Source organism: Methanoculleus chikugoensis (genome assembly GCF_900095385.1).
In the GTDB taxonomy this organism is placed as follows: domain Archaea; phylum Halobacteriota; class Methanomicrobia; order Methanomicrobiales; family Methanoculleaceae; genus Methanoculleus; species Methanoculleus chikugoensis_A.
Genome location: NZ_FMID01000003.1, coordinates 1 through 40,962 on the forward strand (window position 1 = coordinate 1; position 40,962 = coordinate 40,962).

A 40,962-nucleotide genomic window follows, 5' to 3' on the forward strand; every position below is an offset into this window, starting at 1 on the left:
CTTCCACCTGCTGGTAGCGCTCCGGGCATCCGGCACCGATGTCGGCGACGTGCTCGACGAACTTGCAGCGCGCCGGAAGTAATCAGAGATACTCTTTGAGGTCGACCATCCTCGGGAGATCGTCCTTCTTCACCGCCGCCGTCTCCACGACCGTATCCTCGATCATGATCGGTGCCCGGTAACGCAGAGCGATGGCTATCCCGTCGCTCGGCCGGCAGTCCATGATCTCGGTTCGCGATCCCTGCCGCAGATGGAGTTTGGCGTAGAAGACCCCCTCCTCCAGAGAATCGATGTGCAGAGAATCGAGCGCGATCTCAAAGCTCCGGAACATCTCAACGATGAGATCGTGGGTGATGGGGCGGGGGAGCATCTCGCTGTTGAGCGCGTTGCTGATCGAGATCGCTTCCCAGAGCCCGACGTAGATGGGTATCGTGCTGTCGCCCCCGGCGTCCAGGATAACGGTCGGTGCTGCTCCCATCTCGCTCACCGACATGAACACACCCTGCACCCTGCAGCTTTGAGTCGTCATGTGATCACCTGACATCAGCCTTCTGATGTTTAAACCTTGGGGTCAATCACCGCTGCTTTTTGGCGCGGGCAAGAAACTCGCGCCGGACAATGACGAGACTCGAAAGGAGACCGAGGAGGATGTTCAGGTAGTAGAAGATCAGCCGCCAGAGGAGGACGAAGACACCCACGATCGCCGACGGGACGAAGAGGCTGTAGAGCGACGTGGCGCCGATCTCCGCAACGCCCGAGCCTCCCGGGGTGAGCGGGATCATCATGATGATGGCGATGACGAGCTGGACGACGAACGACTCGATGAAATACGGGGGCTGCCCGAGGCCGATGAGCAGCAGCGATGCGACGGCGAACTCCGAAACCCAGAAGAGCAGGGTGAAGAACATCCCCCACACGAGGCCGCTTTTCCCGTGGTTCACGAACTTGACGAGCCCCCGGTTGAAGTTGTCCACCTCGCGATCGATCGTCTCCAGCAGGCTCTCGAACCTTTTCAGGTGCCAGCGGCGGTCGATCCACCGCGATATCCCTTTGAGCGCCCGCTTGAGATGGTCCGGGTTCTTGACGGAGTAGACGAAGATGAGCACGAAGAGGGTGACGAAGATCCAGGCGGCGTACATCATGGCGCTCATCCCGCTGAACCCCGAGGTGAGACTGCTCCAGTAGTTGCCGAGGAAGAGCATGGCGAAGGCCCCGAGCGCCCCGAGGATGATGCCGTCGAGGATCCGCTCCATGATGACGACGGCGGTGGCGTCTCCGACCGGAACGCCCGCCCGGTAGAGTTCGTGAACCCTGACCGGCTCCCCGCCCGCCTGGGAGGGAGTCACCGCCGCAACGAGCATGTTCGCGAGCACCAGGTTCAGGCAGTGCGTGAGGCGTACCCGGTACCCGAGCGACGCCGACATCTTCTGGATGCGGAGTGCCCAGAACCCGACCGAGAGGAGGTGGAGGAGGACGGCAAGAACCAGGTAATACGGGTTTATCCGGCTGAGGTACCCGATCGTCGACTCGTCGACGGTGAAGTACAGAACGCCCGCCATGACAAGAGCGCTGAAACTGAGCGAGACGAGCAGCCACTTCCACTGAGACCTCTTCATCCACGACGCTCCCGGGCACGGGGACAGCCCCCGGAAAGACCGACCCTCACCCCCGGGTGCTGCAGCCGTCCGCAAACGGCCGGGCAGCACCGGAGGAAAACACCCGAATTTTTAGTAATAAATTATCGTGCGGCTACTATTTAACGATGGTTTTATCGAAAAATCGATAGAACCGGGGATCCGCACGATACCGGGCAAATGAACGGGATAACCGATCCTAAACGGTGAAGAGGCCGCGCTCCCCGGTTATCCGAAACAGCCCCGCGCGGATACCGACATCGAGCCAGGCATAGCCGTAGCTGAACCGGGCAAGGGCAGCGGCGCGGTCGCCTGCATCGAGGTATGCCGCACCCTGCGCATACCAGCCGCGTGCCGCCGAATAAAACTCCCAGGCCGCTGCATGAAGCGGGCTCGCCTCGTCCGCCGCCGCCTCGACCGCTCCGAGGGCCGCATCGAGCATCCGCCGGTAGCGGTGCGTCTTCTCGTCGAGGTGGGCAGCCTGCGATGCCGGGATGCCCGCGTCCACCGTCTCCGGGGGGTGGGCGAGAGAAGGCATGAGCAGCCCGAGGCGCGAGCCGGCGTCCAGCCACCCGAGCCCGTAGGCAAACGCGGCGAGGGCGTTCACCCGGTCGCCGGCCCGGAGAAACGCAAACCCGTCGCTGTGGTAGGCGATAGCCATCTCGAGCACCTCCCCGGCCGCCCGGCAGAGGAGGGTGCCCTCCGGGACGGCGATTTCGGCCGGGGAAAGGGCCGCTCCATAGAGAGCGCCGTAGTCGTCGAGGTTCATAGGCCGGCGAAGGTCTCCAGGTACTCCCGCTCCATCGGGTGGAGCTCCGCCGGCACGGCGAGGATATGGAGCGGGGGGCCGAAATCCGTCTCTTTGAGCTTCGCGCCGGTTCCGGCGGCAACCACGGGCTGCTCCGACCCCGCCCGGGCGATCCCCACGTAGAGCGCGGGCGGTTCGATACCGCGCTTCTCCGCCATCTCCTCAAGAACGGCGATCGCCTCCGGGACGCGCATGTAGCGATCCTTCTGGATATCCAGGTAGACGAGCGTATGGAGGTTCTGCGCAAGATTCGCCGCAATCGCCTCCATGGGAGCCGTCGGGAACCAGCCCTTCGCGGGGAACGGCACCGAGCAGGACTTCCCGAACCGGTAGTTCTGCAGGCCCGAGAGGCCCGAGACCGCGCTCGATATCGACGACGCGTGGATGATGGAGGTCTCGATCCCGGCGGCGGCCGCCCGCAGCCGGAGATCGGCGTGCGTCGTCGAGACCATGGGGTCTCCCCCCGTCAGGAACGCCACCCGGCCGGCAGCGGCACGATCGAGGATTTCGCGGGGATTCTGCTCGACGTCCTCCCGGCCGAGCACCCGGATCTCTTTTCTAAAGAACGCTTCCATCGCACCGACGTCCGTCCCCATCAGTCGCGACGTATACGCCTCTAAAAAGACGGCATCGGCGCTCCTGACGTATTCGAGGCCTTTGACCGATATGTCCCCGAGGTCGAAGAGCCCGAGACCCACGAACGTCAGCATCGATGCCTCACTCCCGGAACGGAGGGCGCAACACAACCGGGATGCGGCTGCACGGGTTCCATCATCATTCCTCAAAGGTCAGCGTTCCATCGTCGTAGAAGTAACGGATCCAGGGGGTCGTCCTCCCGCGGATGCCGATGATGCGGAACTCCCGCGCCACCGCCCCTCCCCCGTCTTCAACCCGCACCTCGATGACCGTGTTCATCAACTGCTTGATCGTGGAGACGGTTCGCTCGTCGAACGACTCGCTGTTGAGGGTGTAGATCCCGATCCCCTCCAGTTTCTTCACCCTGTTGGTGATCACGTGGAGGAACCTGTAGGTCACATCCAGCTGCGCATACATCAGAAGCGTCGAGACCGAGTGGACGCAGAGCCGGATCGGCGGAGGCATCGGGCCCGGAGGATCGGCCATCACCCCTTCCTTCCACATATCCTCCACCATCCGGGAGAACTTGATCCCCATGCTGGTCAGGTCGAGAGGGCTCGTGACGAACTTTGCCCTTGTCGTGTCCCGCAGGGTGGGCACCGAACTCTTCGTGACCGCGTCGATGATCCCGATTCGGCCCCTGTCCGCCCCATACCTGCGGAACGCACCGACGACATCGGAGGCACGCTCATCGGTCGATATGGCAGCAGCCCATTCCCCGGGCCGGGGAGAGGCTATCCGGTATGCCAGGAGCTCAGCGTAGGAGAGAGGGGGCGCCAGAAGGAGAATATTTGTGGCGGCCCGCAGGCCCCCATACTCCCTGTCGATAGCCGGAATGCCGGTTTCGTAGGTGTACATCGTGTAATACCAGTTATGACAGGATATAGTGGATAAGGCCTCCTATCAGGAGCCCGAGGGCGACCGTGTAGGCCGTGATCGCAAGCGTGATCCGTGACCCGACTTCGCGCAGCAGCACCGTGATCGTCGCGAGGCAGGGGACGAAGAGGACGGTCACGATCGCGAATATGTAGAGCTGCAGCGACGAGAGCACCGCCCCGAGGTCGGCGGTGCCCGCGAGGATGGCAAGGGTCTCGAACGCCATCTCTTTTCGGAGGATCCCGAAGATGAGCGCCGTCGCCGAGTAGCCGGGAAGGCCGAGGAGGGCCATGGTGTACGGTTCCACAAGCCCCTCGAAGAACGTCATGACGCCGAAGAACTCCAAGAGCCCGAGAACGACGCTTCCCGCGAGGAGGAGCGGCATCGCGATGAAGAGGAACTCCGAGAGACGCGTCCAGGACTTCTTCATCACCAGTTTCGGGTTGGGCCAGCGGAGCGGGACCATCTCCATGATCATCCCGAACCGCTCGCCGGGCGTCACCCGGGAGAGGACGAGCCCAGTTATGAGGATCAGGACGAAGACGATGGCGTATACGCTGAACGCCGCCGCGATGCCGACGAAACTCGCCACGATCCCGGCGATGATGACCGTCCGGGCCGAGCAGGGAACCATCGTGACCAGGAACGAGGCGATGATCCGCTCGCGCCGGGAGCGCAGGAGCCGGATGCTCATGATGGCCGGCACGTTGCACCCGAACGCCAGGGTGAGGGGGATGACCGCCCCGCCGTGCATCCCGACCCGGTGCATCGCGTTGTCGGCGAGGAATGCCGCCCGGGTCATGTACCCGGAGTCCTCGAGGATGGAGATGATGATGTAGAAGAGGAAGACGTACGGGAACGCTATCCCGAGACCCGCCTGGAGCGCGAGCAGGATAGATACCCCCAGTTCTTCGGCGAGCGGAGGCAGGCCGAGCGCGACGAACGGCTGCATCGCGTAGACCTCGAAGAACTCCACGATCATCTTCTCAAGGAACGATCCCGTGACGAAGACGAAGAGGAGCATTCCGATCAGGATACCGATGAGGATCGGCATCCCGGGGATGATCCGCGTCAGGATGCTGTCCGGATCGGTCTGGGGGAGCTGTGCCTCCTCCTTCACGGTGAGGTCGGCAATCTTGTGAGCGAAGTTGTGCCGGTTGGCCGCGATGATCTGGGCGACCGTCATCCGGTGCCGGGACTCGATCTCGTCGGAGATCGTCCGCGCCGCCTCGAGCAGTTCCGGGTTGTCGCCGAACCCGAGGAGCGCACGGACGCTCTCTTTCCGGTCGGCTCCGAACATCTTCCCGAGGCTCCGGACGGCCGCCTCGATGTGGTGGTCGTAGGGGATCTCGATCATCGACGGGCTCGAGGCGGCGAGGGCTGCCGGGATGATCCGGTCGATGTTCTTCCCCTGCGACGCCGCCGTCTGGATCACCTCGACGCCGAGAAGGTCGTGAATCGGCCCGGGATCGATCTCAAGCCCCCGTTTTGCGGCCTCGTCGACCATGTTCAGCACGACGACCATCGGGAGGCCGTACTCCGCCACCTGGAGGAGGAGGTAGAGGTTGCGCTCCAGGCGAGTGGCGTTCGCCACCACGATGACCGCATCGACGTCCTGCTGCTCCAGGAACCGACGAACCAGGCCTTCCTCTTCCGAGTTCCCTTCGAGCGAATAGACCCCGGGCAGGTCAACGAGTTCGACGATCTCGCGCTGGAAACAGGTGTTGCCCCGCTGCAGCTCGACGGTGGTTCCGGGGTAGTTGCTCACCTCCACCCCGAGGCCGGTGAGCTGGTTGAAGATGAGGGATTTGCCGACGCTGGGGTTGCCGATCAGCGCGAACTTCATGGACACGACTCCACGACGATCGATCGCGCGATCTCGGGGCTGATGGCGATGTCGCAGCCTTTCACCCTGACGACGACGGAATCATTCGGGAGTTTACGCCGGATCTGTACGATCTCGCCGGGGAATATGCCGAGATCAAGCAGCCGCCGGTGCCGCCGGGGGCCGCGCATCATCGCCACCCGGACGGTATCGCCTTCCTTGCAGTCGAGCAGCGTGCAGTCCCGCCCCCGGCAGCGCCCCATGCGTCCCGGCGGAGACTGGGCGCCGTCCATGTAGGAGGAGAGCCGGTCGATCGTCTCGTCGGATATCCCGTGCTCGAGGGTGCAGGCTTCCCTGCTCGCGGCATCCTCATCGACGCCGAGCATCTCCGTCAGGAAACACTGGAGAACGCGGTGTTTCCGCGCCACCTGTGACGCCACCGACGAACCCTTCCCGGTAAGCCTGACGGCGTCGCCGTCCGCCCGCTCCAGGTATCCTTCCTCGACCAGAGAGGCGACGGTCGTCCCGGCGGTCTCCTTCCCGGTATCGAGAGCCGCCGCTATCTCGTCCAGCGTCGCCGCCCGGCCGCCGCTCTCCGTGATCGCGAGGATTGCCTCGAGATAATCCTCAAACGTGGAAGGAAGCATGTTACAATTTCTTTGACTCCTATAAGTTTATATTTGGGGGTGTAGGCAGCATACGCGGGAAGACCCCTTGCGCAGGCTGAGGGATGAGAGCATAGCCTCCCTCCTCCAGAATCACTTTCACCGTGCACGGCTCTTCTTTATGTCGAAAAACTGCAGATCACTCATGCGATAGCCAGCAGGAGAGTTTCCGGTGCACATCACCGCAAAGATCAGGATTCAGGTCATACCTGAGCAGGAGGACGTGCTCTGGCATCTCTCCGAGAAGTGCCGATTAGTCTACAATTTTGCGCTTGCCGAGCGGAACCGAAATTACCAGGAAAACAAAGACAGACCCGGCAAACAGTACATCGGATATGTGCAGCAGGCGAACGCCCTCCCCAAGTTAAAGGAAAAGTATCCCGAGTACAAGTGGGTCTACTCAAAAGTGCTTCAAACGACGTTGAAGTCCCTGGACGACGACTTTCGCTCATTCTTCGCCCTGCGACAGAATGGGGATAAGGGGGCAAATCCCCCAGGGTTCAAGGGAAAAGACCACTTCTGCACGCTACGCTACAACCAGAGCGGATTCAAGATCGAGAGGGACCAGATCTGGTTCTCCCACTTCTACAACACGGTGCCACTGATCTTCGCCCTACCCGCTGGTTCTCAGTTCATCAACGTCAAACAGGTTGATCTCTTCTACGACGACATCAAGAGCGCGTACTATGTATCGATCGTTCATGAGGTCCAGCCGGCGCAGGAGTACCGTGACAACGGGCTCTACCAGGCGTTTGACCTCGGGGTGACCCGGCACGTCGGGGTGAACAGTCACGGGAAGTTCATTGGGTTTTCTGTGGCTCGCCCGGACAAGTACTGGAAAACCCCGATCGCTGAGTTGCAGGCCCGGCGAGACCACTGTAAGAAGAAGAGTCGAAAGTGGCAGAAGCTGAACCGGCTCAAGCGGAAGTGTGAACGAAAACAGGGCAACCAGATCAAAGATTTCCAGCACAAATTGAGCAAGAAAATCGTTGAGAACACTCGCGCTAACACGATCCTCGTTGGGGATCTGAGCGTGAAGCAGATGCCCCGGTCCCGGCAGGCGACCCCGGGGCTCAACCGCGCCACCCAGAACACGGGACACCTGTCGCGGTTCATCAGATTTTTGACCTACAAGGCAACCCTTGCAGGTAAGAGAGTAATAAAAATCGATGAACAGAACACGACAAAAGCCTGTTGTGTCTGCGGGGCGCTTCACGACATGCCGCTCTGGAAGCGAGTTATAGAATGTGAGTGCGGGAACACCATGGATCGAGACCGGAACAGTGCGGTCAATATCATGGTACGGTTCCTATCACAGAATGCCCTGCGAACGGGCTACCGGCAGTTCGCCGATAATCTGCGACAAACAGGTCTGGAAATTCCAGTACACTCGCAGGAAGCCCCCTGCGTAGGCGGGGGTAGTCCGCGGATTTGGGTAGTACCATAGGAATTGTCAACGATCTACGGCCTGAGGAGGATGGGTGGGCCGGGTCGGCAGCGGGAGCGTGAAGCGATCTATGACCCCAGACGTTTTTTTGGGATCCGAACTATTCGATCTACACGCATCTTTCGGGCATGACCGTTACCTCCTACCGGCAGGAAGGTGACAATGACGATGGTCTTCATCTGGCGCATAGATAACGGCAAACTTGCAGAGGGATGGGAAGTCGATGAGGACCGGGATTTCCTCAAACAACCGGGCGTCATCGAATACACGGAAAAAGGAAAGAAACTCTTTCCGGGAGATGCCAGGTAGTGAATGTATCGGCCAGGCAGGTTTCCTGCCCGAGCCTGCACCCGGCAAGCATCAAGGCCTATATGGTTTTGGGGAGGAAGAGTGATCATGGGAACCCCGGAGGGGCAGGTCACGAACAGGGATGTCGCCGAACGGCTCGCGTTGATGGCCCGCCTCCTCGGGATCGCGGGGGAGGACCGGTACCGGATCGCTGCCTACGAACGGGCGGCGCGGCAGATCGACCGCCTCTCCCTCCCGGTCGCCGGGCTCGACGAGGAGGAACTCACCCGTATCCCGGGGATCGGAGAGAGGATTGCCGGACAGATCCGCGAGATCGCCGCCACCGGAACGTTCGGGGAACTGAAAGATCTCCAGGCAGCCATACCCGGATCGGTCGTCGAACTGCTCGCCGTTGCCGGGGTGGGGCCGAGGACGCTCCACATCCTCTACACGAAGCTCGGCATCCGGAACCTGGACGACCTTGAGCAGGCGGTGAAGGGGCACCGCCTCAGGGCGCTCTCCGGGTTCGGGGCAAAGAAGGAGGAGACGATCAGGCGAGGAATCGAGCAGTTCCGGCAGAGGTCGAACCGGATGACCCGCCCGCAGGCCGACGCGGTGCTCGCGGACGTGGCGGCGGCACTGCCGGACGGCCGGTACATGGTTGCGGGGAGTTACCGGCGGGGATCGAGCACCGTGGGCAGGCTTGCGATCGTCGTTGCCGGGAACGGAACCGCCGCTGGAGACCGCATATCCACCGACGCCGTGGTGGACGTCCGGTTCACCGAACCCGGCCGGTGCGGCACCGCGCTCCTCTGCGCCACCGGCTCGGCCGGGTTCCTGGAGAGGCTCGGGCAGGTGGCGGCGCGACAGGGCTACCGGCTCACGCCCGACGGTCTTGTGGAGACCGCAAACGGGCGGCTGCAGGAGTTCGCAAGCGAGGAGGAGGTCTTTTCGTTCCTCGGGATGGAGCCGGTTCCGCCGGAGCTGCGCGAGGACCGGGGCGAGATCAAACTCGCTCTCCGGCACGCCCTCCCCGATCTGGTCGATCTCTCAGACGTGCGGGGCGATCTTCACGCCCACACCACATGGAGCGACGGCCGCCAGTCGCTCGAAGACGTGGCTGAGGCGGGAGAGAGAAGGGGCTACGAGTACATCGCGATCACCGACCACTCTTCACGGGTGCGGGCTGAAGCCCTTCTAAAACAGCAGGCCGAGATCGAGCGCGTCAACCGGCGGCACGACTGCCGGCTCCTTGCCGGGAGCGAGGTGGACATCAAAAGCGACGGCACCCTCGGGTACGAGAACAGGGTTCTTGCCGACCTCGACCTGGTGATCGCCTCCGTCCACTCGGGGTTCTCCCAGGACCAGGACGTCCTGACCCGGCGCATCCTCACCGCGATGGAGAACGAGCACGTCGATATCATCGGTCACCCCACCGGCCGCCTGCTCGGCCGCAGACCGCCGTATGCCGTCGACCTCGAGCGCGTTATCGCACACGCGGCGGCGACGGGGACGGCTCTCGAGATCAATGCATCGCCCCACCGGCTCGACCTTGAGGATATTTATATCCTGCAGGCCAAGAAAGAAGGAGTGAAACTGGCTGCAGGAACGGATGCCCATAGGAACGGCGAATTTTCAAACATGCGTTACGGAATTCTCATGGCACGCCGGGGCTGGTGCACCCCGGACGACGTCCTGAACACCCTCCCTCTATCCGCGCTGCTGGAGTGGACGTCATGATCTACCGGTTCTACGAGAAGATCCTCCTCCGCGATCTCAGGACGCTCCCCGAGCACGTCTGCTTCATGATCACCGAGCAGGATATGCTCGATGCACCCGGCAACCTCGCTCTTGCCGCACAGTGGTGCCGCGACCTCGGGATCAAGAGCGCCACGTTCCACATCAGCACCGCCGACCCCGCCCGGCTGGAACGCTGCCTCCCACGGATTCGGGAGGTAGCCTCGATCGCGCGCCTGACCCTGCACTACCGCGACGAGAAGGAGGTCAGCGGCGAAGGCATGGACGTGACGGTGGCGATCGGCAAGAGCGGCCGGGAGGAGATCGCCGGGTGCGTGCGAAGGATGGCCGAGGACGGAGTAGATCCGGAATCGGTCGACGAAGACCTGCTGGAGTCGTACCTCACCTTCAAGTACGAGCCCGATCTCGTCATCAAGACCGGCGGCGACCACCTCACCGATTTTCTTATCTGGCAGTCGGTCTACTCCGAACTCTTCTTCCTCGACGTCAACTGGGCGCTGCTCAGAAAAGTGGATTTCCTCCGGGCGCTCCGAGACTTCCAGTCGAGAGCGCGGCGGTTCGGGAAGTAAGCCGGCGGTAGAGGCCCGTAACAAAATCTCACGCGAAGTGCGACGGGTGGATAATCCGGAGCATGAGCACCGCAGGTGCGAAGTGCGCGAAGCCGGGAAGGGGAGTAGCCCAATCTGTCAACCGATCTTCGCGTTCTTCGCGGCTCGCACCTACGGTGCTCAAGCTCGCTCGCACATCGCGTGAAGCCACGTCGGCGTGGAGGTAACCGTCAGCCCCGCCGGGCCACGCGCTCCTTGAGCCGCATGCGCTGGTCGTAGACCCGCATCGCCCGCAGAAGGTCGATCTTCCTGAACGCCGGCCAGTAGGGGGCGCAGAAGTAGACGGCCGACTCGTGGCCGTTTGCGAGCCAGGGGAGGAAGTTCGAGGTCCGGTAATCGTTGCCGGTACGGATGATCAGGTCGACGGGAGGTATGGGTGCTCCCCGGTTGAGGTGGGCCTCAACGGTCTCGGGATCGATGGCCGCCGGGTCGATGGCGCCCTCCCTGACCTCACCGAGGATCGACCGGGCGGCGTGCACGATCTCGTTCCGGCCGCCGTAGGCGAGCGCGATGTTGATGAAGTAATCGCTGTAGTGCCGGGTCGCCTCCTCCGCCGCATCGATGGTTGCAAGGAGTTCGCCGGGGAGGAGGGATCGATCGCCGATCATCTGGACACGGATACGGTTCCGGTGCACCCGCTCGTCCTTCATGACCGCGGTGAACTTCTCCCGGAAGAGACGAAAGAGCGATTCGAGCTCGCTGCTATCCCGCCGGAAGTTCTCCGTGGAGAAGGTGTAGAGCGTGATATGCTGCACGCCGAGTTCGCACGCCCAGTCGAGAACCTGCTCCGTCGCATCCGCTCCGAGCCGGTGGCCGACCGCCGTATCGAGCCCCTGTTCCCGGGCATACCGGCGGTTCCCGTCCTGGATCACCGCGACGTGCCGGGGGACATGCTTCACCTGCCACTTCAGGTATCGCTCGTAGAGAGGCTCAATCCCCGATCGCAACATCAGAGCGGCGTCACCTCGACCACCATACCGCCGTTCGGGTAGCGCTCGACGACGTACTTCCTGCCCGGCAGCCCGGCACCGTGCTCGGTGAGCACCCACCACGCCATCTCGATCCGCCCCTCAGAGACTGCATACTCATCGTCATCAAACTCCTCCAGGAACCCGTCGACGGCACCCTCCGGCTCGAGCACCCCGTATACGACGGTTCCGTCATCCGTCACCTCCTCGAACGGACGCGCAGTATTGGCAGCGATCCGCTTTAACCGTTCCCGTAACTGGACCGAGTCCTTGAAGACCGACGAGCAGAAGTGGACTTTCGGATCGCCGGCGAGCTTCTCCGCCCACCGGCGGGCACCCAACACGGCGTTGTGCACGCCGTCCTCGAGTTCGAGCCCGCGCTCGCGCATGGCGGCGGCGCAGGTCTCGCCCCACTCCAGCTCGTTGATGTTGAGGAAGTCGAGGAGCGGGAGGGCGGCGGCAAGGTCCTCGATCCCCGGGAGCGCCGGCACCTCGATACCGATGAGGAAGCCCATCTCCCGGGCGAGGACGGCGGATCGGGCAAAATCGGTCTCGATAATCTGCGGCCAGACCTCATGAGGCGGGTGCAACCGGATCTCGTCGACCAGCCCCTGCAGGCGCCGGAGCACGGCTTCGTCCGGCGCAAGGCCGGTGTAGAGGTGGATCTGGTGATCCGGGCCGAAGCGCTCCTTGAGAGCGCGGCAGTACTCCACCACCCGGTCGAGTTCAATCAGCGGTTCGCCGCCGGTGACGCCGGTCCCGAGAGCGCTCATGCTCTCCGCAACCTCGATGGCCTCAGACGGCGACGAGACCTGCCGTTCGTTTGCAAAGACCACGTCCCGGCCTTTTCGCTCGCGCGAGAGCGGGCAGTACCAGCAGGTGCGGCGACACCGGCCGGTCACGAAGAGGACCATCTTCGCTCCCTGGTGGCAGAGGACGCACCCCGGCGAGAGTGATACTCCATCCGGGGCTATTCCAGAGTCCTGTGGCATGTCGTAGTAATAATGGAGGGCGGAGATGAAAAGGTTTGATGGTGGGGGATAGGGGTAGCAAAACGGCGACCTTTCCGATTGTTGAGCGCCGTATTCCTGCGGTTTCTTGTTTCCGGATGAAGAAACGCAAGGGGGCGAACAATACATAAATATAGACTTCGCGCAGAGAATTACCCAGACTATGCCGCTGTGCGCACGTGATGACGGCCTCTCGGAGGTCGTCGGTTTCGTCCTGCTCCTCGCCCTGATCGTCGTGGCGCTCTCGCTCTACCAGGTCTACGGCGTCCCGGCAGCGGGAAGAGAGGCGGAGATCGCGCACATGAACCAGGTGAAGGACCGGTTCGTCGATTACAAGATTGCTCTCGACTCACTCTGGCTGAACAACAGGAACGGCGTCCTCCTCTCGACGGCCTTTGACCTCGGGACGGGGGCGGGAGCGACCGGGGGCAGCGCCTTCGCGCTCCCCATCCTCACCCCCGCGGGGTCGGGAGGGACGGTCTCGGCGAAGAGCGAGGGAGCGAACCTGACGATTGCGCCCGAGGGGAAGGACCCGGTGACCATCCCCCTCGGCAGCCTCTCCTACAGTTCCTCGAACAACTACTGGGTCGACCAGACCTGGACATACCAGGGGGGCGCGATCTTTCTTTCCCAGGAGGGGGGGACGACGGTGCGGGTCGGGCCGTCGATAGCGGCGGCGAAGACGGAGGACGGCAACATCACCCTCACCGTAGCCCCGATCAGCCTCGAGGGTTCGGCCGGGATTGCGGGGTCGGGGCCGGTGCGGGTCGAGACCAGGATGCGCTGGAGCGAACCCTCCTCCCTCAGCGGGACCTACGACCGGGTGAACCTGACCGTCGAGGCCGACGATCCGGCGACGGCCCGGGCCTGGAAGAGGGCGTTCGACGAGGTCCGGCAGAGGGCGATCGAGGAGAACGTCGAACCTTCACGGCTATCGACCGGACAGAGCGGGAATACGGCCACGCTCACCGTCCAGCCGGAGACGAAGGTGTTCCTCACCGTATACCCGGCGAACTACACGGTCTCGGTCTACAACGCGGCGTCCCTGATGGAGTGATGGGTGTGAGACGGCATCGTAGTGAAGAAGGAGTCTCCGAACTGGTCGGAGCCATGCTCCTGATCGGCCTGACCGTCATCGGCGTCGCGCTCGTGGGGATAGTCTTCCTCTCCAGCCCCCAGCCGGACGCGATCCCCCGGGCGGCCATCGCCGCGGGAGTTAACGAGACCGGTCGCCTCGTCCTCGTCCACGATGGGGGCGATCCCCTGAGAGCGGGCGACTACCGGATCTACGTCGATACCGGGAGCGGGCTTGTGGACAGGACCGATGCGTTCGCCGGACTCAAAGACGGCGCGTGGTCGGTTGGCGGGAGCCTCGTCTACAACGGCTCAACACCGGAACGGGTGATCGTGACCGCGGTCTCGGGGGGCACCGAGACGATCCTTGCAGAACCGGAGTTCCGGGGCGGGACCGGGAGGTTCTCCCCCGACCCGGTGGGGCCGGGGGTGACACCGGTGGTGACAGTGACTCCGACTCCAACGCCCGAAGATGTGATTATTAATCTTCCCAAAATAAATGAAAGTTTAATAGCCCTACCAAAAAAAGCGACGATAGATGCGACGATAACATTGGAACAGGCGAGCTATGCCCACATAACCCTCTACAACTATGACGCTGTGAAGCGTGGAGAGAATAATCCAAAAATAACAGTTGCAATGATGACTTCTGAAGCGCTCGGAGATCTCTATACCTCCGAAGAGATTAATCTCAACGGTTTCACAACCGGCGATCATCCCAATGATCGCATAGCAGTGGTGATCATCATCTATGACAGTAACGACGACCCCCTCATGTCCATAACAACGATGGGTGTTGTCCAGAGCGCGCATTGAAATGTCCAACGACACCGCCACCTCCGATCTCATCGCCACGATGGCACTCATCGCCGTCTTCGTGACAGCGGTGGCGATCCTCGGGGTGGCGCTCCTCTCCAGCCCCCCCGGCGACGCGGCACCCGCGATGCTCGCCCGCAGTGTTGTGGGAGAGGACGGCAAACTCTCCATCCACCACGACGGCGGCGACTCCCTCGAACGGGGGCGCTTCGCGATCCTGGTCGACGGCGTCAGGAGAGATGATCTCGATCTAATCGATGCCTCGGGAGTCGAACACGACACCTGGACGTCGTGGGAGACCGGAGAGGCCCTCGTCCTCGGTGGTGTGCCCGAGGGCGCCCACATCCAGATCGTCGCCGGCGGTGTGAGCCGCACCGGCAGCACCTGGCTCCTCCATGACTTCGGGAACGGTTCGGCAGCGGAGCAGGTGCCCCTTGTCGCCGGCTTCACCGCCGACCCCACATCCGGCCCCGCACCCCTCCCGGTGCAGTTCACCGACACCTCCGCGGGAGGGGCGACCTCGTGGTCCTGGAGCTTCGGCGACGGCGGCACGTCAACAGCGCAGAACCCGATCTACGTCTACGTCAACCCGGGGACATACACCGTGACGCTGACGGCCAACAACGCACGCGGGAACGACACCGAAACGAAGCCCGGATACATCACCGTTGCCACCCCCATCATCGCTGACTTCACGGCCGACGTCGCCACCGGTACGGCGCCCCTTACGGTACGGTTCACCGACCTCTCCAGCGGTGATGGGCTTACATCGTGGTTCTGGAACTTCGGCGACGGCGGTACGTCAACAGCGCAGAACCCGGTTCATACCTACAACAATATAGGGACGTATACCGTCTCTCTGACAGTTGAGAACGCCCTCAGCAATGAAACCGTGACGAAGTCGAATTACATCACGGTTGCAGAGGAGCACATCTCCCGGCTGGAGGTGAACTCGGTCAGACAACGGCTGATCCTGGGCGGGTACATCTCGGTCAACGACATCGGCATCGGTTATACCGGAGGCTCCGGAACGGGATCGGACATGACACCGTTCGCCCTCAGCAGGACTGCTTTGGGCGACTCCGGTTTCAGTGTCACGCTGACGGCGCCCGATAGCATAGGACTCTGGCCCCTGTTATGGGACTTCGAAAGGTGGGAGGTTGGCGATACATCGTACGGAAGCAGGATAATCAGTGTATCGGTTGCCGACGACGAAAGACGGACAGCCACGGCGTATTACGATTTCTGGCTCTAGGGAGAAGGACAGCGCCGGCCAGAGGGGAAGACAGAAAAGAGAGAGACCCGCAATCGGCCCCAGAAGCCCGGCCTTACAGAAAGTCTTGCGGCTCCCTCACCCTTCCTTCGTCCACCAGTTCCGTGTAATCGTCGAACCAGTAGGCCTTCGGGTTGCTCTTATAGACCATGAACCGTCCGAGATCCGCCGGGTCTGCCGCCTGGTTGTACTTGAAGTAGGTGTGCCTGTCCGTCTTCCCGAGCACCTCGATCTTCCCCGTCGCGTGAGAGATCACGAACCGGGCCCGTTTCGCAAGCCCCGAGCAGATCGTGCGGGCCTGCTCGAAGATCCGGTATGACTCCTCCACCGGCACCGCGAACGTCCTGTTGCCGACCGACGGACGACACTGGAAGACATAGTAAGGGTTCGCGCCGATGAACGAGAGTTTGTCGAAGAGCGCCGCAAGCACCTCCGGGTCGTCGTTGATGCCGCGGATGAGCGGCGTCTGGTTCATCACGACCGCTCCGGCATCCTGCAGGAGAGCGACCGCCCGGCACGCGGCATCGGTCAGTTCCCTCGGGTGATTGAACTGCGCCATGATGTAGATACGCTTCTCGTCCATGCTGTAGCCCCGGATCATGTCCAGCAGCGTCGGATCGTTGATGATCCGGAAGGGATTGTATGCCGGCATCTTCGTGCCGATCCGGATGATCCCGACATGATCGATCTCGCGGATCTGCCGGACGATATCGAGCAGCCGGCCGGTCTCGAGGAACAGGGGATCGCCCCCCGTAAGGAGGACGTTCGTGATCTCCGGATGGTCCCCGATGTAGGCAAGCCCCGCGGAGATCTCGTTATTCACCTCGTGCGCCTCCTCGATGAAGAGGCGCTTGCGGAAACAGTAGCGGCAGAGGCCGCCGCAGATGTCACTCACGAGCAGGAGAGCGGTCTCACGATATTTATGCTGCAGTCCCGGAGCCTGAGTATACCGGTGCTCCGACGACGGGTCGAGATGCCCCCAGGGCTCAAGCTCCTCGACGGTCGGCACGATCAGCCGACGGATAGGGTCGGCGGGGTCATCCCAGTCGATCAGCGAGAGATAATAGTCGTTCGCACGGAACGCGAAGTGGTCGGTCACCTCCGCAAGGCGGGCGCGCTCCTCCGGACCGATACCGGGAACCGAATCGAGCGATGTGACATAGATCGGGTCTCTGGTCTCCTCCCCGATCGTGTTTTGGATATCGTACGTCGTGTTCATGAAGTACCTCCCAGCCGACACTCTCCAGTGCAGATACAATCCGCTAACTGCCGGGGACAGGTGCACGAGAGCAGAGATCGTGAATGAAATCCGATCTACGCAAAGGTTCATGAGAGTTTCATGTTCTCATGCAGGAAACCGTCGCTCCGACATGCGTCATTGAGTGTCGGATTACGTGTTGCAACTCAAAAGGGTTCTGAGGATATTTATATTTTCGGTTGAGGGAAGAATGCTGCAGAAGCAGCACCCGCCCCCCATTTAAAGCCGGGGATACCGTATCACTTCTTTTTCCGGGCCATGGAGAGGATATCCACAACGTATTTTCCTTCCTTCTCCAGTCCGACGACAACCTCGTCCGACCTGGCCAGCTTATCGATGTTCAGTTCGTATGAACCCGGGCCGAGGATGCGGATGCTCTCGATACGCTCGAATACCTCGATCTCCTCTTTTTTCCGGAGGTCCGGCTTGACCTCGAGCACTTCCTCGCCCGTCTCCCGGGCGATCTCGTCGATGGTCTTCTCTTTCAGCACGTCGTCGTGCCGTTCGGCCTCACGGATGTAGAGAAACTTCTTCCCGCCGCAACTCGGGCATCCTTTCAGAATCTTCGTCGAACCGTCTTCGAACTCTCTCCCGCATTGTGTGCACTTGTGAGGCATCTCTTCACTCCCGGTATCCGTTCATCTCGACGAGGAGACCCATGCACTGATGAGATCCTTCTCCTTCTTGAGTGTCTTGAGCTGGTTCGCCGGCCCGATCACGGTCAGGCGAGTCTCGGAGCGTTTCCCACCGAGAAGTTTCGCCAGGAACCCGCCCTGGGCATCCCTGATGGGATAGGTCTCCATCTCGATCCCGGAGAACCCGTCAGGCGCGATCTCCCGCATCGTGATCTCGATAAGCTTGCTCTGCTCGTCCGGCGCGAGGCCCTTCTCCAGGATAACGATGTTTCCTTCCATCACGTCATCGAGGATCAGGCGGATCTTCTCCATCGCCGTAAGTCGCTCCAAGCGTTCCGCAGAAATCAGGTCGATTTGTACACCCTGTATCATCTCCATCACCCGAAATATGACGTCATCTGCTCGTATAACTCGTCCACGTTGTTCCCTTCAAGACCCGATATGGAGATCACGGGGTGCTGGGGGAACGCACTCTTGATCCGCGCGGCGGACGCATCGGGAAGATCGTTCTTATTTGCAACGATCAGGACGGGAAGCTTCCGGCTCTCGATGATCCCGATAAGCATGATGTTCACCTGCTGGAACGGGTCCTGCGTGGAGTCGAGCATGTAGATGACGCCGTCGATATCCTCGCGGAGCCAGTGCATCGCCTCGGCAACGCCCTCGGTCGCTTCCCGGGCCCGCTTGACCGCCTCCTCCTTCTCGATGCCGTACTCGACAAACTCGTTGTAGTCGATCTTGGTCGTCACGCCCGGGGTATCGACGATGTCGATGGTGACCGAACTGCCATTCTGTCCCGTGATGGTGATATCCTCTTTGCGCCGGACGCGCCGGGTTTCGTGAGGCACCTCACTGACCGGGCCGACCGCATCGCCGACCCAATCCCGCACAATCCGGTTCGCAAGCGTGGTCTTACCGGCATTGGGAGGACCGTAGATCCCGATGCGGCAGGTTCGCTTCTTAAAGAGCGCCTTCAACAGCCCCGAGATCCTTCTTTTCGTACGAACTAAGAACGTCATTAAGCTCCCTCAGGTAGGCAGAATTTGCCTATACTTAAGTGAGTTGTGGCACTCACAAATAAATATAATTATATGTTCCGTCCGGCATATTCTCGTCATTTTGCAGACAAACAGCTTTCCCGGTGCGAGAGAATTCTTTTATACTGTTGAAACCTAGATAGACTTGCACCTGGAAAAACGGCTCTAATTGCAGCCAGATTAGGAGAATCCCATGATGAATAATAGTGATACCATCCACTTCGAGACACGCATACCGGTCAGGGAGGTCATGCAGAGCCATCCGACGACCATCGATGTCGGGGAGACTGTCGCCCGGGCGGCGCAGATCATGTGCCGCGACGAGGTCGGGAGTTGTATTGTGCTGCAGAACAACCTGCCTACCGGGATCGTCACGGAGGAAGATATCAACTGCAAAGTCGTGGCTAAAGACTTAAAACCGGGTGAAATTCACGTCAGCGAGATCATGAGCACGCCCCTGATCACGATCGGCGCCGAGAAGCTGGTCGGGGACGCCGCGGCAATGATGGTGAAGCACCGTGTCCGCAGGCTCCCCGTCGTCGAAGACCAGATGGTCATCGGGATCGTGACAGTTCGGGACATCCTCACCGTCGCGGCCGAAGTGAACGAAATCCTCGCGGATCTCATCGAGATCAACCGCGAAGAGGTGTACGCCATGGGAGTATGCGACCGGTGCGGGAACATCTCCGACGATTTATCAAGGGTCGACAACCTTATGCTCTGCCCCGCCTGTCGGGAGGAGGAGCAGTTGCTATGAAGGTGGCCTCAGACCTGATGGTGGATATCCCCACCCTGCATTACGACGATTACGTCACAAAAGCACGGAGCATCCTCAGGGACGACGTCTTTCGTGAGGTCTACGTCGTGGACGAGAAGAACCGTCTGCGAGGTTATCTCGACATCTCCGACGTCCTGCGAGTCATGGACACCAAGTCGAACGTCACGATCAAAGGGTTCGTCCGGGAGGCCGCTCAGGCCGCACCGGATACCCCCCTTGCGGAGACAGGCATCGCTATCATGAACGCCCGCACAAACAGCGCTGCGGTAGTCAACGAAGACGGCGTATACCAGGGAGGGGTGCTCTTCTCCGAACTCTTCCCCGTCCTGATCTCGCGCCGCACCATCCCCGGCAGGGTCGAGGACGCCATGTCGCGAGATCCCGTCACCTGCACGCCGGACGAGCCCATACACCGCATCTACAGCCTGATCGTCACGAGCGGGTTTACCGCGTTTCCGGTGGTGCAGAAGAACGAGACTATCGGGGTAGTCTCCCGCCGGGATCTCCTGCGCGCCGGGAGTGTCCGCATATCGGTGAAGAACCAGGCGGACACCACCGTCGAGCGGGTGATGACGACACCCGTCATCTCGGTGACGCCGGACGACACGATAGCAACGGCAAGCCGGCTGATGGTCGAACACGACATCAGCATGCTCCCGGTCATCGACGAGAAGAAGCGGCTCGTCGGCGTTATCGACCGGCATGACGTCCTCAGTGGCCGTTTGCCCTGAGAGCAGTTCCAGACCCTATAATTTCAGAGGAGTGATACGATGCAACCCAACTCGAATAACTCGGATAAGAAACCGGCCGACAGACTCCTGAAGATGCCCGGCAAACGCGAACGCGGGCCGGTCGACTTCAAGACAAAGATCGCAGGGCATGAAGGCGAGATCATGGCGATCGCCACAAGGGACGTCGTCGTGGCGCAGCAGACGACCACGATCATCCAGGCGGTCGAGATCATGACCCGGGAAGGGTTCCGCAGGCTGCCGGTCGTCGACGCGGGGACGCGCCATCTCCGGGGGATTGTGACCGTCGGCGACATCATCAACTTCATGGGCGGCGGCGACAAGTTCAACCTCGTGCAGGTGAAGCACGCCGGGAACTTCCTCGCGGCCATCAACGAGGGGCTCCGCGAGATCATGACGCCGCACCTGGTCACGATGCCCGTGACCGGAGCCATCGCCGACGCGGTCGATATCATCGTCAACAAAAATATCGGCGGGATCCCCATCACCGACGCGGAAGGAGAACTGAAGGGCATCGTGACCGAGCGCGACGTGATGAAGGTACTCGCCATCGAGAACTCGGGCCGCAAGGCGGAGGATATCATGAACTCGTCGGTACGCGTCACCGGCCCCGACACACCGATCGGCAAGGTCTGCCGGGAGATGGTGAAATGCCGGTTCAGGCGCTTTCCGGTTGTTACCGACGACGTCCTCTGCGGGATCGTCACCGCCACCGATATCATGAGTTATCTCGGGAAGGGCAAGGCGTTCGAGCAGCTGACGACCGGGGACTCCATCGAGGTCATGGGAGCGCCGGTGCGCTCGCTCCTCTCCGGGGAACTGTACACCATCACGCCTGAGCGGAACATCCACGATATCGCCCTCGAGATGATCCGGCGGCGTGTCGGGGCGCTCCCGGTCATCGAGGACTCGCACCTTGTCGGTCTCGTTACGGAATACGACCTTGTGAAAGCGTTTTCTGAGGAGTGATGCGAAGATGCGTGCCATTGATGTGATGGCATCTCCGGTGTACGTCGTTGCGCCGGGAGATAATGTCGCCTATGCGCGAAACCTCATGCTCAAACACCGGGTGTCGCGGTTGCCCGTCATGGAAGGGGACGAACTCCGGGGTATCCTCACCAAGAAGGATATCGCATACCGGCTCAGGCAGACGGAACCGATGTGGCGGCGGCGCCCGATCGACCGGATTCCGGTCAGTATCCTGATGGCGCCCGAACCGATCACGATAGCGCCACAGACCGGCATCCGCGAGATCGCGGCCATCATGCTCGATAAGGACATCTCCGGAATTCCCGTCGTCGAAGAGGGCAGGGTGAGCGGCATCGTCACCAAACTGGATGTGATGCGGTCGGCCCATATCCGCGGGCTCACCGCAAAGGTCAGCGATATCATGGAGGATGCGATCACGGTGAACCGGTATCACTCGCTGGACCACGTCATCGACACGATAAAGGGAAAAAACGATAAACTTATTGTCGTCAACGACAATGGAAGCCTTGCCGGCATAATTACCGAGAGTAACCTCGCATTTTACGAGTATCTGGACGAACGGATGAACCTGCCCAGGAAGGATGTTACTCACCTCAGGAAGGAGGCGCCGGCGGGGCAGAAACGATTCAGATACGTCGTTGAGGTATCGGCAGTTGCGGAAGACATCATGAGCCGCCCGGTCATCACCGTATCCCCCGATGCATCCCTCCAGGATGCCGTCGGGCTGATGCTGGAGCACCAGATCAACAGCCTCGCGGTCGTTGAGGACGGCGATATCCGGGGTATGCTCAAGAGAGATGATATCGTCAAGGAAGTGGCAAAATGAGCGACAGATTTCAGGTACTTGTCAAAGACGTGATGGCAAAACCGATCACCATCGCGAAGTCCGCCTTTGTCAGCGAAGCGCTCGATAAGATGCTCGGTGAGGGCGTCGATCCGCTGATCGTGACCAACAACGGCACGGTCATCGGAACGACGTCCCGCGCGGCAATCGCCGAGACGCTCGGGAGCAGGAAGACCCAGGCGCTGAAGGCCACATCCATTCATGTCGCGAACACGGTCGAGGAGAACTTCACCTCCGCGTATCCGGACCAGAGCATCGACGTTCTGGTGCCGCTGCTCCAGCACTACAAGCTGGTGGTGGTCTTCGATGCCGAGCACCGCCTTATCGGGCAGGTGACGGCGGGCGATCTCCTGAAGGTGCTCCGCCCGGCGGGCGGCACCCTCGACGTCATGGAACCGGCGCACACCATCCAGAGCGAGGAACGCGCCGTCCACCTCCGCCGCAGGATGCTTGACGGCGAGATCGACCGCTTCATCGTCGAGGACGGAGACGCCGTCCTCGGCATCGTCACGGAGACCGATGTCGCAAAGGCGCTCCACGCGATCAAGGACCTCGTGGAGGGGACGCACCAGGACTACCGGATCCGGAACCTGCTCGTGCGGGACATCATGACCACGCCGCTCATCTCGATGGACGCGGATACGGACGTCTCCGACGTCATCGACCTGATGCTCAAGAAGAACATCAGTTCCGTCCCGATCAATCGGAACGGCAGGATCGCGGGCGTCGTGACCCGGAACTCGCTCGTGCAGGCCCTGTGAAGGGCCGGATACTACTACTACCTTTTTTGCGGGCGGCGGGACGGCCGCGGGGATTTTTGGGAACGAGAACGGCATATTCTGTAGTCGTAACCCTGCCCGGGGGGCGGGGCGATGGGACGACCGTCCCGGGGGGCAGGGGCAGTGCCCGGACGTTGCTGGTGGAATGCCGTGTCCCGGGAGCTAGCCGGAAACCCGTTCATTGTCGGGGTCTTCCCATGCAGTGGACCGTGGGGACATCGCCACAGGGGAGGGGCTGACGGGGAGGGGGTTCACCCCCTCCCCTGTCTCTACCCGTATGGCTCTCCCCGTAGTCTCCCACCAATTCAGTATGTCTGTCACCCCCACCCCGCCCGGCCTTCGGCCTCCTCACTCACACCTGACGGTGCTTAAACTCCTGCCGCTCCGGCAGTCGTTCCCCGTCCACGAGGGCGGGGGCAGTGCGTGGCGATAAGCGATGGTTCGGAGAACCGGAACTAGAGCACCGAAGGTGCGAAGCCGGTGGGAAACCGTGTCCTCCCGGGGGTTAGTCGAAACCTCGTTCTATCTCAGAGAGCCACCCGTGCAGTGGACCGTGGGGACATCGCCGCTGGGGGTGGGGCTGACGGGGAGGGGGTTCACCCCCTCCCCTGTCTCTACCCGTATGGCTCTCCCCGTAGTCTCCCACCAATTCAGTATGTCTGTCACCCCCACCCCGCCCGGCCTTCGGCCTCCTCCCCCGCCCCGAGGGGCGGGGGCAGTGCGTGGCGATAGCCGGTGGAAAGCCGTGCCCCGGGAGAGAGTTGGAATCCTATTATTTTCCGGGATCTTCCCATGCAGTGGACCGTGGGGATATCGCCGCTGGGGGTGGGGCCGACAGGGAGGGGGGTCTCCCCCTCCCCTGTCTCGATCATATAGGCTCCTAACTGTTGCCCCACTCCGCCACAATGACAGCCCCAAAACCTCCATCCGCCTCCTCCACCGGACCGGCGCCAACCATTAATACGCCACAATCCGAAACGGTATCACGATATCTCCATGAAACCAACGCAGCCAGTCAAACCAACCAGCAATATAACGGCCCTCCTCGAGTCCATGAGCCAGACCGGCTTTCAGGGGAGAAAACTCGGGGAGTCGCTCGGCATCTGGACCAGGATGGTCAAGGATCCGGACTGCACGATATTCATGGGACTCTCGGGCGCGATGATCCCGGCAGGCATGCAGAACGTGCTCATCGAACTCGTCAGGCACCGCTACGTCGACGTCATCGTCTCCACCGGGGCAAACATCTTCCACGACACCTGCGAGCACCTCGGCGTCCGGCACTACCTCGGCCACCACCACGCAGACGACGAAGCGCTCTTTGCGGAGGGGATCGACCGGATCTACGACGTCTTCGCCTACGAAGAGGAGTTCCGGAGCATCGACGCGGAGATCGCCCGGTTCGCCGACGAGATAGCGCCGTTCAGGGGCTCGTCGCGGGAGTTCATCCGCCGTCTCGGGGACTGGCTCCGCGAACGGCGGCCGGAAGGCCGGTCGCTCATCGCCACCTGTGCCGAATACGGCGTCCCGATCTTCATCCCCGCCCTCTGCGACTCGTCCATCGGGATCGGCCTCGTGATGGCACGCCGGCGCGGGGTCGACGTTGATATCGACCAGCTCGCCGACACCGACGAGATCACCCGTATGGTCGAGGAAGCGAAGAAGACCGGCGTCATCTACGTCGGCGGCGGCGTCCCGAAGAACTTCATCCAGCAGACCCAGGTCATCGCGTCGATCCACGACCAGAACCTCGGCGGGCACGCCTACGCCATCCAGTACACCACCGACGCCCCCCACTGGGGCGGCCTCTCCGGGTGTACGTTCGAGGAGGCGATCAGCTGGGGCAAAGAGGCGCCCGAGTCTCCTCGCGTCCAGTGCTTCTGCGACGCGACGATCGCGCTTCCCATCGTCGCATCGGGGCTGATCGGGAGCGGAGTCGAGCGCGCCCGCCGGTCTCCCTGACCACCACAATTATTATTAATCAATGGGGCCAAAATTAGTAGGCACAAGTCATAGAATGCTGTGTCTGGAGCAGCACATCGCGTGTTGCGAGTGTCGAAAGATGCGAAGTTCTATGTTGAGGTAGCCAAGCCTGGTATGGCGCAGGTTTGCTAAACCTGTGTCCCCCTGGGACTCGAGGGTTCAAATCCCTCCCTCAGCGCTTTCACCGACAACGTCGATGATGAGGCGATCACATGGATGAAGAAGAGATAAAGTACTTTGTTCGAGTCAGAAACACTGATCTCGACGGCACCAAGTCAGTGCAGATCGCACTGACCGGGATCAAGGGCATTGGTCCGCACACGTCGCGCACCATCACCGCCCTTGCCAACGTGGATCCCCGTGCCGTGCTCGGCAAACTCGACGACGAATCGGTCGAGCGGATCGCAAACGCCGTCGACACCTACACGGAACAGGTGCCCGACTGGATGGTCAACCGCCAGAAAGACGTCTACACCGGAGAGGTCCGCCACCTGCTCGGGACCGATCTCACCATGATGAACGACGACGACGTCAACCGCATGAGAAAGATGCGGAGTTACCGCGGCATCAGGCACGAGACCGGACAGAAGGTCCGCGGCCAGCGCACCAAGTCTACCGGAAGAACCGGCACGACCGTCGGCGTCAAGAGAAAGAAGGATTGAGTGGTGATTGAATGGGATATCCCGGAAAGAACTACAAAACGTATGCGACGCCCAAGCGGCGGTTTGAGAAGACCCGGCTTGAGGACGAAAAACGGCTCATCATCGATTACGGCCTGCGGAACAAGCGCGAACTCTGGAAGGCCCAGAGTGTGCTGCGGAAGTACCGCTCCGCCGCCCGTGAACTGGTGGCGCTCCGCTCGGGCGGACTCAGCACCGAGGACTACCAGAAGAAGAGAGACGAACTCGTCAACCACCTGTACCGCTACGGTATCGTCGGCGAGAACGCCGATGTCGGTGACGTTCTCGCGCTCAAAGTCGAGCAGCAGCTCGACCGCCGCCTCCAGACGCTGGTTCTCCGCAAAGGGTTCGCACGATCCCCCAAGCAGGCTCGCCAGTTCATCACCCACGGCCACATCGCAATCAAAGGCCGCCGCGTGACCGTCCCGAGTTACCGGGTCGAGAGAGCCGAAGAGGCCGAGATCAGTTACTACGGCCCCTCCCCGCTCATGAACGAGGTTCACCCCGAGAGAAGCCGCATCGCCCGCGCAGGAGTGAGATAACACCATGGCAGAAGAGAAATGGGGCATCGCGCACATCTTTGCCTCCTTTAACAACACCATCATCACCGTCACCGACCTCTCCGGAGCGGAGACGGTCACCAAGAGCAGCGGCGGCATGGTCGTGAAACAGGACAGGAACGAGAGCTCGCCGTATGCCGCCATGCAGATGGCGATCCAGGTCGCGCAGAACGCACGGGACAAGGGGATTACCGGCGTCCACGTGAAGGTCCGCGCACCCGGCCGGGGCAAACAGCGGAGCCCCGGGCCCGGCGCTCAGGCAGCGATCCGCGCTCTTGCCCGTGCAGGGATGAGGATCGGCCGCATCGAAGACGTCACCCCGGTGCCTCACGACAGCATCCGCGGCAAAGGCGGCCGGAGAGGAAGGAGAGTGTAATGGAGATAGCGTTTTCTCGACTGGATGAGAGAGTCGCCAAATTCACCCTGAGCGGCGTTTCGACGTCGTTCGCCAATATGCTTCGGCGGGCAATGATCAGCGAAGTGCCGACGCTCGCCATCGAAGATGTCCGCATCTACGACAACACGAGCGTTCTCTTCGACGAGATGCTGGCGCACCGCCTGGGACTCATTCCGCTCCGGACAGACCTCAAGGTCTACAAACCGCGCAGCGAGTGTACCTGCGAAGGCGCCGGGTGCTCGGCCTGCACCGCGACCTATACGCTCTCCGTCGAGGGGCCGAAGATCGTCGTCTCAAGCGACCTGATACCGCAGGACCCCGACGCCGCACCGGCGGAGGAGGGCATCCCCATCATCGAACTCGCGAAAGACCAGAAGGTCGTGCTCGAAGCGCACGCAGTCGTCGGCACCGGAAAGGAGCATGCCAAGTGGCAGGCGACGACCGCCTGCGGCTACAAAAACTACCCCATAATCGCCATCGACGCGAGGTGCGACGGGTGCGGCATGTGCATCGACGAGTGCCCGAGGAACGTGCTCGAGACGGCACAGGGGAAAGTCCGGGTCATCGAAGGGCGGCAGGAACTCTGTTCCCTCTGCAGGCTCTGCGAGCGGGCATGTCTTGCCGGCGGGATCGGCACTGAAGCGGCCATCCGTATCGGCACGGACGCCGAGAGATTCATCTTCGTGGTGGAGAGCGACGGTTCAATGCCCGTCCGCGAGATCATCGAGAGAGCGCTACAATATATCCAGAGATCATCAGACGACCTGGTAGACGTGATGAACGAGATTACGGGAGAGGGGACTGAATGAAGAAGACAACCGAGACTAAATCGAACCCCCGGCTGACCGCCCTCATCGTGACGCTCAAAGATGCGTCGCGCGTGCATGAGGCGAACATCTGGCGCGAGATTGCAAAGAGGCTGGATGCGCCCCGGAAGAACTACGCCGAGGTGAACCTCAGCAAGATCGACCGGTACGCGAACGAAGGCGAGACGATCCTGGTGCCGGGCAAGGTGCTCGGCAGCGGCGCGCTCAGCCTGCCGGTGAAGATTGCCGCACTGGACTTCTCCGAGGCGGCGGTGAGCAAGATCACCGGCGCAAACGGGACGTGCATGACTATCGAGGACCTCGTCCGGGACAACCCGACGGGGAGCAGGGTACGGATCCTCAGGTGAGACGAATGGTTACAGTTATCGACGCAGACGGATTACTGCTCGGAAGGATGGCCAGCATCGTCGCGCAGCGTGCGCTTGCCGGCGAGGAGATCGCCATCGTGAACGTGGAAAAGGCAATCGTCTCCGGAAACAAGGCGCAGGTGCTCGCGAACTACACCACGAAGCGCGAGCGCGGTTCCCGCGAGGGCGGCCCGTTCTTCCCGCGCAGGCCCGACCATATCGTCAAGCGCACCATCCGGGGGATGCTCCCCTACAAGCGCGAGCGCGGTATCGCGGCATTCAAGCGGATCAAGACCTACATCGGCGTTCCGATGGAGTTTACCGGGATGGAGACGGAGACGCTCGAAGCGGCCCACGTCGACCGGCTGGGCAACACGAGATACGTGACGATCGGGGCGATAAGCAACAACCTCGGAGCAAAATACTAGATGAGGTGATGAAGTGGCAAAGATCATCAATTCAAGCGGTAAGAGAAAGACGGCAATCGCCCGCGCGACCTTAAAGCCCGGCAACGGCCGGGTCCGCGTCAACTCCGTGCCCCTGGAGATCTACGGGACGGAGCTCGTCCGGATGAAGATCGCCGAGCCGCTGCTGCTGGTGCCGAACGCGCTCGACGGTGTCGACGCGGCGATCGACGTCTCCGGCGGCGGCACGATGGGACAGGCCGAAGCGGTCCGGACGGCGCTCGCGCGCGGCATCGTGGAGTGGCACAACGACCCCGCGATCAAGGACGCATTCCTCGCGTACGACCGGACGCTGCTCGTAAACGACTCGCGCCAGAAAGAGACCAAGAAGCCGCACGGCCCCGGTGCACGGGCACGGTTCCAGAAGTCCTACCGGTGAGCAAAAGAGATATAAGGGATGCTGAACCATTATTATGATACCCGTACGATGTTTTACATGCGGTAAGGTCGTCTCTACAGCCTGGAAGGAGTTCAAGGAGCGGCGGGATGCCGGCGAGGATCCGAAAAGGATCCTCGACGATCTCGGTCTGGAGCGTTACTGCTGCAGGCGGATGCTGCTGACGCACAAGGAAATTGTGGAGGACCTGAATCCGTACCAATGAGGGGTCGTGGGGTAGCCTGGCCATCCTATGGCGTTCGGGATGCTGTGACCTGAGTTCAAATCTCAGCGACCCCATTTTATCATGAATCATTTTGAGGCTGACGATGGAATCATATACCCGGTATGAACGGGCGCGAATTATAGGGGCTCGTGCTCTCCAGATCTCGATGGGTGCACCTGTTCTGGTCAAAACACCAAATACAGAGCCGCTCGAGATCGCACTTGAAGAGTTTGATCGAGACGTGATCCCTATAACGGTGAAGAGAAAGTAGTGATCTGATGACGACCATCGAACAGATTATCCTGAGAACAATCCTGGATAGCCGCGGAAACGAGACCGTCGAGGCCGAGATCTACACCGATTGCGGTTTCGGGCGGGCTGCGGCACCCAGTGGTGCCAGCACCGGCACATATGAAGCAAAGGTGCGGCCGCCGCGCGAGGCTGTCGAGGACGCACAGAAAAACCTGATTCCATCGCTCATGGGTGAAGATACCCGTGATCAGATCACGTTCGACGCACTACTCAGGGAGAACGACGGAACGGCCGACTTCAGTTCGATCGGCGCGAACGTCGCCGTAGCACTCTCGCTTGCGTGTGCAAAGGCGGCTGCGTCGTCTCTCGACCTTGAACTCTTCCGCTACCTCGGGGGTACGTTCGCCGCCGAGACGCCCCTGCCGCTCGGCAACGTCATCGGCGGAGGCGCGCATGCCCCGAACGCCACCTCGATCCAGGAGTTCCTGGTGGTTCCCACCGGGGCTTGTGGCGCGACGGAAGGCGTCTTCGTGAACGCTGCCGTTCACAAGACCGTGAAGAAGATGCTGCAGGAGCAGGGCAAACTCTCCGGGAAAGGGGATGAAGGCGCCTGGGCACCTGCCGTATCCGACATTGAGGCATTCGAGATCATCACCGAAGCGATCGCCGCCGTCTCCGACGAGACGAACGTCGAGGTCAGGATGGGAATCGACGTAGCGGCAAGCGAACTCTGGAACGGCGAGCAGTACCGCTACAAGGACGCGGCGCGGAGCCGGGAGGACCAGATCGCTTATATGGCGGATCTCGTCGACCGCTATAACCTCATCTACATCGAGGACCCTCTCTTCGAGGAGGACTTCGAGGCATTCGCCGACCTGACCGAACAGGTCGGGGACCGGTGCCTGATCTGCGGCGACGACCTCTTCGTGACCAACGTCGAGCGGATCACGAAGGGCGTCGAGACGGGCGCGGCGAACTGCGTCCTGATCAAACCCAACCAGATAGGGACGCTCACCGACACCTTCGAGGCGATACGCCTCGCGCAGGAGAACGGGATGGAGACCGTCATGAGCCACCGTTCCGGAGAGACGACCGACGCGACGATAGCCCACCTTGCAACCGCGTTCGGGTGCATCTTCCTCAAGACCGGCGTGGTCGGCGGTGAGCGGATAGCCAAACTAAACGAACTGATTCGCATAGAGGAGCTGATCTAACTTGACAGGAAACGAACTTGAGATTGAACTGAAAGAACCGCTGTTGCCCGTTGAGGAGTACCTCGCAGCAGGCGTGCATATCGGCACCCAGCAGAAGAGCAAGGACATGATGAAGTTCATCTACCGCGTGCGTGGAGACGGACTTTATATCCTGGACATCCAGGCGACCGACGAACGGATCAAGACTGCTGCGAAGTTCATTTCGCAGTACGAGCCTTCGAAGATCCTGGTCGTCACCTCCCGGCAGTACGGCCAGTACCCGGCCAAGAAGTTCGCCGACGCCGTCGGCGGCATGGCCGTCGTCGGCCGCTTCATCCCGGGGATGCTCACCAACCAGCGCTTACATGGCTTAACTACGTACATCGAGCCGGACGTGGTCGTGGTAACCGACCCCATCGGCGACTCCCAGGCGATCGCCGAGGCTGTCCAGGTGGGTATCCCGATCGTCGCGCTCTGCGACACCAACAACACGACGAAGTACATCGATCTCGTCATCCCGACGAACAACAAGGGTCGGAAGGCGCTCTCGGTGATCTACTACATCCTGACAAAGGAACTGCTCCGCCTGCGCGGCGTGGCCACATCGCTCACGCCCGAAGACTTTGAGACAGAGTTATAAGATCCGAAGCACAAGAGCTCAACCTTGATGGATATGCGCCCATGCAGTGTAGCGGGAATGTTCTATCCTGCCGAGCCCAGGCATCTGGAGCAGCTGCTGGAGACCTTCTTCCGGAAAAGGGCCCCGGGGATAACATCCCGGGGGATCGTCTCTCCCCACGCAGGATACGTCTACTCGGGAGAGACGGGAGCCTGTGCATTCTCTACCATACCACCTGATTTTGACGGCACGTTTCTGGTCATCGGCCCGAGTCACCGGGGATATATGACCTCTGCCTCCGCCGTACCGTGGGAGACGCCGCTCGGGGTCGTCGATGTCGATACGGAGTTCATCGACGCGATGGATATCGAGATAGACGAGGCATCGCACCGGAGCGAACACTCGATCGAGGTGCAGATGCCGATCATAAAATACCGGTTCCCGAGGGCAAGAGCCGCACCCATCCTCATGGGAGAACAGACCTACGAGGCCGCGGAAAGCCTCGCGGAGCACCTGCTCCAGGCAATCGAGCACACGAAACGGGACGTGCGGATCGTCGCCTCGAGCGACTTCTCCCATTATGTCCCGGACGAGGTGGCCCGGCGACAGGACCTGTACGCGATCGACGCGCTCAAAACCCTGGACATCCCCGAGTTTTACCGGCGGCTCCAGGAGACACACGCTACGGTCTGCGGCTACGGCCCGATCGCGACCATGTGCATGGCATGCCGGTCGCTCGGTGCAACGAGAGGGGAACTCTTACGGTATACGACGAGCGGCGACGTGACGGAGGATTTCAATCAGGTAGTGGGGTATGCGGCAATAGCGGTGGTCTGATTGGCAACATGGAGCGCGCCGGGCAAGGTCTTCCTCTTCGGCGAGCATGCAGTCGTCTACGGGAAACCGGGAGTCGCGATGGCGATCAAGCCGCGCGTCTTCGTCACGGTGAGGAAAACGCGCAATCCGACCCGCCCGAAGTCGCCCTACATCGACGAGTGTTTCAGGATGATGGGTGTCCGGGGCAGCGTCTACGTCCACTCCCAGCTCCAGAGTTCGTCGGGGCTCGGGTCGTCGGCCGCGGTGACGGTGGCGACACTCTCTGCGATCAACGATGAGTTCAATCTCGGGCACGCCCGCGAGTACATCGCCGAGACCGCGTTCGCCATCGAGAAGAAGGTTCAGAAAGGGAGAGCAAGCCCCACCGACACCTACGTCTCTACAAACGGAGGGATGGTGCTGATCACGGGGAACTCCAAGCGGAGACTGCCGCCTGAGAACCTGCAGGTCGTCGTGGGGAACACCCTGGTGGCGCACAGCACCGCGAAGATGGTGGAACAGGTCGGGAACCTGCAGCGGAAGCATCCCGATGTCGCGAACCCGATCCTGGACGCCATCGGGGCCCTGACGCTTGCCGCTCTCCATAACATCGGCAACCCGAAGGAACTCGGGCAGTATATGGATATGAACCACGCCCTCCTGGAGGCGCTCGGCGTGGGGCACCCGGCGAGCAGCAAACTCGTGCTTGCGGCGCGGGCAAGCGGCGCGTACGGTGCGAAGATCACGGGAGCGGGAGGGGGCGGGTGCATCATTGCCCTCTGTCCCCGGCGCGCAAAGAGCCGGGTTGCCGGGGCGATCGAGGCCTGCGAAGGGCGGGCAATCATCACGTCGATAGATACGGACGGCGCGAGAAGAGAGAAGCATGACTGAGAGCATGATACTGAAACTGGGGGGGAGCGTGATCACCGACAAGTCGGGGGACTGCGCCATCGATCACGCCCGCCTGCGCGAGATTGCGGGGGAAATCGCCGCACGCCGAGAGACCGCGCTCGTGCTCGTCCACGGCGCGGGGTCGTGCGGGCATCCCGAGGCCCGGCGCTACCGGATCAACGACGGTCTCGCCGCGGAGAACGTCCCCGGCGTCTACGAGACGCATGCCGCCGTCTCAAGCCTGAACACGGCGGTCGTCAACGCCCTGCGGGACGCGGGGGTCGAGGCGATCGGTATCCATCCCCTCGACCTCTGCCTCGCCGAAGACGGGCGCCTGGTCTCGTTCGAGACCCGCCACATCGCCGAAATGACGGAACACGGCATTGTGCCCGTGCTGCACGGCGACGTGGTGATGGACCGGCTCCGGGGCTCCTGCATCGTCTCGGGCGACCAGCTCGTGACCCGTCTTGCCGCCGCTCTCAAAAGCAGGCGCGTGGGGCTTGCGACGGACGTTCCCGGCGTCCTCGCGAACGGCGCGGTCGTCCCGCGGATCGACCGGAGCACGGCAGAGTCGCTCGATGTCGGCGGATCGGGAAACACCGACGTGACCGGGGGGATGCGAGGCAAACTTGCGGAACTCCTGGCGCTGGCCGATGCCGGCATCGATTCACACATCTTCCATGTCTCGAAGATCGGCCGGTTCCTGGACGGCACCGGGCATGGCGGAACAACGATAACCGCAAAGGAGTAAACCATGACAAAAGAGACCGCCACGTCTTCAAGAAAACGGGATCACCTGCAGATCTGCTGCGAGCAGCCCGTCGAGGCCGGCGACGCCGGATTCGGGGACGTGCGCCTGGTGCATAACGCCCTTCCCGAGTGCGATATGGACGCGATCGAGACGAAGACGCGATTCCTTGATCGAGCGCTCGGCTCCCCCCTCTTCATTGCAGCGATGACCGGAGGACATCCGGACACCCTCGAGGTGAACCGGCGGCTCGCACGGGCCGCCGAACGCTACAACCTCGGCATGGGTGTCGGTTCTCAGCGAGCGGCATTGGAGAAGCCCGAACAGGAGGGGAGTTTCACCGTCGTGCGGGAGGAAGCGCCGCATGCGTTCCTCTGCGCGAACCTGGGAATCATCCAGCTCCGCGACCACGGCATCGAGTGGGCGGAACGGGCTGTCGAGATGATCGATGCACAGGCGATCGCCATCCACATCAATTCACTCCAGGAAGCGATTCAGCCGGAGGGCGATCACAACGCAGAGGGGTGCATCGAAGCGCTGCGCAACCTCTGCAACGAGTTCTCCTACCCCGTCATCGTGAAGGAGACGGGTTCCGGCATATCTGCCGGAACCGCAAGAATTATCCGGGGTGCCGGAGCAAGCGCCATCGATATCGGCGGCTACGGGGGCACGTCGTGGGCGAAGATTGAACGCCTGCGGGCGAGCGGCCCCGAACTCGCCGATCTCGGGGAGGCATTCCTCTCGTGGGGCATACCGACGGTGGTGAGCCTCTGTGAGGTGCGGACGGCCGGAGGCCCGATCATCGCGACGGGCGGACTCCGAACGGGCATCGATATCGCGAAGGCCGTTGCTCTCGGGGCGGACCTCGGGGGCATGGCGCTTCCCCTCTTGAAACCGGCCATGGAGAGCGACGATGCGCTCTTTGCAGCCGTCGAGGCGATGCACCGCGAACTCCGCGCGGCGATGTTCCTGACGGGATCCCGGTCTGTAGCGGATCTCCGGCACACCAGGACGTATATAACCGGCCTGACCCGGCAAATGATTGAAAACAGCGACTAACAACGGAAAAACTCTACAAGGAGGCTACATGGATATTGAAATCATAGCAGTGGGCGGATATAACGAAGTCGGTAGAAATATGACTGCCGTCCGCTGCGGAAAAGAGATTGTCATCTTTGATATGGGCCTGCGGCTCGACCAGGTGATGATCCACGAGGATGCTGATATCGAGAATATGCATTCCCTGGACCTGATCGAGATGAAGGCCATTCCTGATGACACCATCATGAATGCTATCGAGGGGAGCGTCAAGGCTATCGTCTGTTCGCACGGACACCTTGACCATATCGGTGCGATCCCGAAACTGGCGCACCGCTACAACGCCCCGATCATCAGCACGCCCTACACTTCGGAACTGATCCGGCAGCAGATTGCAGGCGAACAGAAGTTCGGGGTGAACAACAAACTCTTCGCCCTGAAAGCCGGGCAGCGCTACACCATCTCCCCGCACCTGACGCTCGAGTTCGTGCGTGCCCAGCACTCGATCATCGACACCGTCTTCCCGGTCCTGCACACCCCGCGGGGCGCGGTCGTCTACGCAAACGACTTCAAACTCGACCGGACGCCGGTGCTCGGGGAGCCCCCGGACTTTGCCCGGCTGCGCCAGATCGGGAAGGAGGGCGTCATCGCTCTCATCACGGAGAGCGTCAACATCGCCGACAAGGGCCGCTGCCCGAGCGAGCGGGTCGCGCGGGACCTGGTGCGGGACACTATCACGAGTTACGAGGACGACAAGAGCGCCATATTCGTCTCGACGTTCTCGTCGCACATCTCCCGCGTGAAGACGATCGCCGAATGCGCTCACGAGATCGGCAGAAAACCGGTCCTCCTCGGGCGCTCGATGGAGCGCTACAGCTCGGCGGCCGAACAGCTCAAACTGGTCGGGTTCCCCGAGACCCTCTCGATGTTCGGCAACCGGCGGACGGTTGACCGGACGCTGCGGCGGATCATGAAGACCGGGAAGGACAAGTTCCTCCCGATCGTCACCGGCCACCAGGGAGAATCGGGCGCCATCCTCACAAGGATCGTGATGGGGGATACCCCCTACAAGCTGGAGAAGGGCGACAAGATCCTCTTCTCGGCGAAGGTGATCCCGAACCCGATGAACCACGGGCAGCGCTACCTGGTCGAGGCCCGTGCGAAGATGGCGGGCGTGCGGATCTTCGACGACCTGCACGTCTCGGGCCACGCGTACAAAGAGGATCACTACGAGTTCCTCCACCTCTTGAACCCGCAGCACGTCATCCCGTCCCACGGCGACATCGGGATGACCGGCGAGTACGCGAAGTTCGCGGAGGAGATCGGATATACCCTCGACAACGACCTTCACGTCATGAGGAACGGGAAGAGTATCCTGATAAAGTAGGAGAATCTATGACGACGCTTGAAGACTACCTGGAGATGAATGCTGAGCGGATAGACAAAGCGCTTCACCGTTACTTTGGAGACGTTCACGGCGATCTCTTCCGGGCGAGCGCTCATCTGCTGCTTGCGGGCGGCAAACGCCTCCGCCCGGCGGTCGTCATCCTCGCTGCGGATGCGGTGAGAAAGGGGAGCTCCGACGACCTGCTCCCTGCCGCCCTTTCGCTCGAACTGACCCACAACTTCACCCTCATCCACGACGACATCATGGACGGCGACGCCGTCCGGCGCGGCGTGCCGACGGTGCATACGGTCTGGGACGAACCGACGGCGATCCTTGCGGGAGATGTTCTCTACGCAAAGGCGTTCGAGTTCATCTGCCTCTCGGAAGCCACGGACACCGCCAAGATCCGGGCGGTGAAGATGCTTGCCCGGACGTGCACTGATATCTGCGACGGGCAGAGTATGGACATGGCGTTCGAGAAGCGCGACGACGTCCTGGAGGTGGAGTACCTGGAGATGGTCAGCAAGAAGACCGGCGTGCTCTACGGGGCATCCGCCGCCATCGGCGGGATCCTTGCCGGAGCGAACCCCGTTCAGGCCGACGCCCTCTACCAGTACGGTGTGAACAGCGGCATCGCGTTCCAGATCCAGGACGATCTCATCGATCTCCTCGCGAGCAGCGATGTGACCGGCAAGGACCGGGCCTCGGACATCCGGGAAGGAAAGCAGACCCTGATCGCCATCCGGGCACGGGAGAAGGGGCTCGATCTCGCCCCGTACCGGAGGAGACTCTCCGGTGCGGAGATCGACGACCTGATCGCCCGGCTCGGGGAGGCCGGCGTCATCGACGAGGTCAGGGCGGTTGCCGTCGAGCGGGCCGCCGTCGCGAAACAGGCGCTCTCGGTCATCCCGGACTCGGAGGAGAAGCGTCTTCTCGGCGATATCGCCGATTTCTTCATCGCTCGAGGCAACTGATACCATGGAGACCGATATCGAGCGCCTGCTCTATATCTACGCTCTGCAGAACGCGGTGAAGCACGACAGCGCCCCGAAGAGCGGGACGGTCATCGGCACGGTGCTCGGCAAGCACCCGGAGTTCCGGAGCCGGGCGAAGGAACTCGGCCCTCTTGCAGGGAAGGCGGTCGCAGAGGTGGCGAAGATGAGCGCGGCCGAGCGCAAAAGCCGTCTTCTGGAACTCGCGCCCGAACTCGTTGCGGAACTCACCGAGACGCACGAGAAGTCGAGGGAACTCCCCGCGCTCGAGGGTGCGGAGAACGGCGTGGTGATGCGGTTCGCGCCGAACCCGAGCGGGCCGCTGCACCTCGGGCACGCCCGCGCATCCGTCCTGAACGACTACTACGTCAGGCGCTACGGCGGGCGATACGTCCTCCGCGTCGAGGATACCGACCCGAGGAGGGTCGATCCCGAGGCATACGCGATGGTCCTCGAGGACATCGAGTGGCTGGGACTCGGGATCACCGATATCGTCTACCAGAGCGACCGCCTCGATATCTACTACGATTGGTGCAGGAAACTGATCGAACTCGGCGGCGCCTACGTCTGCGTCTGCGACTCCGAGCGCTTCCGCGAACTCAAACTCAAGGGAAAGGCCTGCCCCTGCCGGGAGCGGACGGTGGAGGAGAACCTGGAACTCTGGCAGAAGATGCTTGATGGGGAGTTCTACGAGGGCGACGCGACCGTCCGGGTGAAGACGGAGCTCGACCACCCCGACCCGGCGATGCGGGACTACTCGGCGATGCGGATCGTGAACGCGCCTCTCCACCCGCGGGTGGAGAACACGGTCTTTCCGCTGATGAACTTCTCGGTCGCGGTGGACGACCACCTGCTCGGGATCACCCACGTCATCCGCGGGAAGGACCATATCGCGAACACGAGACGCCAGCGCTACCTCTTCGACTACTTCGGGTGGAAGCCGCCGGTCTACCGCCACTACGGCCGGATGGGGATATCGGGCGTCGTCCTCTCGACGTCGGGGATGCGCGAGGGGATCCGGAGCGGCCTTTACACCGGCTGGGACGACATTCACCTCGGGACGATGCGGGCGATCGCGCGCCGCGGTATCGAGCCGGAGGCAGTCCGGAACGCCATGATCGATATCGGGATCGGGGAGACCGATATATCGTTCTCCTGGGAGAACCTGTATGCCCGGAACAAGGAACTCGTCGATCCGAAGGCGAACCGCTACTTCTTCGTCCCCGACCCGGTCGAGGTGACCGTCGAGGAGGGACCGCGCCGCGAGGCCCACGCGGCGCTCCACCCGAGCGATCCCGCCCGGGGGGTCCGCACCCTCGTCGCGGAGGGGAGGATCCTCCTCCCGCGGGCGGATATCGAAGGGCGGAGCATGGTCCGGTTAAAAGACCTCTACAACATCAGGATCGCGTGGGACGGCGATACGCCGCGGGTATCTTACGCTGGCGACTCGCTTGAGGAGGCCCGGAGCGAGAAGGCGCCGATCATCCAGTGGCTGCCGGCGGAGACGAAACTTCCCTGCACGCTTCTCCGTCAGGACGGGAGCCTTGAGGGGTTCTGCGAGCCGCTCGTCGCCGGAGAGACGGACCGTGTCGTCCAGTTCGAGCGGATCGGGTTTGCCCGGGTCGACTCGGTGGACGACGGCCGGGTAAGCGCGTATTTTGCGCACCGGTAAGACAATTCATCCTCTTTTTGGAAGAGGTGCCGGCCCGGAGCGTTACGGTCGCATGTATCATGCCCCTCAACGATCGTCTCGATTCTGAAAGATCGACATGTATACGATAAAGCGCCGGCGGCTGCGGGTTGGCCCGGGGATAAGTCCGTTCGCAGCACAGCGTGCACGAACTCCGGCAACGGATCGGCGGACCCATCTTCGGTCAACGGCTACCGGCATTCGATACCCTGCCCGCTCGTCCCGGAGAGGAAACGGTATATCCTTCCAGCGTGCCTGCAGGGGGTGCGGGAAGAGCACCGGGCTTCGCGGCTCGGATAAATGGTTGTTAATTAACAAATAAGGAATGTCGAGTTCTTTTATTTAACAAGGTATAAATAGACCGAGATCCATCGATTTATATGTGGTGGAATGAGCGACCTTGTCGTGCTGACTTCGAACAAGGGCCAGGGAACGAGGACCGCCGCGTTGCTGCTCGAAGAGAAGTTCCGAAACGACGGGTACAGCGTTGCCTGCCTGGTGACGGACAACGGCCGCCTCGATGTCTACTCCATCCCCCTCGAAGCGGCACATGGCAAGGGAGCGTTCGAACGATGGGTGCCGGCGGGCTACGATAAGTACATCTTTGAGGTTACGTTCCCGTACTCCCCCATCGGCGCCGCGTACATCGATTTCTTCAGAAATATCAACGAGGTCGTCTCGTACGATCTTCGGGATACCTTGAAACTGCACGTCCTTGACCCGAAGAACAGGGCGGCCGAGAACAACCCCGACGTCACGGCCGCGCCGGACCTCGCCCCGCAGGCCCTGCTCCGGGAGCGGTATCTGGCCGACGACGGACTCACGGAGGCCTGATACATGAACTGTGGCAATCTCCCCATGGTGACCCTGGTCGAACCGGCAGGCCCCGAAATCAGCGATCCCTATGTTTACGGGGCAGAACGAACGTTTACCGCTTCGGTCAATCAGACTGCCGCATTGAAGTTCTACCTGGACGGTGCACTGGTGCAGACGTTTCCGAACGTGACGGAAGTGTCCCATCCGTTCCGGATACCGTTTCTGGGCACCCATACGGTGCGGGTCGTTGCACAGAACGCCAACGGCTCCGGGGAAAACTGCTGGACCTGGAGCGTCTTCGTCGCAACGCCCGATGCGGTATCTCTGATCGATAAAATCAGCACCGCCGCCCCGGAGGAAGCAGAAAAATGATAAAACCGGCTGTACGAATCATCGCCGCCGTTGTCGCAATCGGAGTCGTCTGTTGCGCGGCAGCGCTGATCGCAGCGATGCACCCTTCTGAAGAGGCTAAAAATGCAACGCCCGAACGAGTGCCTGAAGAAGTACGGGGGGCGAGAGCATGACATCGGAAGAGCTCATGAAGCGGGCCCAGGAGATATATGAGTCCTTGCATAGGTCTGGAATCGTGGAGCGAGCGCTGGAAGAGGCAAATATGATGCCGGAGGAGTTGCCCGACGACGTAACGGAAGAAGTGAAAGCCACCGTGGAGTTCGAAGATATTATCCGAACGTGGGAGTTCGATCCCCAAAATAAGCAGGTCGTCATCCATGCGGTCTTCGCATGGAATGAAGAGCATGAAATGGAGTTGAATGCCGTTCAGGGCAGACAGGTCGACGGCTGGACTTTTAACGTCGTCTGGGAGCCATATGTGTCTTCGTTCGTGAGGCGAGCGCTGAAAGAGGCAAATATGACGCTGGAAGAGTTGCCCGATGAAGTCAAAGAGGAGATGGAAAACACCGAAATCGGGGGTATGCGGAAGTGGGAACTCGATCCTCAAAACAACCGGGTCATCGTCTATACGTACATCATACGGAGTGAAGAGTATGAAGCGGAGGTGAAGCCGTTCAGGGCAGAGAGGCCGGCGGCTGGACATTTAGCGTCGTTCAGGAACAATATGTGCCCGAAGACGTGAGGCGAGCATTGAACGAGGCAAATATGGCGCCGGAGGAGCTGCCGGAGGAGTTGAAAGAGGAGATAAAACATCTACAACAAAACTATGGAGCCAGGGAATTTGTCATAATTAGATGGGAATTTGACTCAAAAGACAAACAAGTCATCATCCACGCGTCCTCCATACTGAACGAAAATAAGGTGAACGCCATTCAGGGCAGGCAGGTCGGCGGCTGGACCTTTCAGGTCATTCACGATGCCGATAATGAGAAAGAATATAAGAAAGAGTTAGAGCAGCTTGGGGCCAAACTGGTACAACTCCGGGAGGACCATCCCGAATTGCAGATATCGAGTTTCATGACATCGTCCACCGAGATCGGGGTTTGGGTGTTCAACCGCACACCCGAAAACGAGGCGTTGAACGGCACTGTGATACGCAACAGGACGGTTCAGATCTACTGGAGTCCTATCGATTATGCAATCAGGATGGCGATAGAGGAGGCAGGATGGTGAGAGAGCAAACGTTGAGGCAACCGGGGACAGGGGGCACAGCGACCGCAACGAACGCCGACCGGCCCGGAGAGAACCGCCGGAACCGGAACCCGACCGGCACCGGGGCCGGGGTGAGAGGTGTCGGATGGACCTGAAGGCAATATGCCTCTGCCTGTTGCTCCTGATCGCCGCCGTCCCTCCGGCGACGGCGGCAACGATCATCCAGGTGACGAACGATTCGTCAATTGATTCGTACCCGTTCTGGTCGCCGGATGGGAGATACATCGCATTTACCTCATATAGGGACGGCGTGGCCGTCCTCCGGGTGACGGAGCCGGACG

Annotated in this window: 48 protein-coding genes, 2 tRNA genes and 2 pseudogenes; 39 read left to right on the forward strand and 13 right to left on the reverse strand. The window is 61.4% G+C overall.

From position 1 onward, the window contains the following. Positions 1 to 82, forward strand: a pseudogene (locus tag L21_RS00180) (phosphoribosyl-ATP diphosphatase); the annotation flags it as partial. Here L21_RS00180 and L21_RS00185 read toward each other — a convergent pair. From L21_RS00185 to L21_RS00215, 7 genes are all read right to left on the reverse strand, one after another. Beyond that, positions 83 to 529, reverse strand: a complete 447-nt coding sequence (locus L21_RS00185) for a bifunctional nuclease family protein (RefSeq protein ID WP_074368499.1) — start codon at positions 527 to 529, stop codon at positions 83 to 85. It lies immediately after the preceding pseudogene. Positions 530 to 575: 46 nt separating this feature from the next. Then, positions 576 to 1,616 (reverse strand): lysylphosphatidylglycerol synthase transmembrane domain-containing protein, encoded by a 1,041-nt coding sequence (locus L21_RS00190; protein ID WP_074368500.1) that lies wholly within the window; start codon positions 1,614 to 1,616, stop codon positions 576 to 578. A 217-nt stretch (positions 1,617 to 1,833) separates the two neighbouring features. Then, positions 1,834 to 2,403 carry a DUF357 domain-containing protein gene (locus L21_RS00195; protein WP_074368501.1) on the reverse strand — a complete coding sequence of 190 codons (570 nt, stop codon included), beginning with the start codon at positions 2,401 to 2,403 and terminating at the stop codon, positions 1,834 to 1,836. Then, the gene (gene dph5, locus L21_RS00200) at positions 2,400 to 3,152 is read right to left on the reverse strand and encodes a diphthine synthase (protein ID WP_074368502.1); all 753 of its coding nucleotides are present in this window, start codon (positions 3,150 to 3,152) and stop codon (positions 2,400 to 2,402) included. The genes L21_RS00195 and dph5 overlap by 4 nt, the downstream gene beginning before the upstream one ends. 64 nt (positions 3,153 to 3,216) lie before the next feature. Further along, positions 3,217 to 3,936: an RAD55 family ATPase gene (locus L21_RS00205; RefSeq protein ID WP_074368503.1), complete on the reverse strand. Its 720-nt coding sequence runs from the start codon at positions 3,934 to 3,936 to the stop codon at positions 3,217 to 3,219. Between the two features lie 13 nt (positions 3,937 to 3,949). Further along, positions 3,950 to 5,800, reverse strand: coding sequence for a ferrous iron transport protein B (feoB, locus tag L21_RS00210; RefSeq protein ID WP_074368504.1), 1,851 nt, complete (start codon positions 5,798 to 5,800; stop codon positions 3,950 to 3,952). Next, on the reverse strand, positions 5,797 to 6,426 hold the full coding sequence (locus L21_RS00215) for a metal-dependent transcriptional regulator (RefSeq protein WP_074368505.1): 630 nt from the start codon (positions 6,424 to 6,426) through the stop codon (positions 5,797 to 5,799). The genes feoB and L21_RS00215 overlap by 4 nt, the downstream gene beginning before the upstream one ends. Positions 6,427 to 6,616: 190 nt before the next feature. On the opposite strand from L21_RS00215, the gene L21_RS00220 reads away from it, so the two are divergent. From L21_RS00220 to L21_RS00230, 4 genes are all read left to right on the forward strand, one after another. Beyond that, on the forward strand, positions 6,617 to 7,891 hold the full coding sequence (locus L21_RS00220) for an RNA-guided endonuclease InsQ/TnpB family protein (RefSeq protein ID WP_074368506.1): 1,275 nt from the start codon (positions 6,617 to 6,619) through the stop codon (positions 7,889 to 7,891). Positions 7,892 to 8,053: 162 nt separating this feature from the next. Beyond that, positions 8,054 to 8,200, forward strand: coding sequence for a hypothetical protein (locus tag L21_RS13695; RefSeq protein WP_178377653.1), 147 nt, complete (start codon positions 8,054 to 8,056; stop codon positions 8,198 to 8,200). A gap of 87 nt (positions 8,201 to 8,287) precedes the next feature. After that, positions 8,288 to 9,919: a helix-hairpin-helix domain-containing protein gene (locus tag L21_RS00225; RefSeq protein ID WP_074368507.1), complete on the forward strand. Its 1,632-nt coding sequence runs from the start codon at positions 8,288 to 8,290 to the stop codon at positions 9,917 to 9,919. After that, positions 9,916 to 10,506 carry an undecaprenyl diphosphate synthase family protein gene (locus tag L21_RS00230; protein WP_074368541.1) on the forward strand — a complete coding sequence of 197 codons (591 nt, stop codon included), beginning with the start codon at positions 9,916 to 9,918 and terminating at the stop codon, positions 10,504 to 10,506. Before L21_RS00225 ends, L21_RS00230 begins: the two co-directional genes overlap by 4 nt. A gap of 209 nt (positions 10,507 to 10,715) precedes the next feature. On the opposite strand, the gene uppS is transcribed toward L21_RS00230, so the two are convergent. Together uppS and L21_RS00240 are read right to left on the reverse strand one after the other, a co-directional pair. Next, a complete protein-coding gene (gene uppS, locus L21_RS00235) occupies positions 10,716 to 11,495 on the reverse strand; it encodes a polyprenyl diphosphate synthase (RefSeq protein ID WP_074368508.1) in 780 nt (259 codons plus the stop codon). Then, on the reverse strand, positions 11,495 to 12,505 hold the full coding sequence (locus tag L21_RS00240; protein WP_074368509.1) for a radical SAM protein: 1,011 nt from the start codon (positions 12,503 to 12,505) through the stop codon (positions 11,495 to 11,497). The genes uppS and L21_RS00240 overlap by 1 nt, the downstream gene beginning before the upstream one ends. A gap of 181 nt (positions 12,506 to 12,686) precedes the next feature. On the opposite strand from L21_RS00240, the gene L21_RS00245 reads away from it, so the two are divergent. From L21_RS00245 to L21_RS00255, 3 genes are read left to right on the forward strand one after another with little or no spacing between them, the layout of a single operon-like run. After that, complete coding sequence (locus L21_RS00245) at positions 12,687 to 13,580, forward strand: DUF7289 family protein (RefSeq protein WP_074368510.1); 894 nt, start codon at positions 12,687 to 12,689, stop codon at positions 13,578 to 13,580. Beyond that, the gene (locus tag L21_RS00250) at positions 13,580 to 14,413 is read left to right on the forward strand and encodes a type IV pilin domain-containing protein (RefSeq protein WP_083608666.1); all 834 of its coding nucleotides are present in this window, start codon (positions 13,580 to 13,582) and stop codon (positions 14,411 to 14,413) included. Before L21_RS00245 ends, L21_RS00250 begins: the two co-directional genes overlap by 1 nt. A 1-nt stretch (position 14,414) precedes the next feature. Continuing rightward, on the forward strand, positions 14,415 to 15,668 hold the full coding sequence (locus tag L21_RS00255; protein WP_074368512.1) for a PKD domain-containing protein: 1,254 nt from the start codon (positions 14,415 to 14,417) through the stop codon (positions 15,666 to 15,668). Positions 15,669 to 15,741: 73 nt separating this feature from the next. On the opposite strand, the gene L21_RS00260 is transcribed toward L21_RS00255, so the two are convergent. The 4 genes from L21_RS00260 to L21_RS00275 form a co-directional block, all read right to left on the reverse strand. Next, a complete protein-coding gene (locus L21_RS00260) occupies positions 15,742 to 16,905 on the reverse strand; it encodes a KamA family radical SAM protein (RefSeq protein ID WP_074368513.1) in 1,164 nt (387 codons plus the stop codon). A gap of 278 nt (positions 16,906 to 17,183) precedes the next feature. Beyond that, positions 17,184 to 17,561, reverse strand: a complete 378-nt coding sequence (locus L21_RS00265) for a Zn-ribbon domain-containing protein (protein ID WP_054848046.1) — start codon at positions 17,559 to 17,561, stop codon at positions 17,184 to 17,186. A 21-nt stretch (positions 17,562 to 17,582) separates the two neighbouring features. Continuing rightward, the gene (locus L21_RS00270) at positions 17,583 to 17,951 is read right to left on the reverse strand and encodes a DUF2073 domain-containing protein (protein WP_074368542.1); all 369 of its coding nucleotides are present in this window, start codon (positions 17,949 to 17,951) and stop codon (positions 17,583 to 17,585) included. A gap of 5 nt (positions 17,952 to 17,956) precedes the next feature. Continuing rightward, a complete protein-coding gene (locus L21_RS00275) occupies positions 17,957 to 18,598 on the reverse strand; it encodes an Era-like GTP-binding protein (RefSeq protein WP_074368514.1) in 642 nt (213 codons plus the stop codon). A gap of 211 nt (positions 18,599 to 18,809) precedes the next feature. On the opposite strand from L21_RS00275, the gene L21_RS00280 reads away from it, so the two are divergent. The 31 genes and pseudogenes from L21_RS00280 to L21_RS00430 form a co-directional block, all read left to right on the forward strand. After that, positions 18,810 to 19,373, forward strand: coding sequence for a CBS domain-containing protein (locus tag L21_RS00280; RefSeq protein WP_074368515.1), 564 nt, complete (start codon positions 18,810 to 18,812; stop codon positions 19,371 to 19,373). After that, complete coding sequence (locus tag L21_RS00285; protein WP_074368516.1) at positions 19,370 to 20,125, forward strand: CBS domain-containing protein; 756 nt, start codon at positions 19,370 to 19,372, stop codon at positions 20,123 to 20,125. Before L21_RS00280 ends, L21_RS00285 begins: the two co-directional genes overlap by 4 nt. A 39-nt stretch (positions 20,126 to 20,164) precedes the next feature. Then, entirely contained in the window at positions 20,165 to 21,112 is a 948-nt protein-coding gene (locus L21_RS00290) for a CBS domain-containing protein (protein ID WP_074368517.1), read from the forward strand. A 7-nt stretch (positions 21,113 to 21,119) separates the two neighbouring features. Further along, positions 21,120 to 21,959 carry a CBS domain-containing protein gene (locus L21_RS00295; RefSeq protein ID WP_074368518.1) on the forward strand — a complete coding sequence of 280 codons (840 nt, stop codon included), beginning with the start codon at positions 21,120 to 21,122 and terminating at the stop codon, positions 21,957 to 21,959. Continuing rightward, complete coding sequence (locus tag L21_RS00300; protein ID WP_074368519.1) at positions 21,956 to 22,738, forward strand: CBS domain-containing protein; 783 nt, start codon at positions 21,956 to 21,958, stop codon at positions 22,736 to 22,738. Before L21_RS00295 ends, L21_RS00300 begins: the two co-directional genes overlap by 4 nt. 1,014 nt (positions 22,739 to 23,752) lie before the next feature. Beyond that, positions 23,753 to 24,718, forward strand: a complete 966-nt coding sequence (locus L21_RS00305) for a deoxyhypusine synthase (RefSeq protein WP_074368520.1) — start codon at positions 23,753 to 23,755, stop codon at positions 24,716 to 24,718. Between the two features lie 114 nt (positions 24,719 to 24,832). Next, positions 24,833 to 24,917: transfer RNA gene (locus tag L21_RS00310), tRNA-Ser, on the forward strand. Between the two features lie 34 nt (positions 24,918 to 24,951). Beyond that, complete coding sequence (locus tag L21_RS00315) at positions 24,952 to 25,401, forward strand: 30S ribosomal protein S13 (protein ID WP_074368521.1); 450 nt, start codon at positions 24,952 to 24,954, stop codon at positions 25,399 to 25,401. 11 nt (positions 25,402 to 25,412) lie between these two features. Further along, on the forward strand, positions 25,413 to 25,961 hold the full coding sequence (locus tag L21_RS00320) for a 30S ribosomal protein S4 (RefSeq protein WP_074368522.1): 549 nt from the start codon (positions 25,413 to 25,415) through the stop codon (positions 25,959 to 25,961). 4 nt (positions 25,962 to 25,965) lie between these two features. After that, positions 25,966 to 26,355, forward strand: coding sequence for a 30S ribosomal protein S11 (locus tag L21_RS00325; protein WP_011844637.1), 390 nt, complete (start codon positions 25,966 to 25,968; stop codon positions 26,353 to 26,355). Then, positions 26,355 to 27,185: a DNA-directed RNA polymerase subunit D gene (locus L21_RS00330; RefSeq protein WP_074368523.1), complete on the forward strand. Its 831-nt coding sequence runs from the start codon at positions 26,355 to 26,357 to the stop codon at positions 27,183 to 27,185. The genes L21_RS00325 and L21_RS00330 overlap by 1 nt, the downstream gene beginning before the upstream one ends. Further along, on the forward strand, positions 27,182 to 27,550 hold the full coding sequence (locus L21_RS00335; protein WP_074368524.1) for a 50S ribosomal protein L18e: 369 nt from the start codon (positions 27,182 to 27,184) through the stop codon (positions 27,548 to 27,550). Before L21_RS00330 ends, L21_RS00335 begins: the two co-directional genes overlap by 4 nt. 5 nt (positions 27,551 to 27,555) lie before the next feature. After that, on the forward strand, positions 27,556 to 27,978 hold the full coding sequence (locus tag L21_RS00340; RefSeq protein WP_074368525.1) for a 50S ribosomal protein L13: 423 nt from the start codon (positions 27,556 to 27,558) through the stop codon (positions 27,976 to 27,978). A 13-nt stretch (positions 27,979 to 27,991) separates the two neighbouring features. Beyond that, on the forward strand, positions 27,992 to 28,393 hold the full coding sequence (locus L21_RS00345; protein WP_074368526.1) for a 30S ribosomal protein S9: 402 nt from the start codon (positions 27,992 to 27,994) through the stop codon (positions 28,391 to 28,393). A 34-nt stretch (positions 28,394 to 28,427) separates the two neighbouring features. Continuing rightward, positions 28,428 to 28,616 (forward strand): DNA-directed RNA polymerase subunit N, encoded by a 189-nt coding sequence (locus L21_RS00350; RefSeq protein WP_054847994.1) that lies wholly within the window; start codon positions 28,428 to 28,430, stop codon positions 28,614 to 28,616. Next, positions 28,617 to 28,690, forward strand: a tRNA-Pro gene (locus L21_RS00355). A gap of 29 nt (positions 28,691 to 28,719) precedes the next feature. After that, positions 28,720 to 28,887, forward strand: coding sequence for a DNA-directed RNA polymerase subunit K (locus L21_RS00360; RefSeq protein WP_074368527.1), 168 nt, complete (start codon positions 28,720 to 28,722; stop codon positions 28,885 to 28,887). A gap of 7 nt (positions 28,888 to 28,894) precedes the next feature. After that, on the forward strand, positions 28,895 to 30,082 hold the full coding sequence (gene eno, locus L21_RS00365) for a phosphopyruvate hydratase (protein ID WP_074368528.1): 1,188 nt from the start codon (positions 28,895 to 28,897) through the stop codon (positions 30,080 to 30,082). Position 30,083: 1 nt separating this feature from the next. Further along, a complete protein-coding gene (gene rpsB, locus L21_RS00370) occupies positions 30,084 to 30,701 on the forward strand; it encodes a 30S ribosomal protein S2 (protein ID WP_074368529.1) in 618 nt (205 codons plus the stop codon). Positions 30,702 to 30,728: 27 nt separating this feature from the next. Further along, positions 30,729 to 31,517 (forward strand): AmmeMemoRadiSam system protein B, encoded by a 789-nt coding sequence (gene amrB, locus L21_RS00375; protein WP_074368530.1) that lies wholly within the window; start codon positions 30,729 to 30,731, stop codon positions 31,515 to 31,517. After that, the gene (gene mvk, locus L21_RS00380; RefSeq protein WP_074368531.1) at positions 31,518 to 32,387 is read left to right on the forward strand and encodes a mevalonate kinase; all 870 of its coding nucleotides are present in this window, start codon (positions 31,518 to 31,520) and stop codon (positions 32,385 to 32,387) included. It begins immediately after the preceding gene. Then, complete coding sequence (locus L21_RS00385) at positions 32,380 to 33,138, forward strand: isopentenyl phosphate kinase (protein WP_074368532.1); 759 nt, start codon at positions 32,380 to 32,382, stop codon at positions 33,136 to 33,138. The genes mvk and L21_RS00385 overlap by 8 nt, the downstream gene beginning before the upstream one ends. A 3-nt stretch (positions 33,139 to 33,141) precedes the next feature. Beyond that, positions 33,142 to 34,194 carry a type 2 isopentenyl-diphosphate Delta-isomerase gene (gene fni, locus L21_RS00390; RefSeq protein WP_074368533.1) on the forward strand — a complete coding sequence of 351 codons (1,053 nt, stop codon included), beginning with the start codon at positions 33,142 to 33,144 and terminating at the stop codon, positions 34,192 to 34,194. Positions 34,195 to 34,222: 28 nt separating this feature from the next. Continuing rightward, on the forward strand, positions 34,223 to 35,560 hold the full coding sequence (locus L21_RS00395; RefSeq protein WP_074368534.1) for an RNase J family beta-CASP ribonuclease: 1,338 nt from the start codon (positions 34,223 to 34,225) through the stop codon (positions 35,558 to 35,560). Between the two features lie 8 nt (positions 35,561 to 35,568). Beyond that, positions 35,569 to 36,534: a polyprenyl synthetase family protein gene (locus L21_RS00400; RefSeq protein WP_074368535.1), complete on the forward strand. Its 966-nt coding sequence runs from the start codon at positions 35,569 to 35,571 to the stop codon at positions 36,532 to 36,534. A gap of 4 nt (positions 36,535 to 36,538) precedes the next feature. Next, positions 36,539 to 38,224: a glutamate--tRNA ligase gene (locus tag L21_RS00405; RefSeq protein WP_074368536.1), complete on the forward strand. Its 1,686-nt coding sequence runs from the start codon at positions 36,539 to 36,541 to the stop codon at positions 38,222 to 38,224. Between the two features lie 408 nt (positions 38,225 to 38,632). Next, complete coding sequence (locus L21_RS00410) at positions 38,633 to 39,076, forward strand: hypothetical protein (RefSeq protein ID WP_074368537.1); 444 nt, start codon at positions 38,633 to 38,635, stop codon at positions 39,074 to 39,076. A 24-nt stretch (positions 39,077 to 39,100) separates the two neighbouring features. Continuing rightward, positions 39,101 to 39,430, forward strand: a complete 330-nt coding sequence (locus L21_RS00415; protein ID WP_074368538.1) for a hypothetical protein — start codon at positions 39,101 to 39,103, stop codon at positions 39,428 to 39,430. Between the two features lie 148 nt (positions 39,431 to 39,578). Next, positions 39,579 to 40,151, forward strand: a complete 573-nt coding sequence (locus tag L21_RS14340) for a hypothetical protein (protein ID WP_256711743.1) — start codon at positions 39,579 to 39,581, stop codon at positions 40,149 to 40,151. Next, positions 40,136 to 40,642, forward strand: coding sequence for a hypothetical protein (locus L21_RS14345; RefSeq protein WP_074368540.1), 507 nt, complete (start codon positions 40,136 to 40,138; stop codon positions 40,640 to 40,642). Before L21_RS14340 ends, L21_RS14345 begins: the two co-directional genes overlap by 16 nt. A gap of 124 nt (positions 40,643 to 40,766) precedes the next feature. Beyond that, a pseudogene (locus tag L21_RS00430) lies at positions 40,767 to 40,962 on the forward strand (PD40 domain-containing protein); the annotation flags it as partial.

Excerpts from the sequence above, each read along its gene's own strand:
- L21_RS00195 (WP_074368501.1), bottom strand. The coding sequence starts at position 2,403 with ATGAACCTCGACGACTACGGCGCTCTCTATGGAGCGGCCCTTTCCCCG.
- L21_RS00315 (WP_074368521.1), top strand. The coding sequence starts at position 24,952 with ATGGATGAAGAAGAGATAAAGTACTTTGTTCGAGTCAGAAACACTGAT.
- L21_RS00320 (WP_074368522.1), top strand. The coding sequence starts at position 25,413 with ATGGGATATCCCGGAAAGAACTACAAAACGTATGCGACGCCCAAGCGG.
- L21_RS13695 (WP_178377653.1), top strand. The coding sequence starts at position 8,054 with ATGACGATGGTCTTCATCTGGCGCATAGATAACGGCAAACTTGCAGAG.
- L21_RS00295 (WP_074368518.1), top strand. The coding sequence starts at position 21,120 with ATGCGTGCCATTGATGTGATGGCATCTCCGGTGTACGTCGTTGCGCCG.
- L21_RS00415 (WP_074368538.1), top strand. The coding sequence starts at position 39,101 with ATGGTGACCCTGGTCGAACCGGCAGGCCCCGAAATCAGCGATCCCTAT.
- fni (WP_074368533.1), top strand. The coding sequence starts at position 33,142 with ATGACAAAAGAGACCGCCACGTCTTCAAGAAAACGGGATCACCTGCAG.
- L21_RS00280 (WP_074368515.1), top strand. The coding sequence starts at position 18,810 with ATGATGAATAATAGTGATACCATCCACTTCGAGACACGCATACCGGTC.
- L21_RS00215 (WP_074368505.1), bottom strand. The coding sequence starts at position 6,426 with ATGCTTCCTTCCACGTTTGAGGATTATCTCGAGGCAATCCTCGCGATC.
- L21_RS00395 (WP_074368534.1), top strand. The coding sequence starts at position 34,223 with ATGGATATTGAAATCATAGCAGTGGGCGGATATAACGAAGTCGGTAGA.
- L21_RS00260 (WP_074368513.1), bottom strand. The coding sequence starts at position 16,905 with ATGAACACGACGTACGATATCCAAAACACGATCGGGGAGGAGACCAGA.
- L21_RS00190 (WP_074368500.1), bottom strand. The coding sequence starts at position 1,616 with ATGAAGAGGTCTCAGTGGAAGTGGCTGCTCGTCTCGCTCAGTTTCAGC.
- dph5 (WP_074368502.1), bottom strand. The coding sequence starts at position 3,152 with ATGCTGACGTTCGTGGGTCTCGGGCTCTTCGACCTCGGGGACATATCG.
- L21_RS00285 (WP_074368516.1), top strand. The coding sequence starts at position 19,370 with ATGAAGGTGGCCTCAGACCTGATGGTGGATATCCCCACCCTGCATTAC.
- L21_RS00350 (WP_054847994.1), top strand. The coding sequence starts at position 28,428 with ATGATACCCGTACGATGTTTTACATGCGGTAAGGTCGTCTCTACAGCC.
- eno (WP_074368528.1), top strand. The coding sequence starts at position 28,895 with ATGACGACCATCGAACAGATTATCCTGAGAACAATCCTGGATAGCCGC.
- L21_RS00340 (WP_074368525.1), top strand. The coding sequence starts at position 27,556 with ATGGTTACAGTTATCGACGCAGACGGATTACTGCTCGGAAGGATGGCC.
- L21_RS00385 (WP_074368532.1), top strand. The coding sequence starts at position 32,380 with ATGACTGAGAGCATGATACTGAAACTGGGGGGGAGCGTGATCACCGAC.
- L21_RS00270 (WP_074368542.1), bottom strand. The coding sequence starts at position 17,951 with ATGATACAGGGTGTACAAATCGACCTGATTTCTGCGGAACGCTTGGAG.
- amrB (WP_074368530.1), top strand. The coding sequence starts at position 30,729 with ATGGATATGCGCCCATGCAGTGTAGCGGGAATGTTCTATCCTGCCGAG.
- L21_RS00185 (WP_074368499.1), bottom strand. The coding sequence starts at position 529 with ATGACGACTCAAAGCTGCAGGGTGCAGGGTGTGTTCATGTCGGTGAGC.
- L21_RS00250 (WP_083608666.1), top strand. The coding sequence starts at position 13,580 with ATGGGTGTGAGACGGCATCGTAGTGAAGAAGGAGTCTCCGAACTGGTC.
- L21_RS00335 (WP_074368524.1), top strand. The coding sequence starts at position 27,182 with ATGAAGAAGACAACCGAGACTAAATCGAACCCCCGGCTGACCGCCCTC.
- L21_RS00400 (WP_074368535.1), top strand. The coding sequence starts at position 35,569 with ATGACGACGCTTGAAGACTACCTGGAGATGAATGCTGAGCGGATAGAC.
- L21_RS00330 (WP_074368523.1), top strand. The coding sequence starts at position 26,355 with ATGGAGATAGCGTTTTCTCGACTGGATGAGAGAGTCGCCAAATTCACC.
- L21_RS00360 (WP_074368527.1), top strand. The coding sequence starts at position 28,720 with ATGGAATCATATACCCGGTATGAACGGGCGCGAATTATAGGGGCTCGT.
- L21_RS00325 (WP_011844637.1), top strand. The coding sequence starts at position 25,966 with ATGGCAGAAGAGAAATGGGGCATCGCGCACATCTTTGCCTCCTTTAAC.
- L21_RS00230 (WP_074368541.1), top strand. The coding sequence starts at position 9,916 with ATGATCTACCGGTTCTACGAGAAGATCCTCCTCCGCGATCTCAGGACG.
- L21_RS00240 (WP_074368509.1), bottom strand. The coding sequence starts at position 12,505 with ATGCCACAGGACTCTGGAATAGCCCCGGATGGAGTATCACTCTCGCCG.
- L21_RS00205 (WP_074368503.1), bottom strand. The coding sequence starts at position 3,936 with ATGTACACCTACGAAACCGGCATTCCGGCTATCGACAGGGAGTATGGG.
- L21_RS00275 (WP_074368514.1), bottom strand. The coding sequence starts at position 18,598 with ATGACGTTCTTAGTTCGTACGAAAAGAAGGATCTCGGGGCTGTTGAAG.
- L21_RS00300 (WP_074368519.1), top strand. The coding sequence starts at position 21,956 with ATGAGCGACAGATTTCAGGTACTTGTCAAAGACGTGATGGCAAAACCG.
- L21_RS14340 (WP_256711743.1), top strand. The coding sequence starts at position 39,579 with ATGACATCGGAAGAGCTCATGAAGCGGGCCCAGGAGATATATGAGTCC.
- L21_RS00410 (WP_074368537.1), top strand. The coding sequence starts at position 38,633 with ATGAGCGACCTTGTCGTGCTGACTTCGAACAAGGGCCAGGGAACGAGG.
- L21_RS00265 (WP_054848046.1), bottom strand. The coding sequence starts at position 17,561 with ATGCCTCACAAGTGCACACAATGCGGGAGAGAGTTCGAAGACGGTTCG.
- L21_RS00225 (WP_074368507.1), top strand. The coding sequence starts at position 8,288 with ATGGGAACCCCGGAGGGGCAGGTCACGAACAGGGATGTCGCCGAACGG.
- L21_RS00305 (WP_074368520.1), top strand. The coding sequence starts at position 23,753 with ATGAAACCAACGCAGCCAGTCAAACCAACCAGCAATATAACGGCCCTC.
- uppS (WP_074368508.1), bottom strand. The coding sequence starts at position 11,495 with ATGTTGCGATCGGGGATTGAGCCTCTCTACGAGCGATACCTGAAGTGG.
- L21_RS00245 (WP_074368510.1), top strand. The coding sequence starts at position 12,687 with ATGCCGCTGTGCGCACGTGATGACGGCCTCTCGGAGGTCGTCGGTTTC.
- L21_RS00405 (WP_074368536.1), top strand. The coding sequence starts at position 36,539 with ATGGAGACCGATATCGAGCGCCTGCTCTATATCTACGCTCTGCAGAAC.
- feoB (WP_074368504.1), bottom strand. The coding sequence starts at position 5,800 with ATGAAGTTCGCGCTGATCGGCAACCCCAGCGTCGGCAAATCCCTCATC.
- L21_RS00290 (WP_074368517.1), top strand. The coding sequence starts at position 20,165 with ATGCAACCCAACTCGAATAACTCGGATAAGAAACCGGCCGACAGACTC.
- L21_RS00255 (WP_074368512.1), top strand. The coding sequence starts at position 14,415 with ATGTCCAACGACACCGCCACCTCCGATCTCATCGCCACGATGGCACTC.